General features: G+C 67.7%; 50 protein-coding genes and 1 pseudogene (2 of these 51 only partly in view). 39 read left to right on the top strand and 12 right to left on the bottom strand.

Going from position 1 to position 56123, the window contains the following annotated elements; translation table 11 throughout:
* The 3 genes from PI990_RS27980 to PI990_RS27990 form a co-directional block, all read left to right on the top strand.
* Window positions 1-134, top strand: the end of a protein-coding gene (locus tag PI990_RS27980) for an MBL fold metallo-hydrolase (RefSeq protein ID WP_271659125.1). The gene continues 748 nt to the left of window position 1, outside the view; 134 of the gene's 882 nt are visible here — the last part of the coding sequence; its start codon lies beyond the left edge, outside the window; it ends in the stop codon at window positions 132-134.
* A 67-nt stretch (window positions 135-201) separates the two neighbouring features.
* On the top strand, window positions 202-648 hold the full coding sequence (locus PI990_RS27985) for a DMT family transporter (protein ID WP_263404504.1): 447 nt from the start codon (window positions 202-204) through the stop codon (window positions 646-648).
* An 82-nt stretch (window positions 649-730) separates the two neighbouring features.
* Window positions 731-1852, top strand: coding sequence for a GGDEF domain-containing protein (locus tag PI990_RS27990; RefSeq protein WP_271659126.1), 1122 nt, complete (start codon window positions 731-733; stop codon window positions 1850-1852).
* Between the two features lie 21 nt (window positions 1853-1873).
* Here the strand turns inward: PI990_RS27990 and PI990_RS31665 are convergent, their stop codons facing one another.
* The 4 genes and pseudogenes from PI990_RS31665 to PI990_RS28005 all read right to left on the bottom strand — a co-directional run bounded on the left by PI990_RS31665 (window position 1874) and on the right by PI990_RS28005 (window position 11366).
* A complete protein-coding gene (locus tag PI990_RS31665) occupies window positions 1874-2611 on the bottom strand; it encodes a methyl-accepting chemotaxis protein (protein WP_442969353.1) in 738 nt (245 codons plus the stop codon).
* 177 nt (window positions 2612-2788) lie between these two features.
* Window positions 2789-3805 (bottom strand): annotated as a pseudogene (locus PI990_RS31670) (cache domain-containing protein); the annotation flags it as partial.
* Window positions 3806-3940: 135 nt separating this feature from the next.
* The gene (gene pbpC / locus PI990_RS28000; RefSeq protein ID WP_442969354.1) at window positions 3941-6256 is read right to left on the bottom strand and encodes a peptidoglycan glycosyltransferase PbpC; all 2316 of its coding nucleotides are present in this window, start codon (window positions 6254-6256) and stop codon (window positions 3941-3943) included.
* Between the two features lie 199 nt (window positions 6257-6455).
* A complete protein-coding gene (locus PI990_RS28005; RefSeq protein WP_271659128.1) occupies window positions 6456-11366 on the bottom strand; it encodes an alpha-2-macroglobulin family protein in 4911 nt (1636 codons plus the stop codon).
* A gap of 125 nt (window positions 11367-11491) precedes the next feature.
* On the opposite strand from PI990_RS28005, the gene PI990_RS28010 reads away from it, so the two are divergent.
* Genes PI990_RS28010 through PI990_RS28020 form a run of 3 tightly spaced genes read left to right on the top strand, consistent with a single transcriptional unit; the run spans window position 11492 to window position 14385 of the window.
* A complete protein-coding gene (locus tag PI990_RS28010; RefSeq protein WP_271659129.1) occupies window positions 11492-12838 on the top strand; it encodes an MATE family efflux transporter in 1347 nt (448 codons plus the stop codon).
* Window positions 12839-12851: 13 nt separating this feature from the next.
* Complete coding sequence (locus tag PI990_RS28015) at window positions 12852-13880, top strand: sensor domain-containing diguanylate cyclase (protein ID WP_271659130.1); 1029 nt, start codon at window positions 12852-12854, stop codon at window positions 13878-13880.
* Window positions 13881-13929: 49 nt separating this feature from the next.
* Window positions 13930-14385, top strand: coding sequence for a DUF2214 family protein (locus tag PI990_RS28020; RefSeq protein WP_271659131.1), 456 nt, complete (start codon window positions 13930-13932; stop codon window positions 14383-14385).
* A gap of 28 nt (window positions 14386-14413) precedes the next feature.
* On the opposite strand, the gene PI990_RS28025 is transcribed toward PI990_RS28020, so the two are convergent.
* Both PI990_RS28025 and PI990_RS28030 read right to left on the bottom strand, forming a co-directional pair.
* On the bottom strand, window positions 14414-15037 hold the full coding sequence (locus tag PI990_RS28025) for an FMN-dependent NADH-azoreductase (protein ID WP_271659132.1): 624 nt from the start codon (window positions 15035-15037) through the stop codon (window positions 14414-14416).
* Between the two features lie 2 nt (window positions 15038-15039).
* Window positions 15040-15513, bottom strand: coding sequence for a GNAT family N-acetyltransferase (locus PI990_RS28030; RefSeq protein ID WP_263404199.1), 474 nt, complete (start codon window positions 15511-15513; stop codon window positions 15040-15042).
* 87 nt (window positions 15514-15600) lie between these two features.
* Here PI990_RS28030 and pdxR point away from each other — a divergent pair, with 87 nt between their 5' ends.
* The gene (gene pdxR / locus PI990_RS28035; RefSeq protein ID WP_271659133.1) at window positions 15601-17046 is read left to right on the top strand and encodes a MocR-like pyridoxine biosynthesis transcription factor PdxR; all 1446 of its coding nucleotides are present in this window, start codon (window positions 15601-15603) and stop codon (window positions 17044-17046) included.
* 102 nt (window positions 17047-17148) lie between these two features.
* Here pdxR and speA read toward each other — a convergent pair whose 3' ends face one another.
* The 4 genes from speA to PI990_RS28055 form a co-directional block, all read right to left on the bottom strand.
* Window positions 17149-19062, bottom strand: coding sequence for an arginine decarboxylase (gene speA, locus PI990_RS28040; protein WP_021222370.1), 1914 nt, complete (start codon window positions 19060-19062; stop codon window positions 17149-17151).
* A gap of 131 nt (window positions 19063-19193) precedes the next feature.
* Entirely contained in the window at window positions 19194-19565 is a 372-nt protein-coding gene (locus PI990_RS28045) for a translation initiation factor Sui1 (RefSeq protein WP_021222371.1), read from the bottom strand.
* Window positions 19566-19978: 413 nt separating this feature from the next.
* Window positions 19979-20500 (bottom strand): NUDIX domain-containing protein, encoded by a 522-nt coding sequence (locus tag PI990_RS28050; RefSeq protein WP_271659134.1) that lies wholly within the window; start codon window positions 20498-20500, stop codon window positions 19979-19981.
* Window positions 20500-21567: a DUF2333 family protein gene (locus tag PI990_RS28055; protein WP_021222373.1), complete on the bottom strand. Its 1068-nt coding sequence runs from the start codon at window positions 21565-21567 to the stop codon at window positions 20500-20502. The genes PI990_RS28050 and PI990_RS28055 overlap by 1 nt, the downstream gene beginning before the upstream one ends.
* A gap of 300 nt (window positions 21568-21867) precedes the next feature.
* Between PI990_RS28055 and PI990_RS28060 the strand changes: the two genes are divergently transcribed.
* The 30 genes from PI990_RS28060 (at window position 21868) to PI990_RS28205 (ending at window position 53836) form a co-directional block, all read left to right on the top strand.
* The gene (locus PI990_RS28060) at window positions 21868-23481 is read left to right on the top strand and encodes a response regulator (protein ID WP_043246686.1); all 1614 of its coding nucleotides are present in this window, start codon (window positions 21868-21870) and stop codon (window positions 23479-23481) included.
* Window positions 23482-24968: 1487 nt separating this feature from the next.
* Window positions 24969-25556, top strand: coding sequence for a methyl-accepting chemotaxis protein (locus PI990_RS31675; RefSeq protein WP_371877111.1), 588 nt, complete (start codon window positions 24969-24971; stop codon window positions 25554-25556).
* Between the two features lie 173 nt (window positions 25557-25729).
* A complete protein-coding gene (locus PI990_RS28070) occupies window positions 25730-27493 on the top strand; it encodes a protein-disulfide reductase DsbD (protein WP_271659136.1) in 1764 nt (587 codons plus the stop codon).
* Between the two features lie 119 nt (window positions 27494-27612).
* On the top strand, window positions 27613-28056 hold the full coding sequence (gene aroQ, locus PI990_RS28075) for a type II 3-dehydroquinate dehydratase (RefSeq protein WP_021222377.1): 444 nt from the start codon (window positions 27613-27615) through the stop codon (window positions 28054-28056).
* A 25-nt stretch (window positions 28057-28081) separates the two neighbouring features.
* Complete coding sequence (gene accB / locus PI990_RS28080) at window positions 28082-28546, top strand: acetyl-CoA carboxylase biotin carboxyl carrier protein (RefSeq protein WP_021222378.1); 465 nt, start codon at window positions 28082-28084, stop codon at window positions 28544-28546.
* Window positions 28547-28563: 17 nt separating this feature from the next.
* The gene (gene accC, locus PI990_RS28085; protein WP_021222379.1) at window positions 28564-29907 is read left to right on the top strand and encodes an acetyl-CoA carboxylase biotin carboxylase subunit; all 1344 of its coding nucleotides are present in this window, start codon (window positions 28564-28566) and stop codon (window positions 29905-29907) included.
* 62 nt (window positions 29908-29969) lie between these two features.
* A complete protein-coding gene (locus PI990_RS28090; protein ID WP_021222380.1) occupies window positions 29970-30827 on the top strand; it encodes an EI24 domain-containing protein in 858 nt (285 codons plus the stop codon).
* Between the two features lie 91 nt (window positions 30828-30918).
* The gene (gene prmA / locus PI990_RS28095; RefSeq protein ID WP_271659137.1) at window positions 30919-31797 is read left to right on the top strand and encodes a 50S ribosomal protein L11 methyltransferase; all 879 of its coding nucleotides are present in this window, start codon (window positions 30919-30921) and stop codon (window positions 31795-31797) included.
* Between the two features lie 78 nt (window positions 31798-31875).
* Complete coding sequence (locus PI990_RS28100; RefSeq protein ID WP_271659138.1) at window positions 31876-33279, top strand: DUF3426 domain-containing protein; 1404 nt, start codon at window positions 31876-31878, stop codon at window positions 33277-33279.
* 168 nt (window positions 33280-33447) lie between these two features.
* Entirely contained in the window at window positions 33448-34443 is a 996-nt protein-coding gene (gene dusB, locus PI990_RS28105) for a tRNA dihydrouridine synthase DusB (RefSeq protein ID WP_031288887.1), read from the top strand.
* Window positions 34440-34760 carry a DNA-binding transcriptional regulator Fis gene (fis, locus tag PI990_RS28110; protein WP_031288889.1) on the top strand — a complete coding sequence of 107 codons (321 nt, stop codon included), beginning with the start codon at window positions 34440-34442 and terminating at the stop codon, window positions 34758-34760. The genes dusB and fis overlap by 4 nt, the downstream gene beginning before the upstream one ends.
* Before the next feature lie 121 nt (window positions 34761-34881).
* Window positions 34882-36489: a bifunctional phosphoribosylaminoimidazolecarboxamide formyltransferase/IMP cyclohydrolase gene (gene purH, locus PI990_RS28115; RefSeq protein ID WP_263404211.1), complete on the top strand. Its 1608-nt coding sequence runs from the start codon at window positions 34882-34884 to the stop codon at window positions 36487-36489.
* Between the two features lie 110 nt (window positions 36490-36599).
* Window positions 36600-37889 (top strand): phosphoribosylamine--glycine ligase, encoded by a 1290-nt coding sequence (purD, locus tag PI990_RS28120; protein ID WP_271659139.1) that lies wholly within the window; start codon window positions 36600-36602, stop codon window positions 37887-37889.
* 114 nt (window positions 37890-38003) lie between these two features.
* The gene (locus tag PI990_RS28125) at window positions 38004-40793 is read left to right on the top strand and encodes a hybrid sensor histidine kinase/response regulator (protein ID WP_271659140.1); all 2790 of its coding nucleotides are present in this window, start codon (window positions 38004-38006) and stop codon (window positions 40791-40793) included.
* Between the two features lie 413 nt (window positions 40794-41206).
* Window positions 41207-41803, top strand: a complete 597-nt coding sequence (locus PI990_RS28130) for a MarC family protein (protein ID WP_271659141.1) — start codon at window positions 41207-41209, stop codon at window positions 41801-41803.
* 234 nt (window positions 41804-42037) lie between these two features.
* On the top strand, window positions 42038-43303 hold the full coding sequence (urtA, locus tag PI990_RS28135; protein ID WP_021222389.1) for an urea ABC transporter substrate-binding protein: 1266 nt from the start codon (window positions 42038-42040) through the stop codon (window positions 43301-43303).
* 104 nt (window positions 43304-43407) lie between these two features.
* Window positions 43408-44976 carry an urea ABC transporter permease subunit UrtB gene (gene urtB / locus PI990_RS28140; protein ID WP_271659142.1) on the top strand — a complete coding sequence of 523 codons (1569 nt, stop codon included), beginning with the start codon at window positions 43408-43410 and terminating at the stop codon, window positions 44974-44976.
* Entirely contained in the window at window positions 44976-46055 is a 1080-nt protein-coding gene (gene urtC, locus PI990_RS28145; RefSeq protein ID WP_271659143.1) for an urea ABC transporter permease subunit UrtC, read from the top strand. The genes urtB and urtC overlap by 1 nt, the downstream gene beginning before the upstream one ends.
* The gene (gene urtD / locus PI990_RS28150) at window positions 46052-46912 is read left to right on the top strand and encodes an urea ABC transporter ATP-binding protein UrtD (protein WP_271659144.1); all 861 of its coding nucleotides are present in this window, start codon (window positions 46052-46054) and stop codon (window positions 46910-46912) included. The genes urtC and urtD overlap by 4 nt, the downstream gene beginning before the upstream one ends.
* A 122-nt stretch (window positions 46913-47034) precedes the next feature.
* The gene (urtE, locus tag PI990_RS28155) at window positions 47035-47733 is read left to right on the top strand and encodes an urea ABC transporter ATP-binding subunit UrtE (RefSeq protein WP_271659145.1); all 699 of its coding nucleotides are present in this window, start codon (window positions 47035-47037) and stop codon (window positions 47731-47733) included.
* A 91-nt stretch (window positions 47734-47824) separates the two neighbouring features.
* Window positions 47825-48658, top strand: a complete 834-nt coding sequence (locus tag PI990_RS28160) for an urease accessory protein UreD (RefSeq protein ID WP_021222394.1) — start codon at window positions 47825-47827, stop codon at window positions 48656-48658.
* Window positions 48658-48960, top strand: a complete 303-nt coding sequence (ureA, locus tag PI990_RS28165) for an urease subunit gamma (RefSeq protein ID WP_021222395.1) — start codon at window positions 48658-48660, stop codon at window positions 48958-48960. Before PI990_RS28160 ends, ureA begins: the two co-directional genes overlap by 1 nt.
* 8 nt (window positions 48961-48968) lie before the next feature.
* Window positions 48969-49469, top strand: a complete 501-nt coding sequence (locus tag PI990_RS28170; protein ID WP_271659146.1) for a GNAT family N-acetyltransferase — start codon at window positions 48969-48971, stop codon at window positions 49467-49469.
* Between the two features lie 5 nt (window positions 49470-49474).
* A complete protein-coding gene (locus PI990_RS28175) occupies window positions 49475-49780 on the top strand; it encodes an urease subunit beta (protein ID WP_271659147.1) in 306 nt (101 codons plus the stop codon).
* Window positions 49781-49880: 100 nt separating this feature from the next.
* Window positions 49881-51581 carry an urease subunit alpha gene (gene ureC / locus PI990_RS28180; RefSeq protein WP_271659148.1) on the top strand — a complete coding sequence of 567 codons (1701 nt, stop codon included), beginning with the start codon at window positions 49881-49883 and terminating at the stop codon, window positions 51579-51581.
* 89 nt (window positions 51582-51670) lie between these two features.
* A complete protein-coding gene (locus PI990_RS28185; RefSeq protein WP_271659149.1) occupies window positions 51671-51904 on the top strand; it encodes an addiction module protein in 234 nt (77 codons plus the stop codon).
* Entirely contained in the window at window positions 51901-52182 is a 282-nt protein-coding gene (locus tag PI990_RS28190) for a type II toxin-antitoxin system RelE/ParE family toxin (protein WP_271659150.1), read from the top strand. The genes PI990_RS28185 and PI990_RS28190 overlap by 4 nt, the downstream gene beginning before the upstream one ends.
* Window positions 52183-52350: 168 nt before the next feature.
* The gene (locus PI990_RS28195) at window positions 52351-52701 is read left to right on the top strand and encodes a DUF805 domain-containing protein (protein WP_021222400.1); all 351 of its coding nucleotides are present in this window, start codon (window positions 52351-52353) and stop codon (window positions 52699-52701) included.
* A 111-nt stretch (window positions 52702-52812) separates the two neighbouring features.
* Entirely contained in the window at window positions 52813-53226 is a 414-nt protein-coding gene (locus tag PI990_RS28200) for a DUF3592 domain-containing protein (protein WP_021222401.1), read from the top strand.
* A gap of 19 nt (window positions 53227-53245) precedes the next feature.
* On the top strand, window positions 53246-53836 hold the full coding sequence (locus tag PI990_RS28205) for a hypothetical protein (protein ID WP_265169867.1): 591 nt from the start codon (window positions 53246-53248) through the stop codon (window positions 53834-53836).
* Window positions 53837-53851: 15 nt separating this feature from the next.
* Here PI990_RS28205 and PI990_RS28210 read toward each other — a convergent pair whose 3' ends face one another.
* Complete coding sequence (locus tag PI990_RS28210; RefSeq protein ID WP_184492216.1) at window positions 53852-54118, bottom strand: DksA/TraR family C4-type zinc finger protein; 267 nt, start codon at window positions 54116-54118, stop codon at window positions 53852-53854.
* A 104-nt stretch (window positions 54119-54222) separates the two neighbouring features.
* Complete coding sequence (locus tag PI990_RS28215; protein WP_043243596.1) at window positions 54223-55092, bottom strand: isocitrate lyase/PEP mutase family protein; 870 nt, start codon at window positions 55090-55092, stop codon at window positions 54223-54225.
* A gap of 291 nt (window positions 55093-55383) precedes the next feature.
* On the opposite strand from PI990_RS28215, the gene PI990_RS28220 reads away from it, so the two are divergent.
* Window positions 55384-55701, top strand: coding sequence for a hypothetical protein (locus PI990_RS28220; protein WP_374981957.1), 318 nt, complete (start codon window positions 55384-55386; stop codon window positions 55699-55701).
* 53 nt (window positions 55702-55754) lie between these two features.
* Window positions 55755-56123 carry the 5' portion of a YqaA family protein gene (locus PI990_RS28225; protein ID WP_043243591.1) on the top strand. The gene runs 69 nt beyond the window's last position, so only the first 369 of its 438 coding nucleotides appear in the window; it begins with the start codon at window positions 55755-55757; the stop codon falls past the right edge of the window.

Raw genomic sequence — 56123 nt, forward strand, 5'->3', positions numbered from 1 at the left:
AGCAGGAACTGCCCAAGGCGAAGAACGCCGCCGAGCTCACCGCCGCGATGAAGCAGCGCTACCCGGGCCTGGCCGGCGAAGCCGACCTCGAACTGAGCGCCAAGGTGCTCAAGGGCGAGATGCAGTGGCCCTGATCCACTGACGACGACAGCCACCGGCGTCGACGGCATACTGTGCGCCCGCCGAAAACCGGAGACTCACATGCCCAGCGCCTGGTGGCTGCTCGCCCTGCCCTTCATCGCCGGTGCCTTCCTGCCCTTGCAGGCCGGCATCAACGGCCTGCTGTCCAAGCAGGTGTCCAGCGTCATGGGCGCCGCGCTGATCTCCTTCCTGGTGGGCACCGTGGCGCTCTTCGTCGTGGCCGCCGTGCAGCGCGAGCTGCCCAGCTTCACGGCGCTGAAGGGGCTCACCTGGTGGCACTGGAGCGGTGGCCTGCTGGGCGCCGTGTTCATCGCCACCGCCGCCTTCGCCGGGCCGCGCATCGGCGCCATGCTGTTCATGGCCCTGGTGCTGGCCGGCCAGTTGAGCATGGCCCTGGTGCTCGACCACTACGGCTGGGCCGGCTACCGCGAAGCGCCCATCAGCCTCGGCAAGATCGCCGGCATGGCCCTGATCATTGGCGGCGTATGGATGATCCGCCGCGGCTGACGAACTGCGATAGCCATGTGCTGCTATCGCCCGAGGAACGCGATAAGCTCTGCCCATCCAGCCGTATTTGTGATCACAGCACATGACTGACGCAGAGCTGCCGCAACAACCGGAGGGTTTCGCCCTCTGGCGCGAGATCCAGGACACCCGCATCCGCACGCGCCTCGGCGGCCTCTACTACCTGCTGGCCTGGCTGCTTTCCTGGCTGTTCAGCGCAACGCCCCTGCACTACCTCGGCATCGGCCTGGCCGGCACCCTGTTCTTCGCCCTGATGCTGGCGGCGCGCATCGCCCACATCCCGCGCAAGGGCGCCGCCGAGCTGGAGCTGCTGGGCTGGCTCAACCGCCACTGGACGCTGATCCTGGCCACCTGCCTGGCCTGGGGCCTGGCCCACGCCTGGCTGCTGCTGAACCCGGACTTCAGCGATTCGCGGATCATCGCCACCCTCAGCACCATCGCCTTCAGCACCGCCATGGCCTTCAACTTCGCCATGCGCCGGGGCCGCGCCGTGGTCGCCATCCTGCTGCTCTACCTGCCGGGCCTGGTGGCCCTGGGCTTCCACCCGGAGCCGATGCGCGCCGAACTGGTGACCCTGGCCTTCTACCTCAGCTACCTGCTGCTGGCGCTGTCGCGCAGCCATCGCGAGTACCAGGGCACCCTGGAACTGGAGCTGCAACTGCTGGAACAGCGCCAGCGCCTGGACGCCCTGAGCCGCACCGATGGCCTCACCCAGCTGGGCAACCGCTACCAGTTCAACAACCTGTTCCCCGCCATGGTCGCCAGCGCCGCGCGCCAGGGGTCAGCGCTGTCCCTGGTGCTGCTGGACATCGACTTCTTCAAGCGCATCAACGACGAGCACGGCCACGCCATGGGCGACCTGTGCCTGCAGCAGTTCGCCGAACGCATGCGCGAGGTGTTCCGCCGCGACAGCGATGCGCTGCTGCGCCTGGGGGGCGAAGAGTTCGGGGTGCTGATGCCCGACACCGGGCTGAAGCAGGCGTCGAAGCTGGCCGAAGACTTCCGCCGCGACCTGGCGGCCAAGGGCCTGGTGCTCAAGGGCGAGCGCTTGCCGCTCACCGCCAGCCTCGGCGTCGGCTGCTACGACGCGCAGCGCGACGGCGATGCCGAAGCCTTCTTCAAGCGCGTCGACGACGCGCTCTACCAGGCCAAGGAAAAGGGCCGCGACCGCCTGGAAACGGCCTGACCCCTTCCTCCGGGCAGCCCGTCAGAGACGGAAGCTGCCCATCTGCCGCGCCAGGTCATCGGCCAGGCGGCTGAGCACTTGGCAATCCTCGCGGCAGGCCCGCACTTCACCGGCGGTGGCACCCGCCAGGTCGGCGATGCCCTGGACATTGCGGTTGATCTCCTCGGTGACCGACGACTGCTCTTCGGTGGCGGCCGCCACCTGGTGGTTCATGTCGCTGATCTTCTCGATCTGCTCGGTGATCGCCGACAGGGAGCTGCCGGTGCGCTGGCTGGCCTCGACACCGGTGCCGGTGGCCGACTGGCCGGCATGCATGGAGGTCACGGCCGTCTCGGCACCCGACTTCAGGCGCTGGATCATCTGCTGGATTTCGTCGGTGGACGACTGCGTGCGGCTGGCCAGGGTGCGCACCTCATCAGCCACCACGGCGAAACCACGGCCCATCTCGCCGGCGCGGGCCGCCTCGATGGCGGCGTTGAGCGCCAGCAGGTTGGTCTGCTCGGAGATGCCACGGATCACCGCCAGCACCTGGTCGATGGACGCCACCTGGGTGGCCAGTTCGGTCACCGCGCCCGCGGCGCCGCTGATCTCGCCGGACATGCGCTCGATATGACCGATGGATTCGCCCACCACCTGGCGCGCCTGCAGCGCCTCGTCGCGGGCCTGCTGCGAGCTGAGGGCGGCGTTGCCGGCGTTGCGGGCGATCTCCTGCACCGTCAGGCCCATCTCGTGCACGGCGGTGGCGACCATGTCGGTCATCTCCTGCTGCTGCACGGCGCGGCCGGCGGTGTTGTCGACCACGGTGGCCACCTGGCCCACGGCGGTACGCAGGCTCTGGCTGGTGGAGAGGACTTCGGCGATGAGGCTGCGCTGGCCTTCGAGGAAGCGGTTGAAGCCCCGGGCCAGGTCGCCCAGTTCGTCGGCGCGGTTGTCGTTCAGGCGTCGGGTCAGGTCGCCGCCGCCCCCGCCGATTTCCACCAGCGCGGAGGTCACCTGGCGAATCGGCCGCACCAGCCCACGGGCGAGGAACACCACCAGCACCAGGAACAGCAGCGCCACGCCGATGCCCACCAGGCTGGTCATCACCAGCGCCTGGCGCGCCTCGCCGTAGATCTCCGCCTCGGGCACCTCGCTCACCAGCACCCAGTCGATGGACTGCAGCGGCTGCGCCAGGGCCAGGAAGCTCTCGCCATCACGCTCGAAGGTCACGGCCTTGCCCCCGCCTTGCAGCAAGTGGCGAGCCGCATCGGCACCGGTCAGCTCCTGCAAGGTGCGGGTGTCGTTGAATTCGGACTGGGGGTGGATCTTCACCTTGCCGTCGGCGCTGGCCAGGTAGACGCGGCCGTTCTGGCCGAAGCGGAAGTTGCGGATCAGGTCGCTCATGCCGCTGAGGCTGTAGCCCAGGCCGGCGACGCCCAGGGTCTTGCCGCCGGCGGAGACGCGCTGGTTGATGAACAGGGTTGGCTGGTGGGTGCTGGCGTCGACGTCGATGTCCAGCGAGCGGTCCTTGCTGCCATCGACGAAGCCGTAGAACCAGTTGTTCTCCTGGGGGCCGCGGGTCAGCGTGCGGTTCAGGCCCTTGTCGGTGTAGTAGTTGCCCGAATCCAGCCCCACCAGGAAGGTGGTCAGCGCCTTCTGCTGGCCCTGCACGCCCGACAGGTAGCGGACGAAGTCCGGCTGCCGCGCGGCGTCCTCGCCGGCGCTGAGCCAGTCATGCACCAGGCTGTTCTGGGCGATGCCCTGGGCCGCGGTGAGCGGCTCGGCCAGTACCCGCTCGAGGTCGTTGCGGATCGCCAGCGTGCTTTTGGGCAAGGCTTCACCCACCAGGTAGCGGTCGGTGAGGCGGTTGACCACGGCGGAATAGATTCCGACCACGATAAGGATGCTGGCCAGCAGGGCTGCGCCCATGCTGAGGATCAGCTGCCACTGAATACTGCGTTGCCAGAGGCGCATGGAGGTGTCTCCTTGGAATTTTTATAGGGGCTCGGTGAGGACGGCGGCAGATTGTATACAGAGAATCGGACAATTAATCCGGCTGAAATGTACAAGCTGTTATCGCCCAAGGGATATCCCTACTTGAGTCCAAACTCATTCGATCACGCGGAACTCCAGACGAGCGGTAGCGCCGGCTTCGTCCAGCAGGCTCAGCTGGTGCCGGCCGAGGCCTTCGATCACCTGGTCGAAGGCGGCATCGGCGGCGCTTTCACCCAGTGGTTGGCCATCGAGGAACCACCAGCGCCGGCCACTGCCGCCGAGGGCCGAGAGGCGCACCCGCAGCGGCCCGTCACTGGCCGCCGGGCGCCGCAGCTGCCCGCCGGCGCGGAGGCCGACGATGGTCAGCGGCGCGGCCGCCGGCGGCAGGGGCGGCGGGCAGGTGGGCGAAACCGCCGGCAGCAGCGCCGAACGCCGCTCGCGCCGGGGCAACCAGGGCTCCAGCGGGGCGGGCCAGAGATCCAGGTCGCGGCGCGTGGCGCCCGGGCAGTCCGGCGCGGTGCGCAAGCCTTGGGCGTCCAGCCACAGCGGCTGGCGCAGGCCGAGGCCCAGGGGCTGGTCGGCGGCCTGCAGGGTCGGCGGCACGGTACCGTCGAGGGTCCAGGCGAAGCGCTGGCGGCGGCAGTTGGGGTCGCCCTGGGGCAGCGCCTGCCCGAGGGGCCAGCAGATGGCGGCGATGCCCACCGGGGCGGGCTTTTCATCCAGCGGCTGGGCGAGGCCGCGCTGGGCGTCGCGGTTGAGCAGCACGTCGTGCACCTGCACCAGCAAGGGCGCTGCCGAGGCCAGGCCGAACTGGCCGGGCACCGGTGTGCCGTCGGGGCGGCCGATCCATACACCGACCAGGTAGCGCGGCCCCACGCCTATGGCCCAGGCGTCGCGGAAGCCGTAGCTGGTGCCGGTTTTCACCGCCAGCGCCGGGCGCAGCGGTGGCAGCGCGTGCGGGTCACGCTCGGGCTGCGCCTGGCCGGAGAGAATGCGCCGTACGATCCAGGCTGCCCCGGGTGAGAGCAGGCGCTTTTCGCGCAGGCCGTCGTCGGGTTGCAGGCGCGGTGCAGCGGCGCGGCCCTGACGGGCGAAGGCGGCATAGGCCCCCACCAGGTCTTCCAGGCGCGCGCCGGCACCGCCGAGGATCAGCGCCAGGTTCGGCTGCGCCCCCGCCGGCAGCACCAGCGGCAGGCCGGCGCTGCGCAGTTCGCCGGCGAAGCGCTTCGGCCCGTAGGCTTCCAGCAGTTGCACGGCGGGCAGGTTGAGGGAGGTGGCCAGGGCGTCGCTGGCCGCCACCGGCCCGCTGAAACCACTGGAGAAGTTGCCGGGGCGATAGTCGCCATAACGGCGCGGCACGTCCTGCAACAGGGATTCGGAGTGGATCAGCCCGGCGTCCAGGGCCATGCCATAGAGGAAGGGCTTGAGGGTGGAACCCGGCGAGCGCAGGGCGCCGACCATGTCGACATGGCCGAAGCGGCGCGCGTCATCCATCTCCACCGAGCCCAGGTACGCGCGCACCGCCATGGTCGAGTGCTCCACCACCAGGATCGCCGCCGAGGTGCGCTCGGGCAGGCGTGCGCGCCAGCCCAGCAGCAGGTCCTCCATGCGCCGTTGCAGGGTCGCATCCAGGGTGGTGCGGATCAGCGGCGGGCTGCCCGGCCGGTTCAGCCGCCGCGACAGCAGCGGCGCCAGGTTCGGCTCCCGGCGCGGCGCCAGCAGCACCGGTTCTTCCAGGGCCTCGTCCACCGCCACCTGGGGCCAGATGCCGTAGCCGGCGAGGCGCTGCAGCACCTTGTTCCGGGCTTCGGTGGCGCGCTGGGGGTGGCGGTCCGGGCGCAGGCGGCTCGGCGCCTGGGGCAGGACCGCCAGCAAGGCGGCCTCGGCACGGGTCAGCTGGCTCGGCGGTTTGCCCAGGTAGGCCCAGCTCGCGGCAGCCACCCCCTGCAGGGTGCCGCCGAACGGCGCGCGGTCCAGGTAAAGAGTGAGAATTTCGTCCTTGGACAGGTGCCACTCCAGCTGCAGGGTGCGCCACAGCTGGCGCAGCTTGCCGGCGAAGGTGCGCGGGTGCGGGTCGAGCAGCCGCGCCACCTGCATCGACAGGGTGCTGCCACCGGACACCACGCGCCCATCGCTGAAGTTCTGCCAGGCCGCGCGCCCCAGGGCCAGCGGATTGACCCCGGGATGACGGTAGAACCAGCGGTCCTCGTAGCCGAGCAGCGCCTCCAGGTAATAGGGCGAGACCTGCTGCGGGGTGACCGGGTAGCGCCACACGCCTTCGGCATCGGCGAAGCGCCACAGCGGCGTGCCGTCCTCGGCCAGCACCACCCGTGCCTGGTCGTCCGCCGGCAGGGGCAGCGGGAACAGCCGGTCGGCGCACCACAGCAGCGCCAGGAGCAGCAACGGCAGCACAACCCAGCGGCGCTTCAGCAGGCGACGGGCACGGTGAAAGGTGGAGGGGAACGACAAGAATGAGGGCTCCGAAGTGGGACCGTGCGACAGGCCGCTTCGAGGCGACCTGATGATGGGTTTCGCTTCGCTCTACCCATCCTACGAATGAGCGGCACGTTCGCGGGAATGACGGCACCTGACCGTCACCCTCGCGAACACGAGGCCTACTCGAATAGCCTCAGCGTGCCTTGACCACCATTTCCTCCGGCGCATCGCCCAGTGCCTGCCATTGCGGGCGGTACATCGATTCCACCTGGGGCGGCGGCACGCGGTAGCGGCCGGGGGTTACGGCGCGGGCCAGGTACAGCAGGTGGGTGCGTTCGTACTCGCGGATATCCACCGCCGCGACGAAGCGATCGTCACGGAATTCCTGGTGCTTGATCGCGGCGTTCTGCATCGCTTCCTGCCACGCCTTAACCTCGCTGCTGGCGTCCTGCAGGCTGGCGGCGCTCTGCCCCAGGTTCTGGTTCTCCGGCTCCAGGCCGGCGGGCAGCAGGTCCACCACCAGGGCGTCGGGCGCGCGCATCTTGGCCTCGATGCCGATGTGCACCAGCACCAGTTGGCCGCTTTCCAGGTTGCGGATATCCAGCGGCTTGCCGTCCATGCCCAGGTACTCGCGGTGGATGGTGAAGTTCTCCCCCCCCGCCTTGGGCGCCTGGCTCGGGTAGCCGGACAGGGTCAGGCGCTGGTAGAGCGGCGCCTGGGTCTGGCTGGCCAGGGTCAGGGGTTCGGCCAGTTGCGCCTCGTCCAGCTTGAGCCCGCCCCGGTCGTTGTCCAGGGCATGACGCTGGCCGGCCACGTCCAGGCTGGCCTGCCATTGCGGCTCGGCCTTGCCCAGCAGGCTGCGGCCGGCGAGGAACAGCGCGTTGCGATCCTGGGTCGACAGCCACTGCTTGGAGGCCAGCAGGTCGGCGAGATCGAACAGCAGCGCCTCGCGGCGATCGCCGGCGAGGTCGTTTTCTTCCAGCAGGGCGAGGATCATCGCCTGGTCACGCAGGCGGCTGCCGTAGTCGTCGAGCCAGAAGGTGTCGTCGCGCTGCACGGCGAGCCCGGCGTCCAGGGCCAGGTCGGCGCGGGGCTGGTCGCCCATGGCCTTGAGGGCGACGGCCAGTTGCACCAGCGGCAGGCCGGAGCGGGAATCGGCGCGGCGCTCGTACAGGCTGCGCAGGGCCCCCAGGGGCGCCTGCTGGCTGCGGGCGAGCACGTAGCCGGCATAGGCCTGCACGGCAAAACGGCTGTGGCCGGGGTACTGGCTGTAGGAGACCTCGATCAGGCTCGGCTCCTGCAGGTAGCGCAGCAGGCGCTCGTTGGCGCGCTTCAGCGGTTCGGCGGGCACGGCGAAGCCCTGGTCACGGGCGCGCAGGAGGAAGTCGCTGACATAGGCGGTGAGCCAGTACTCCTCTTCGCTCTCCGCGCTCCACAGGCCGAAGCTGCCGTTGTAGCGCTGCATGCCCAGCAGGCGCTCGATGCCGATCTCGATGGCGCGGCGGCGTGCTTCGTCCTTCTCACCTTCGATGCCCAGGCGCGACAGGGTCGCCGCGTCCGCATAGAGCGAGGGGTAGAGGCCGCTGGTGGTCTGCTCGGCGCAGCCGTAGGGGTAGGCACGCAGGGCGCGGATCTGCTCGCCGATGTTCAGCGGCGGGCGCGAGGAGACGGCCAGCAACGCTTCACGCCCGGCCGGCTCGAAGGCGTCCAGGGTGCCGGCGGGCAGGCTCCAGCTGTCGCCCTTGAGCACGGCGCGGAAGTTCTTCACCAGCGCCGGCAAGGCCGGGCGGATGCCCAGGGTCCAGTCACGGGCGAAGGGTTGCAGGGTTTCGCCGGGCAGCTCCATGCCGTTGACCGAGACCTTGAGCCGGCCCTGCCCGTAACCGCCGAGGGCGCGCACCGGGATGCGCAGGGTGGTGCGCTGGCCGTCGGCCAGTTGCAGCGGTGCAGTCTGGCTGCCGGGGCTGTCGGACAGGCGCAGCTGGCCTTCTGCTTCCAGGCGCACATCCAGTGCCTGGGGCTTGCCGGAGAGGTTGGTCAGGTCCAGCGCCACGGTGGTTTCGTCGCCACCGGCAAGGAAGCGTGGCGCCGAGAGTTCGGCCACCAGGGGCGCGGCCACCACCGTCTTGGCTTCGGCCATGCCGTAGCGGTCGTCGCTCCAGGCCTGGGCCATCAGGCGCAGTTCGCCGTTGAAGTCGGGGATATCGAGGCTGAGCTCGCCCTCGCCCTTGTCGTCCAGGGTCAGCGGCACGCTTTGCAGCGCCACCAGGCGCACCTGGGTCTGCGGACGCTTGCCACCGGCGGCGAGGCCGGCGTCACCGCCAAAGGCGATGGAGGCCAGGCGCCCCTGCCCCGCTTCGATGAGCTGGCCATAGACGTCGAGCTGATCGGCGCCATAGGCCTTGCGCCCGAACAGCGCGGCGAAGGGGTCCGGCGTGGCGTAGTTAGTGATGTTGAGGATGCCGACATCCACCGCGGCGACCAGCACACGCACCTGGCGCGCCGGGCTGCCATCGGCGTTCCTGGCTTGCACATGCACCGCCAGGGGCTGGCTGGGGCGCATCTTCTCCGGGGCGCTGAGGGTCAGCGCCAGCTTGCGCTGGGCCCGGTCGATGGGCAGGTGCAACAGGCCGACGGCGCGGCGCGGGGTGACCCGCTCCTTGCGCTCGCCGGGGCGTACCACCAGGGCGCTGACGTACAGGTCGTGGCGCGCCCATTCGCGGGCAATGGGGATCTCGAAGGCCTTGCCCTCGGCGGGCACCTCGATGCTCTGCCACCAGAGCGGGCCGTCGGCCGACTCCACCAGCAGGTAGCCGCTGCCGGCCGCGGGCGGGGTGACGGTGACCTTGGCCACCTCGCCTTCGCCGTAGGCGGGCTTGTCCAGCGCCAGCTTGACCTGGTCGGGGCGCACCGCGCCGCCGTCGGTGTTGTCCTGCCAGCGGTAGCCGGCCCAGAAGCGCAGGCTGCTGATGACACCGCTTTGCGGGTCCTCGACCTCGACGCGGTAGGCACCCCACTCCACCGGGAAGCTGACCTTGGTGGTGCCGTTGGCGGCGACGTCGACCCGTTGCTCGTCGACGTTCAAGAACTTCTCGTTGTAGTGGTAGCTCCAGCCTTCGCCGTCGGAATAGTTCCAGTAGTAGTCACGACGCTCGCGCACCAGGCGCACCTTGAGGCCCTTGGCCTCCAGCTTGTTGCCGGCCGGGTCGGCCACCAGCAGCTCCACCTCGGCAAGGCTGTCGGTGTCGACCGCCTCACCGTCGAACAGGGTGCGCAGGCCGGGCATGCGCGGTGCCGGCCAGACCGGCTGCTGCAGGCGCCGGGTGATGGGGCGGCCGCCGGTTTCCTGCAGGCTGGCCTGGAGGGTGAGCTGCAAGGGCGAGCGGGCGCTGGCCCAGCGGCTGTCGATTTCCAGGGCACCCTTGCCGGCTTCGTCGAGGGTGGTTTCATCCAGCTCGATGTCCTGGTTCAGTTCCTCCTCGGTCACCGAGCCGAACTGATAGCCGGGCAGGCTTTCCACCGCCTCGCGCAGGGGACGGACGTAGAGCTGGCCCAGCAGGCGGTTGCCCGAGGCCGGCGCGCCGTAGAGGTAACGGCCTTCGACCTGGAAGCGCGCCGCGTCGTCCGGCGCCAGGGGCTCGTCGCTGCCCTTGAGCTCCAGGGCCAGGCGCTCGGGGAGGAAGTCCTCGACCGAGAATTCGTAGAGTTCCTTGTGGCCGTTGCCCAGGTCCATCAGCAATTGCCAGCGGCCGGTGGGGGAGTCCCCGGAGAGCGGCAACTGGTACTGGTAAAGCCCGCCTTCGTCGGGGTTCCAGACGAAGCGGCGGCTGACCTGCTCGTCCGGGCGGCGCACCTCGACCGTCACCGGCTGGCCCGCCACCGCGCGGCCGTCGCCGTCACGCAGCAGGGCGTTGAGCAGCACGGTCTCGCCGGGACGATAGAGATCACGCGGGCCGAATACGAAGAATTGCAGCGGGGTGGCCTGGGGCCCGGTGATGTCGAATTCGGAGAGGTCCAGCGAGGGGGTATCCAGGCGCAGCACGCTGGTCTGTTCGCCCTGGCGCGCCAGCAGCACGCGGGCTTCGCCCGTCAGCGGCAGCTGGATATGGCCCTGGCCATCGGTCTTGCCCTGGGCGAGGACCTGGCCCTTGTCGCCGAGCAGTTCCAGTTCGACCTCGGCCTGGGCCTTGCCGCCTTCCAGGGCCTGGGTGAAGACGTCCAGGCGATCCTGGTAGCGGTGGGCGGAGAGGCCGATGTCGCTGAGGCTGAACAGGGTCGCCGGGGTGTAGTAGCTGTAGCTGCCGGAGCGACGCATCACCGCGACATAGACGCCGGGCTGCTTCATCGGCTCGAGGCCGGCGATGGGCAGCAGCAGGGTTTCGCGGGTGTTGCGTGCCGGCTTGAGGTCGAAGCGGCCGGTGTAGACCAGGTCCGCCATCTGCAGCAGGCCGTCGGCCTCCCAGACGCCCAGGGTGCCACGGCGGCCCCATTCGGCCAGCAGCTTGGGCAGCGAATCGGCGTGCACGCGGAAGAAGTCCACGTCCACCGCGTCGACGTTGAGGGCGATCACCGGCAGCCCTTCGGCGAGGCGGGCGGGCAGCAGCGAGCCCTGGCTGGCGAAGCCGACCGTGGCCTGCAGATCACGGGTCTGCAGGTGGGTGACGCTCTCGGCGGCCAGGCGCGCGTCGTTGACCGCGCGCACGCCGGGGTCGACGGTCAGCACCAGGTTGCGCTTGGGCTCGAGGTGGCGCAGGCGCAATTCCATGAGGTTGTCGGAGAGCTCCCAGGCCCCATCCACCTTGCCGCGCTCGCTGTCCACCAGGTGCAGGCGCTCGGCGAACGGCTGCTCCGGGTCCAGGGGCACGGAGAAGGTCACGGCCAGCGTGCTGGAGCCGTCGAGCTGGGTTTCGGAGACGTCCACCACCTTGAGCTCGCGGCCGGCGAAACGCTTGGCCAGCGCCCCGACATCGGCCGGCGCGCGCTGCTCCTGGGCGGCGGCAGGCGGGGCGGGTGGCTTCTCGGCGGTGTGTTCGGGGGTGGAGGAATCGCAGGCGGCAAGAAGCCCCAGCGAGAGGGCCAGTAACAATCCTTTGTACGACGACATGGTGACTCCGGGGAGGGGACGCGCAGGTGCGCGCGCGGCAACTATAGACGAGCCCCGGCGGCCGTAAAGCCCCCTTTTTCACGCTTTTGCAACGCTATACTGCGCAGCCCTTCCGGAGCCTCAGAATGCGCGCCTTTCTCGATGCCTGGCGGCACGTTCCCACCCATCGCCGGGTCTGGGCGCTGGCCGCGCCGATGATCCTGTCCAACATCTCCGTGCCCTTGGTGGCGCTGGTGGACAGCACAGTGGTCGGCCACCTGCCCCATGCCCACCAGCTGGGCGCCGTGGCGGTGGGCAGCACCCTCTATATGCTGCTGCTCGGGGTGCTGGGCTTCCTGCGCATGGGCACTACCGGCTTCGCCGCCCAGGCCGCCGGCCGCGCCGATGGCGGCGCGCTGCGCCAGGTGCTGCTGCAGGGCCTGGGCCTGGCGCTGGGCCTGGCCTCGTTGCTGGGGTTGCTGGCGGTGCCCTTCAGCAGCCTGGCCCTGGGGCTGATGAACCCCTCGGCCGAGCTGGACGCCATGACCCGGGAATTCTTCCACCTGCGCCTGCTGGGCCTGCCGGCGGCCCTGGCCAACTACGCGCTGGTGGGCTGGTTCCTCGGTACCCAGAACGCCCGGGCGCCGCTGGCCATCCTGCTGGGCACCAACCTGACCAACATCGCCCTGGCGCTGTGGTTCGTCCTCGGGCTCGACCTGGGCGTGGCCGGCGCGGCCCAGGCGGCGGTGATCGCCGAGTGGACGGGCGCGGCCATCGGCCTGGCGCTGACCCGTGGCGCCCTGCGCCGCCACCCCGGGCGCATCGACTGGCCGGCCCTGCGCCTGTGGCGCGCCTGGCGCCCGCTGCTGACGGTGAACCGCGACATCTTCATCCGCTCCCTGGCGCTGCAACTGGTGTTCTTCCTGCTGACGGTGCAGGGCACGCGCATGGGCGACGCCACGGTGGCGGCCAACGCCCTGCTGCTCAACGGCCTGCTGGTGACCGCCTACGCCCTGGACGGGCTGGCCCATGCGGTGGAGGCCCTGTGCGGCCACGCCATCGGCGCGCGCAACCGCCTGGAACTGCGCCGCGCGCTGCTAGTGGCCGGTGTCTGGTCGTTGCTGGCGAGCCTGGCCTTCGCGCTGTTCTTCGCCGTGGCCGGGGGGCTGTTCATCGACGTGCAGAGCGACATCGGGGAGGTGCGCGCGGTCGCTCACGTCTATCTTCCTTATCTGGCGGTGCTGCCCCTGGTGGCGGTGTGGAGCTACCTGCTGGACGGCCTGTTCATCGGTGCCACCCGGGCCCGCGAGATGCGCGATGCCATGCTGCTGGCGGTGGCACTGAGCCTGCCCCTGGGGGTGCTGCTGCAGGCACAGGGGAACCATGGCCTATGGCTGGCGTTCCTTTGTTTTATGCTGTTGCGCGGCCTGAGCCTTGGCGCCTTCGCCTGGCGCCTGTCCCGAAGCGACGCCTGGTTCACGCATGAGAACTGACTGGAGGAATCCCATGCTCGCCGCTCCGTGCTTCCCCGAAGAAGATCGACGCCAGAAGGCCCTGGATGAACAGGACATCCTGGACACCCCCGCCGAGCTCTACCTCGACACCCTGGTGCGCCTGACCCAGGAGCTGTTCCAGGTGGAAACGGTGCTGATCAGCCTGGTGGACCGCAACCGCCAGTGGTTCAAGGCACGCATCGGCCTCGAGGCCGCAGAAACCCCACGCGACATTTCCTTCTGCGGCCACGCCATCCTCGGCAACGGCCCGCTGCTGATTCCCGACGCGCGCACCGACGCGCGCTTCAGCGACAACCCGCTGGTGGTGGGGGCGCCCTTCATCCGCTTCTATGCCGGCCAGCCGCTGTTCTCCAGCAATGCGCTGCCCATCGGCACCCTGTGCATGCTCGACCCCAGGCCGCGCACCCTGAACCAGCAGGAGCTGTTTCGCCTGCGCGACCTGGCGACCCTGGCCGAGGGCTACCTGCAACTGCGCTGCATGGCCCAGCAGACGCAGAACCTGCGCCGCGCGGTGGACCGCGAGCAGCGCAAGGCGCTGATCGACCCGCTGACCCAGCTGTGGAACCGGGGCGCCCTGTCGCAGTTCTTTCCCAAGGAAATGGCACGCGTGAACAAGGCCGGGCTGCGCCTGGGGGTGATCTACGCCGACCTCGACCACTTCAAGCGCGTCAACGACAAACACGGCCACGCCGCCGGCGACCAGGTGCTGTGGGAAAGCTCGCGGCGCATGGCCGCGACGCTGCGCCCAGACGACCTGCTGATGCGCATCGGTGGCGAGGAGTTCGTCGCCCTGGTGGCGGTGCATGATGGCGAGGAACTGAACCATATCGCCGAGCGCCTGCGCCGCTGCATCGAAGAGAAGCCCATGCGCGCCGCCGGCCAGGAACTGGCCCAGACCCTCAGCGCCGGCACCCTGCTGGTGAGCCCCGAGCAATCGCAGAACGAAGCCCTGGACCTGGCCGACCGGGCCCTGTACCGGGCCAAGCAGAATGGCCGCAACCGCGTGGAGAGCGCCAACTGACGCGGCTGCCCCCTATAAGAAACATCCCTGACGACCTGAAGGAGTTCACATGGCTCAAGCCATTGTCGCGTACCTGCACTACCTGTCGATCTTCCTGCTGTTCTCGCTGCTGGTCCTGGAGCACCGCCTGTTCAAGCTGCCCCTGGACCTGGAGCGCGCGCGCAGCCTGATCCGGGTGGACATCGCCTACGGCCTGAGCGCCGGCCTGGTGCTGGCCACCGGCCTGGCACGGGTGCTGTGGTACGGCAAGGGCACCGAGTACTACCTGAAGAACAGCCTGTTCCACGCCAAGATCGGGCTGTTCATCCTGGTGGCGCTGCTGTCCGCGCTGCCGACCTTCGTCTTCCTCAACTGGCGCAACGAACTGAAGGCCGGCCAGGTGCCCCAGGTCAGCCCGAAGACCGCCAAGCTGGTGATCATGGCGATCCGCCTGGAGCTGTTGCTGGCGCTGGTCATCCCGCTGCTGGCCGCGCTGATGGCGCGCGGGTTCGGCGTGATCTCCTGATCGTCACGTCGCTCGCGCCGCGCCTTGCTCAGGCGGGAACGCCGGGGAAAGGCGCAGCCGCGAAATAGGGGTTTTTGGCCAGGCGCGCCCGCGCCTGCTGCAGGGTTTCGGCCACCACCTCCGGGCCCTGGGCCAGGCCCTGCAGGTGGACGAACTCCACATGGTGCAGGCCGATCACACCGAGGATGTGGCGCAGGTAGGGCGAGAGGAAATCCGCCTGGCTGGCCTTGGCACCCAGGTAGTTGCCACCGGAGCTGACCACCACGAAGGTCGGGCGGTCTTCCAGCAGGCCTTCCTTGTTGCCGTCGACCATGGTGAAGCTGCGCTGGATGCGCACCACGTAGTCCAGCCAGAGCTTGAGCGCCGCCGGCACCATGTAGTTGTGCATGGGCGTGGAAATCACCAGGTAGTGGGCGCTCTCCACCTCGCCGATCAGTTGCTCGGACAACGCCAGGGCCGGGTCCTCGCGATGGGCGCGGCCGGTCACCGCACGGGCGTAGTCGCCAGACAAGGGCAGCAGCGGTTCACGCACCAGGTTGCGCACGGTGATCTGCGCGTTGGCGTGGATGCGCTCGGCCATCTCCCGGGCCAGTTGGCCGCCAGGGGACGCGTCTTCATTGGGGCTGCATTCGATCAGCAATACACGGGGCATGATCAGTCCTCCTCGGGACGGAGCGTGGGGGTGGGCAATGGCCGGCTGAAGTGCAGGCCGGTGGACAGCAGGCCCTGGCGGAAATAAAAGCGCTGCGCCAGGGAATTCGCCAGTGCCGTATCCAGCACCAGGCGCTGGCAACCGAGCTGGCTGCCGATCCGTGCCAGCTCATCCAGCAACTGGCCGCCGAGCCCCTGGCTGCGTTGTTGCGGGTCGGCCACCAGGTCGTCGACATAGATGAAGCGGCCGTGGATCAGGTTCTCCAGTTCGCGGTAGCCGGCCAGGGCCAGCACCTGGCCGCCACGCCAGGCACCCAGCAAACGGTAACCCTGCTTCGCCTGGCGACGCACGCGCTGGATGAACACCTCGGGGTCGGGCAACTGCGGGCGCAGCGCCTGCATCACCGGGAAGGCCGCGCGCAACTGTGGGTCGCTCTCCAGGTGCAACAGTTCGATGGGGCTGGGCTGATCGGGCATGGCCGCTTTCCTCTTCGCTGGGGGCCGCTACTCTAGGCAGGCCATGGACCAGCAACCAGGGCCAAGAATCATCGAAATGACTGGGACATGAGCATGCCGAGCCGCCCCCTGCCCTTCCACCTCGACCGCGACCTGGGCACCCCGGTGTACCTGCAGCTGTACCAGCGCTTTCGCGAGGCCATCGAGCAGGGCCGACTGCAGCCCGGCGCCCGGGTGCCGTCGCTGCGCAGCCTGGCCAGCGAACTGAACCTGGCGCGGGGCACGGTGGAGGTGGCCTACCAGATGCTGATCGCCGAAGGCTACCTGCTGGCACGCGGGCCCGCCGGGACCTGCGTCTCGCCCCGGCTGACCCCGGCGCCCCGACCCACCTCGCGCGCCGCCCGCCCGGCCAGGGCCGCAAGCCCTCACACGGCCGAGGCCTCGCCCCAGCCCTTCCAGCTCGGCCTCCCGGCCCTGGATGCCTTCCCACGCAAGCTCTGGGCACGCCTGGCGGCCCGGCGCCTGCGCGAGCTGGGCGGCAGCGCGCTGATGGTGCCGGCCCCTGCCGGCCACCTCGCCCTGCGCGCAAGCCTGGCGGGCTACCTCGGCATCTCCCGGGGCATCCACTGCCGACCCGAACAGGTGTTCATCACCGCCGGCCACCGCGCCAGCCTGGCCCTGGTGCAGCGCACGCTGATGCGGCCGGGCGAGGCCATCTGGCTGGAGGACCCCGGCTACCCCCATGCCCGCCAATTGCTGGAAGGGCTCGGCGTGCGCGGCGTGCCGGTAGCGGTGGACGGCGAAGGGCTGCGGGTGGAGGACGGCCTGCGCCTGGCACCCGAGGCGCGCTTCGCCCTGGTCACCCCCACGCACCAGAGCCCCACCGGCGTGGCGCTGTCGCTGCCCCGGCGCCTGGCCCTGCTGGAGCGGGCGCGGCAGATGCAGGGCTGGGTGATTGAAGACGACTACGACAGCGAATACCGCTACCAGGGCCGGCCGCTGCCCGCGCTCAAGAGCCTCGACCGCGACGGCCGCGTGCTCTACACCGGGACCTTCAGCAAGGTGCTCTACCCCGGCCTGCGCCTGGCTTACCTGGTGGTGCCGGAGCGTGAGGTGGAGCGCTTCCGCGACGTCGCCGCGCTGTTCCTCGGCGGCGGCAGCGAACTGCTGCAGGCGACGACGGCCGACTTCATCGACCAGGGCCACTTCGCCCGCCACCTGAAGAAGATGCGCAGCCTCTACGCCCGCCGCCGAGCCCACACCTGCGAGGCGTTGTTGGCGCATTGCGGCGAATGGCTGCGCATGGACCCGCAGGCCGGCGGCATGCACCTGCTGGCCCGCCTCGCCCCCGGCAGCGACGACCGCACCCTGGCCGACAGCGCCCAGGCAGCCGGCCTGGCGGTCGCCGCGCTGTCGCGCTGGTACCTGGGCGAAGGCGGCGCACCGGGGCTGCTGCTGGGCTTCACCAATATCGCCACGGCCGAAGAGGCACGGGCATTGGCGGGGCGGTTGCGTGGTGTGTTGGAGGGATGTGGGCAGCCAATGGGCGAATGAATTCCCACGAGTCATCCTCCCACGAGTCATCCTGTTGCCCCCTATCCCCACCCCAAATGAAAAAGCCCGGCGCTGGGCCGGGCTTTTTCATGGTGCGATGGATCAGGACGACAGGTAGGACGAGCGGGTCAGGCCGAGACGCAGGGCGTCGACGTACTGGGTGCGCTCGCGGGCGCTGAGCTTGGCGCCGGAGACCTTGTCGCGGTAGAGCGCCATCAGTTCCTCGGGGGACAGGTGCACGTAGCGCAGCATGTCCTCGATGGTGTCGTGGGTCTCGATGCCGCCGTGGTACACGCTGCCATCCTCGCGCTGGTAGACGTTCACCGAGTCGGTGTCGCCGAACAGGTTGTGCATGTCACCGAGGATTTCCTGGTAGGCGCCGACCAGGAATACGCCCAGCAGGTAGTCCTCGCCCTCGCGCACTTCGTGCACCGGCAGGCTGGTCTCGATGCTCTGCTCGTCGACGTATTGCTTGATCTTGCCGTCGGAGTCGCAGGTCAGGTCCTGCAGCACCGCGCGGCGCACCGGCTCTTCATCGAGGCGGTGCAGCGGCAGGATCGGCAGCACCTGGCCGATGGCCCAGGTGTCCGGCAGGCTCTGGAACACGGAGAAGTTGCAGATGTACTTCTCGGCCAGCTTGTCGTTGAGCTCGTCCAGCACCTGGCGGTGGGAACGCTGGCGGGCCTTGAGCTGGTTGTGCAGGCGGCGGCAGATGGCGAAGTAGGTCTGCTCGGCCAGGGCTTTCTGCGCCAGGGTCAGCTTGCCTTCGGCGTACTGGGTGGCGGCGTCGCTGATGTAGTGTGTGGCGCGCCAGTAGGTCTCGGTGACCATCTCGGCGTCGGTCGGGCCCAGCAGGTCGGCGAGCCAGCGGACGATCTCCGGCTGCTCCTCGAGGTTGGCGATCTTCGGCACTTCGTCGTTGTGGCGCTCGACGTCGGTCACCTGCATCACCAGCACGGCGTGGTGCGCGGTCATGGCGCGGCCGCTTTCGGAGAAGATGTGCGGGTGCGGCAGGCCCTGCGCGTCGCAGAACTCCTTGAGCATGCCCACCACCACGCCGGCGTAGTCGTCCATGTCGTAGTTGATGGAGCTGGCGTTGCGCGAGTGGGTGCCGTCGTAGTCGACACCCAGGCCGCCGCCGACGTCGATGTGGTCGACCGGCAGGCCGAGGCTGCGCAGCTCGGCGTAGAAGCGGATGGCTTCCTTGAAGCCGTGCTGGTAGTCGGCCAGGTTGGCGATCTGCGAGCCCATGTGGAAGTGCAGCAGGCGCACGCCCTGCTCGATGCCGGCCTTGCGGAAGCGCTCGACGACGGACAGCAGTTGCGCGGCGGAGAGGCCGAACTTGGATTTCTCGCCACCGGTGTCAGCCCACTTGGACGAGGCCAGGGACGACAGGCGCACGCGCAGGCCGACCTGGGGCGCGACCTTGAGTTCGGCAGCCTCCTCGATCACGAACTGAACCTCGGATTCCTTCTCGATGACGATGAAGACGTTGTGGCCGAGCTTCTGCCCCATCAGCGCCAGCTTGATGAACTCGCGGTCCTTGTAGCCGTTGCAGACGATGGTGCCGCCCTTGGGCGCCAGGGCCAGCACGGCGAGCAGCTCGGGCTTGGAGCCGGCTTCCAGGCCGATGGAGACGTCCTGGGTGGCGATGATGTTTTCCACCACCGCTTCCTGCTGGTTGACCTTGATCGGGTACAGCGCGGTGTAGCGGTTCTGGTATTCCAGGCGCGCGATATTGGCGTCGAAGGCCCCGGTCAGCTGGCGTACGCGGTCCTGCAGGATGCCGGGGAAACGCACCAGCAGCGGCAGGGACAGGCCGGCCTCACGCAGGGCATCGACCTGTTCGAACAGATCGATCGGCTCGCTGGCGGCGCCACTCGGGCGGACTTCGACGCGGCCGGCGTCATTGATCGCGAAATAACCGGCGCCCCAATGGCGGATGCCATAGACACTGCGGCTGTCGGCCACGGTCCAGCTGCTGCCATCGTCCTTGCGCGTGCGTCGTGCAGACATCGGATTCCCCCTGTGGGATAGAAAAGAGCCAGGCCCGCCGGTCATGTGGGGCGGGCTTGGGCAGATTAATTCGGTCGTGTGACGTTGGGGTGTTGACCGCATCAGCTGCAGTCAGTTTAGAAAGCCGGTGATCAACCGCCGGATTTCTTGGCCTTGAAGCCGCGCTTGGCGAGCTCTTCGAGCAGCAGGTCCACGTGATCGCCCTGGATCTCGATCACACCATCCTTCAGGGCGCCACCGGTGCCGCAGCGACGCTTGAGCGCGCTGGCCAGCTCCTTGAGGGCGTCCTCGTCGAGCGGCACGCCGCTGATACTGGTCACCGTCTTGCCACCGCGGCCCTTGGTTTCCCGGCGAACACGGGCAATGCCGTCGCCAGCGGGCACGGAGGCTCGCTTGCAAACGCAGGCGTCAATGGGCTGGGCGCAGTCCGGGCAATGCCGGCCGCTGTCGGTGGAGTACACCAGGCCGCTCAATGCGGCGAAGGACGAAGCTTTCTTGACCACCGGCTTTCCTCGTAGGGGTCAGGATAGCGACTGGTCGGCGGGAGCCGACCGCGAAGCCCCACTCTGGCAGGGGCAGCGCAGACCCGGCGGGGAAGCCGGGCTTGAAAGGCGGCGAAATTTAGCAGCATTCGGCGCGAATGCTAAGTACGAAATTGCGCCATTGATCGACAGAATAGCGACCTACCCGCCTCGCTGTGCAGCATCCCGCACGAAAGGGTCCGGAATATCGCACAAACCCGCGCCTGGCGCGGGTTCGGCAGGAGAAAATGGGGTGCCCACAGGTTGGCATCGAGCGAGAGCGGTGGGCTGAAGCCCAGCCTACGGCCAGCGATGGCACTTCGTAGCCCGGGGCGCCGATCGGTGGATGAGAAAAGCGTCATCCACCCTACTCGGGGCATACCGTCGCGCCTGGGTCAGGTGTCGAGGTAGAGCTGCAGGGCGCGCTGGGAGTCGGGGCAGCAGGGCTGCAGGGCAGCGGCTTCTGCCAGGTCGACGAAACGGGCTTCGAGCACCTCTTCCGGCTGCAGCCGCAGCGGTGCATCGGAAACGGCGGAAAACACCGCGCACCACAGGCGATTGCCCGGCTCGTCGAAGAAGAAGCGCCCGTGATCCACCAGCGGCACGCCGGCGATGCCCAGCTCCTCTTCCAGCTCGCGCTCGGCGGATTCGGCGTAGCCCTCCCCGGCGGCGACCATGCCGCCGGCGGCCAGGTCCCAGTAGCCGGGATACACGGCCTTGCTCAGGGCGCGCCGGTGCACGCAGAGGCGCCCGGCGGAATCGAAGAGGAGGATGAAGGTGCCACGGCCGATCAGGCCGCGCTCGCGCAATTCGGCACGGGGCAGTTCGCCGAGCAGGCCATCGGCCTCGTCGACCCAGGCGATGCGCTCGGCATCGGAGGCGGCACGGTGCGCCGCCTCGCGCTCGCTGATGGCCATCAACCCTGCTCGAGCAGCTGACGCAGGTCGATGATGGCGGCGTTGGCGCGGGAGATGTAGTTGGCCATCACCAGCGAGTGGTTGGCCAGCACGCCGAAGCCGCTGCCGTTGAGCACCATGGGGCTCCACAGTGGTTCCTGGGCGGCTTCCAGCTCGCGGATGATCTGCCGCACGCTGATGGTGGCGTTCTTCTTCGCCAGCACGTCGGCGAAGTCCACTTCGATGGCCCGCAGGATGTGCGACAGCGCCCAGGCCTGGCCACGGGCTTCGTAGAAGACATTGTCGATCTGCAGCCAGGGCGTCTCGACGATCTCCTCGCTGACCTTGGGCACCACGCCTTCCTGGGCTTCCAGGGCCTTCACGTCGGTGTTCAGGCGCACCCGACCGACGCTGGCGGAGAGGCGCTGGGACAGCGAGCCGAGGCGCGTGGCAACGTCGCCCAGCCAGTTGTTGAGGTTGTCGGCGCGGGTATAGAACTGCGCGGAGGACTGGTTCGGGTCGGAGAGACGGGCCAGGTAGCGGTCCAGGGCGCGGATGCCTTCCTGGTACTCGGTTTCCGATGCCGGCAGGGCCCAGCTCTTGTTGTCGAAGTTGAAGCGCGGCTCGGCACGGGCGAGGTCGACGTCTTCGGTGGACTGCGACTGCGAACGGGCGAAGTCCTTGCGCAGGGCGCGGGACAGGTCGCGGACCTGAACCAGCACGCCGTATTCCCAGCTGGGCATGTTGTCCAGCCAGAGGCCGGGCGGGGCCAGGTCGTTGGAGAGGTAGCCACCGGGCTTGTCGAGCAGAGTCTGGCCGACCTGCTTGAGGGTCTCGACCGTGGTGTAGCCGGTCACCAGCTTGCGCTGGGCACGCTCGGCGGCAGCCTGGGCGTTCTGCTGCACCGGGAACAGCCCGGGTTCCTGGCTCCAGTACCAACCCACGATGATCGCACCCACCAGGTAGAGGCCCAGCAGCGCACCGAGGGCGCGGCTCAGCCAGATTCCGCCCAGGTAGCTGCGCACGTCATCCACCGAATCATCGACGCGATCTCGTGCCTGACCCGCACGCTTCTTCCAGTCCAGCATGGCTATGTCCTTAAACTCGTTCAGCTCGGCAGTTTCGACAGCAACCTGCGAGGAGGGTGCCATCCGGCTCTGCACTATAAGTGAAGCGCCGGGCCTTGCCAGCGACAAATGGCCAAACCAAGAGTGGGCCGCAACCTGAGACGGGCCGCACAGCACAACTGTGACCTAATGGTTCTCCGTGAAAAAATACTGGCGTCATTAGATCGGCGGTACTGGCGTACGCATTATCAAGTGCTAGCATAGAGCCACCATTCTGACCGCCCACTCAAAATCCTGCGGTCGAGCATTAGAAGCAACGCCATGACCGAGCATGAAGATCCGAGCCGCGATCGCCTCAAGAATCACTTTGCACAACGAGTGATCCACCAGGCGCGCCATCTTCTGGAAGTCTGGCAACGCCTGCAGCGCGCCGAGTGGACCAGCGCCGACCTGGCCGAGCTGACCGAAGCCAACGGCTACCTGCTGCGCTATGCGGAACGCTTCGAACAACCCGAACACACCCAGCTGGCCCAGGGCATCAAGCACTGCCTGGAAGCCGTCAAGGCCAACCGCGGTCGTCTTTCCAGCGACCTGATCACCGAGCTCAGCCAACTGATGCAGCGCCTGTCGCGCACCGGCCTGCGCCATGGCGACCAGCTGGAACAGACCTTCCTGCCGCCCCTGCGCAAGCCGGTATACCTGGCCCTGCAGGACCAGGAGCGGGCCCAGCGCCTGGCCCAGCAGATGGACTTCTTCGGCCTCTACGTACAGACCTGCGACAGCGCCAATGCCTTCCGCGCCGCCATGGCCGAGCGCCATCCGGCCGCCATCGTCATGGAAGTGGATTTCGCCGGTCGCGGCACGGGACTGGAGCTGGCCCTGGAGGCGCAGAAAGGCCTGGAGCACAAGCTGCCGGTGCTGTTCTTCAGCCATGAGGAAACCGATACGCCGACCCGCCTGGCCGCCGTGCGCGCCGGGGGCCAGGAGTACTTCACCGGTGCCCTGGATGCCTCCAGCCTGCTGGAGAAGATCGAGACCCTGACCCGCACCGCCCACTACGAGCCGTACCGGGTGCTGATCGTCGACGACTCCAAGGCCCAGGCGATGCACACCGAAATGGTGCTCAACAGCGCCGGCATCGTCACCCAGGCCATCACCGAGCCGGCCCTGGCCATGGGTGCGCTGGCCGAGTTCCAGCCGGACCTGATCATCCTCGACATGTACATGCCCGAGTGCCTGGGCACCGAGCTGGCCAAGGTGATCCGCCAGCACGAGCGCTACGTCAGCGTGCCGATCATCTACCTCTCCGCCGAGGACGACCTGGACAAGCAGCTGGATGCGATGAGCGAGGGCGGCGACGACTTCCTCACCAAGCCGATCAAGCCGCGCCACCTGATCGCCACGGTACGCAACCGCGCCAAGCGCGCCCGCAGCCTCAAGGCGCGGATGGTGCGTGACAGCCTCACCGGGCTGTTCAACCACACCCACACCCTGCAACTGCTGGAAGATGCTCGCTCCCGAGCGCGTCGCGACGGTCGCCCGCTGACCTTCGCCATGATCGACATCGACCACTTCAAGAAGGTCAACGACACCTACGGCCACCCCATGGGCGACCGGGTGATCAAGAGCCTGGCGCTGTTCCTCAAGCAACGCCTGCGCAAAACCGACCATATCGGGCGCTACGGCGGCGAGGAGTTCGCCATCGTCCTGCCCGATACCGACCTGGAGGCGGCGCATCGCGTACTGGACGAAATCCGCAGGCGCTTCGCCGAGATCCACTACCCGGCGCAGCCCCATGACCTGTCCTGCACCTTCAGCGCCGGCATCGCCGAGCTGCGCGACGACCTCGACAGCAACGCCCTCTCCAAGCAGGCCGACGAAGCGCTCTATCGCGCCAAGCACGGCGGTCGCAACCGCGTCGAACTGTTCACCTGAGGCCGACCGGCGGGCGTGACGCAGTTCACGCTGTCATCAGGTTGAAACCGAACCGCAATATCTTTCAGGGCCTGTCCGTTCTGTAGTCGGTCGAGGCCCCGATGCGCCTGAAACAGCTCACCAATCTCAACACCCTGCTCCTTGTAACCGTCTGCCTGGCCCTGGGCGTGACCCTCTGGTGGTCGCAGCGCGCCCTGGAGCGCCCCTACCAGGTGATGGAGCAGTACATGGACCTGGCCCAGCGCTTCCAGCGTGACGTCAGCGCCAACATCGAAGCCTACCTCGGCAGTGGCGACGCCCTGCGCCACAGCGCCGCCACCCAGAGCCTGGACGAACTGGACCAGCGCATGGCCCAGCTGCCGCCGCAACTGGCCACCACCCTGCGCGCCAGCATCGATGACCTGCGCGCCTTCAGCCGCGACCAACTGCTGGCCGCCGGCAAACTGGCCGGCGACCCGCAGGGCCTGCTGCTACAGGCCGAACGCGAGATCGACGGCGCCCTGGAACAGTTGGCCCGCTACGCCGACGAAGGCGACCCCAGCCAGGCCGCCGAATACCGCAAGCCCCTGCTGGCTGCCGCCCAGCACCTGACCCGCCTGGCCCACGCCCGGGTCAAGCTGGTGGAGAGCGGCCGCGACGAACTGGCCGCCGACGTCGAGCGCGAGCTGGCCGCCCTGAGCATGGAATCCGCGCGCCTCGACGCCCTGCCGCTGCTGGGCCTGGCCGACGCCTCCAGCTCCGCCTCCGATGATTTCGCCGCGATGATGGGCCTGGCCGCCACCGAAGCCGCGACCGAGACGAAACAGGCCGAGGATCGCGGCATCGCCCTCAAGCGCGACCTGGCCAGCCTGCTCAAGCGCTACCCGGCCGAACTGCAGCGCACCCGCCAACTGATCACCAGCCGCGCCGAATTGGCCGGCACCACCCGCGCCCGCCTCGACGCCCTGCGCCAGGCCCTGGCCGCGCTGGAGCCGCTGGTGCGCTCCGAGCATGGCCGCATCCAGGGCGAGGTACGGGTGATCCAAGGGCTGATGATCGGCCTGATCCTGCTCATCGCCCTGGCCGTGGACCGCATCCAGCGCAACCTCACCCGCGTGCTCGGGCGCCTGGTGCAGTCCCTCTCCGCCTGGGCCTCCGGCGACTTCAGCAAGCCCATCGCCCTGGATTCGAAGATCGACGACCTGCGCGGCATCGAACAGTCCCTGGGCCGCCTGCGCGCCTACCTCGGCGAGCTGGTGGGCACCATCCGCCACCATGCCGAGCAGGTGGCCGGCAGCAGCCACACCCTGGCCGACCTCAACGGTGGCCTGCACGCCGGGGCCGAACGCCAGGCCGGCGGCACCGCGCAGATCCGCGACGCCCTGGGCGAACTGGAGGCGACCATCCAGCAGGTGGCGGGCGATGCCAGCCAGGCCGCCTCTGCCAGCCACGACGCCGGGCGCGCCGTTGAGCAAGGCCAGCGCATCATTGGCCAGAGCCTGGAGGGCATGCACAGCCTGGTCGGCGAGGTGCAGGGCAATGCCATCGCCATCGAGCGCCTGGCCCAGGAGTCCGCCACCATCGAAAGCGTGCTGGTGGTGATCCGCGGCATCGCCGAGCAGACCAATCTGCTGGCGCTCAACGCCGCCATCGAGGCCGCCCGTGCCGGCGAGCAGGGCCGGGGCTTCGCCGTGGTCGCCGACGAAGTGCGCACCCTGGCGCAACGCACCGCCGGCGCCACCGGCGAAATCCAGGAGCTGATCGGCCGCCTGCAGACCGCCGCCCATCAGTCGGTACAGGGCATGCGCGCCCAGGTGGAGCACGCCGAGGCGACCGCCGCCCGCGCCGCCGCCGCCGATGGCGCACTGGACGAGATAGTCGCGGCCATCCGCACCATCGCCGACACCGCCGGGCAGATCGCCGAAGCCACCGCCAATCAGAGCGGTGCGGTGACCGAGATCCGTGGCTACAGCGAGGAGATCCACCAGCTCGGCGACGACAACCTGCAGCGCATCGGCCGCAGTCGCGACCAGGCCGAACAGCTGCTGCAGCTGGGCGGCGACCTGACCCGCGCGGTGCAAGCCTTCCGCGTCTGACCCCTGCGGCGACGTGTCGCGCCCCGCAACAGCGAAGCGCGTCGCCGCCGGGCGGGCACGGTCGCTGCGCCACGACCACCCGGGCAGCCGAGAAAACCGCTTACAGGATCAGCGCTGCATGGCGGCGGCCGGCTCCGCTATCATGCCCGGCACCTTCGCCTGCCGAGACTTCCATGCGCCGTCTGCTGACCCTGATCCTGCTGCTGGTCGCCCTGCCCGCCAGCGCCGGGCTGCTGGATAACCGCCCCAGCTCCACCCTCGGAGCCGCGCTGAACAACAGCAAGGACTTCCTCCCCGTGCGCGAGGCCTTCCGCCTCAGCCTGGTGGACAGCTCGCCGACCTCGATCAAGCTGCGTTTCGCCAACGCCGAGGGCTACTACCTCTACAAGCACCGTTTCCAGTTCCGCACCGAGCCGGCGGACATCGCCCTGGGCGACGCGCAGCTGCCGGCCGGCAAGCACAAGACCGACGAATATTTCGGCGACGTGGAGGTGTACTACGAAGTCCTCGACGTCGACCTGCCGCTGAACAACCCGTCCAATCGTCCCTTCAAGCTGCTGGTGACCTACCAGGGCTGCGCCGACAAAGGCCTTTGCTACCCGCCGGAGACCGAAACCCTGCAGATCGGCGACGCCCCGGCGGCGCTGGACGGTGCGATCCCCTCCGAGGGCAAGGGCTGGAGCTGGCACGAGCTGGCGCTGTTCTTCCTCGCCGGGCTCGGCCTGACCTTCACCCCCTGTGTGCTGCCCATGCTGCCGATCCTGTCCGGCGTGGTGCTGCGCGGCCAGGTGGGCGGCAGCCGCGGCCTGGTGCTGTCGCTGGCCTATGTGCTGCCCATGGCCGCCTGCTTCGCGGTGCTCGGCGCGCTGATGGGCGTGTTCGGCGCCGAACTCAACCTGCAGGCACGCCTGCAATCGGCCTGGGTGCTGGTGCCCTTCGCCGCCTTCTTCGCGGTCTTCGCCCTGGCCATGTTCGGCCTCTACGAACTGCGCCTGCCGCAGTTCATCAACGGCCCGCTGGATCGCCTGGCCGGCAACACCCGGGGCGGCTCGATCTGGGGCGCGGCGGCGCTGGGGGTGTTCTCCAGCCTGCTGGTCTCGCCCTGCGTGTCGGCGCCCCTGGCCGGCGCCCTCCTCTATATAAGCGCCAGCGGCGACGCCCTGGGCGGCGGGCTCAAGCTGTTCGTCCTCGGCCTCGGCATGGGTGCGCCCCTGGTGCTGTTCGCCGTGGGCGGCGGCACGCTGCTGCCGAAGTCCGGCAACTGGATGGTCGCGGTGCGCAATGCCTTCGGCGTGCTACTGCTGGCCGTCTCGGTGTGGCTGCTGGAGCGCGTGCTGCCCGGCCCGCTGTCCCTGGCCCTGTGGGGCCTGCTGGCCGGCGGCGTGGCGCTGTTCCTCGGCGCCCTGGAGTTCACCCCGAAAACCGCCCGCCAGCGCCTGGCGCAACTGGCCGGGCTGGTGCTGCTGGTCTACGCGGTGGCCGCCTGGATCGGCGGCCTCAAGGGCGAGTCGGACCCGCTGCGCCCCCTGGGCCGCCCGGGTGCTGCAGCCGTCACCGCCAGCACGGCCGGTGCCTGGCAGACCATCACCACCCCGACCGAGCTGGCCGCTGCCCAGGCCGAAGCCAAGGCCGCCGGCAAGCCGCTGCTGCTGGACTGGTACGCCGACTGGTGCATCAGCTGCAAGGTGATCGAGCGCGAAGTGCTGACCGCGCCCGAGGTGGCCAGCCAACTGGGCGCCTACCACCTGGTGCGCTTCGACATGACCGCGAGCACGCCCGAACAGCGCGCGCTGCTGGACCGCTACAAGCTGTTCGGCCCGCCCGCCATCCTGTTCTTCGCCCCCAATGGTGACGAATGGTCGGAATCGCGTGTCGTAGGTGAGATCACCGCGACGGACTTCGCCGCCAAGCTACAAGGCGCTGCCCAGCGGCTTTGAGCCGATTTTCACAAATCTGCCGCAAACTACGGGCATCGTGTCGACTACTACCGGCATATGGACAGCCTCTCGGGCTTTCCTGCATAGTCCCGCCTGGCCCCCAATAAGGAAGACATCGCATGGCCACCCTGCTCGTCCTGCACGGCCCCAACCTCAACCTGCTGGGCACCCGCGAACCCGACAAGTACGGCGCCACCACCCTGGCCGAAATCAACCAGGACCTGGAGCGCAGAGCCCGCGAGGCGGGGCATCACCTGCTTTATCTGCAGAGCAATGCCGAGTACGAACTGATCGATCGCATCCATGCCGCACGCAACGAAGGCGTGGACTTCATCCTGATCAATCCCGCCGCTTTCACGCATACAAGTGTCGCCCTACGTGACGCGTTGCTCGCAGTGAGCATCCCATTCATCGAAGTGCACCTCTCCAACGTGCACAAGCGAGAACCTTTCCGCCATCACTCCTACTTCTCCGACGTTGCGGTGGGAGTGATTTGCGGTCTGGGTGCCACCGGCTACCGCCTGGCCCTGGACGCGGCGCTAGAACACCTTGAACGCCCCTGACCTCACCCTTGGGAGTTGATAATTAATGGATATCCGTAAAGTCAAAAAACTGATCGAGCTGCTGGAAGAATCCGGTATCGACGAGCTGGAGATCCGCGAGGGCGAAGAGTCCGTGCGCATCAGCCGCCACAGCAAGCAGGCCGCCATGGCCCAGCCGATCTACGCCGCACCGATGGCCGCCCCGGCACCGGCTCCGGTCGCAGCAGCCCCGGTCGCCCCGGCAGCAGACGCCGCCCCGGCCGCCAAGAAACTCAACGGCACCGTGGTGCGCTCGCCGATGGTCGGCACCTTCTACCGCGCCGCCTCGCCCACCTCGGCGAACTTCGCCGAAGTCGGCCAGACCGTTAAGAAGGGCGACATCCTGTGCATCGTCGAAGCGATGAAGATGATGAACCACATCGAGGCCGAAGCCAGCGGCGTGATCGAATCCATCCTCGTGGAGAACGGCCAGCCGGTTGAGTACGACCAACCGCTGTTCACCATCGTCTGAACCGCGGAGAGCCTGTGATGCTGGAAAAAGTCCTGATCGCCAACCGTGGCGAGATCGCCCTGCGCATCCTGCGCGCCTGCAAGGAGCTGGGCATCAAGACGGTGGCGGTGCACTCGACGGCTGACCGCGAGCTGATGCACCTGTCCCTGGCCGACGAGACCGTATGCATCGGTCCGGCCCCGGCTGCCCTGTCCTACCTGAACATCCCGGCGATCATCAGTGCCGCCGAAGTCACCGGCGCCACGGCGATCCACCCGGGTTACGGCTTCCTCGCCGAGAACGCCGACTTCGCCGAACAGGTGGAGAACTCCGGTTTCGCCTTCATCGGCCCCAAGGCCGACACCATCCGCCTGATGGGTGACAAGGTGTCCGCCAAGGACGCCATGAAGAAATCCGGCGTACCGACCGTTCCGGGCTCCGACGGCCCGCTGCCGGAAGACGAAGCCACCGCCCTGGCCATCGCCGAGGAAGTGGGTTACCCAGTGATCATCAAGGCCGCCGGTGGCGGTGGTGGTCGCGGCATGCGCGTGGTGCACAGCGCCGACGAGCTGATCAAGTCGGCCAAGCTGACCCGTACCGAAGCCGGTGCTGCGTTCGGCAACTCCATGGTCTACCTGGAGAAGTTCCTCACCAACCCGCGTCACGTGGAAGTGCAGGTGCTCTCCGACGGCCAGGGCAATGCCATCCACCTCGGCGACCGCGACTGCTCCCTGCAGCGTCGTCACCAGAAGGTGCTGGAAGAAGCCCCAGCCCCCGGCATCGACGAGAAGGCCCGCGCCGAAGTGCTGGCCCGCTGCGTCCAGGCCTGCGTCGAGATCGGCTACCGCGGTGCCGGTACCTTCGAGTTCCTCTACGAGAACGGCCACTTCTACTTCATCGAGATGAACACCCGCGTCCAGGTCGAGCACCCGGTCACCGAGATGGTCACCGGCATCGACATCGTCAAGGAGATGCTCAGCATCGCCGCGGGTAACAAGCTGTCGATCAAGCAGGAGGACGTGGTCATCCGTGGTCACGCCCTGGAATGCCGGATCAACGCCGAAGACCCGGACAACTTCATGCCCAGCCCCGGCAAGGTGCAGTACTACCATGCGCCCGGCGGCAACGGCGTGCGGGTCGATTCGCACCTGTACAGCGGCTATTCGGTTCCGCCGAACTACGACTCGCTGATCGGCAAGCTGATCACCTACGGCAAGGACCGCGACGAGGCCATGGCGCGCATGCGCAACGCCCTCGATGAGCTGGTGGTGGACGGCATCAAGACCAACATCCCGCTGCACCGTGACCTGACCCGCGACAAGGGTTTCCGCAAGGGGGGCGTGAACATTCACTACCTCGAGCACAAACTGGGCAAGAAGTAAGCCCGGCAACCCTGGAAGGGCCGCATAATGCGGCCCTTCTGCATTTCACGCGAAGGATCGCCATGTCCCTGAAGTCCCGCATCCTCGCCATCGGCCCGGCCTTTGGCGAAGCCTTCATCTGCCTCGGCCTGGCCCTGCGCTCCAGCCTGCGCCCCGGCATCCTGCTGCGCTCCTCCGGGCTCTGCCTGCTGACGCTGGTGTTCTGGAGCTGGGTCTTCTACGCCCACGCCGAAATCATCCTCAAGGCCGCCGGACTGCTGTCGTTCTTCGTCGTCTCCGGCGCCGCCATGTTCGGTCTGATTCCCAGCCTCACTGGCGGCCCGGCCACCGTCAGCGGCATGGCCGGTATCGCCCCGGCAGTGGGGCTGATGCTGGTGTATTCCGCCCTCCTGGCACTGGCCATGGTCGGCGTGCTGTTCGTCGCGGCCATCGTCATCAGCATCCGCCTGGCCCTGCGCTGGGTGTTGATGGGCAGCCTGCGCGAGCGCGCCCTCAAGCCCTATCCGGGCCTGGCCTCGCGCAGCCCGGCGGCCAGCGACCTGCTGCGCGCCGGGCGCTACCACCTGGGGCCCTGGCTGGGCATCGGCCTGGGCCCACTGTTGTGCCTGGCGATACCGTTGATAAACGGCGTGCTGCTGATCATCCTGCTGGGCTACCTCAACGTGCGCTTCCTGGTGCCCGCCGCCCTGTCTGGTCTGGCCAGCGGCGCCGAGCAGATGCAAGCGGTGCGCCGCCAGCGTGGCGCCATGATCGCCTTCGGCCTGCTGATCCTGCTGCTGGCGCTGGTGCCGGTGCTCAACCTGCTGCTGCCCGCCCTACTCGGCGGCGGCGCCTGCCACCTCGCCTATCGCGGCCTGGACCGCCCGGAACGCCCGGCTGGCGTGGCATCAGAGCCTCAAGTAAGCTTGCCCGCCCCATGAAGGCATCCCAAAAACGACCTGCGTTGCCATCGCACAGGTTTTTCAAGGTGCCCATAAGGGCCACATTTTCACGTCGCATCGAGGTTCCGCCATGCCCTGGTTACAAGTCCGTCTCGCCATCACCCCGGATCAGGCGGAAACCTATGAAGATGCACTGCTGGAAGTCGGTGCCGTCTCCGTGACCTTCATGGACGCCGAAGACCAGCCGATCTTCGAGCCCGACCTCGGCACCACCCCGCTGTGGTCCCACACCCATCTGCTGGCGCTGTTCGAAGCCGACACCGACGAAACCAACCTGGTCGCCCACCTGGAACTGCTCACCGGCGGCGCGCTGCCCGAGCACCAGATCGAACGTATCGAGGACCAGGACTGGGAACGCAGCTGGATGGACAACTTCCAGCCCATGCGCTTCGGCCGCCGCCTGTGGATCGTGCCCAGCTGGCACCAAGCCCCGGAGCCGGACGCGGTGAACCTGCTGCTGGACCCGGGCCTGGCCTTCGGCACCGGCACCCACCCGACCACCGCCCTGTGCCTGGAATGGCTGGACGGCCAGGAGCTGAACGGCTGCGAGCTGATCGACTTCGGCTGCGGCTCGGGCATCCTCGCCATCGCCGGCCTGCTGCTCGGCGCGCGCCAGGCGGTGGGCACCGACATCGACCCGCAAGCCCTGGAAGCCTCCCGCGACAACGCCTCGCGCAATGGCATCGACCCGGCCCTGTTCCCCGTCTACCTGCCCGCCGACATGCCGCAGCAGCAGGCGGACGTGGTGGTGGCCAACATCCTCGCCGGCCCGCTGGTGTCCCTGGCACCGCAGATCACTGCACTGGTCAAGGCCGGCGGCCGCCTGGCGCTGTCCGGCATCCTCGCCGAGCAGGCCGAGGAAGTCCGCGCAGCCTATGCCGACGCCTTCGTGCTCGACCCCACCGCCGACAAGGACGGCTGGGTGCGCATCAGCGGTGTACGTCGCTGAGCCACGCCCCATGAGCAGACCCGCGCCAGCGTGCTACCGAGTTGGTAGACTGGCGCCTTGTTTCACACGGACCGCCGCATGACCGAAAGCTTCGTCACCCAGTGCCCCCATTGCCAGACCAGCTTCCGCGTAAGCCGCGCGCAGTTGGGCGCTGCCCAAGGCGCCGTGCGCTGTGGGGCCTGCCTGCACGTGTTCAACGCAGCCAAGCAGTTGCTGGGAGCCATGTCGGCCGGCGAGCCGAAGCCCTCCACGCCCGCGCCCCAGGCGCCGCGCCCTGCCGCGCCGGCAGCACCGAAACCCGCGACCCCGGTCGCGCCAGTGGCCCCGGCACCCAGCGTCGCCACCCTGCTCAAGTCGCCCCTGGCCTCGGCGCCCGTGCCCCCACCCGCGCCGGCGCAGCCCGCCGTGCCGCCGGGCAAGACGGCCGACAAGAACACCCTGTGGATCCACGACGACCTGGACCTCGACAGCCTCGACCTGGACGAGGAACTGGCCAAGCTGGAACAGGAAGAACTCAAGCTCTCCCAGGAATTCCTCGCCCTGCAGGCCGCGCCCAAACCGGGCGAGCAGTCATACGGCCAGCACGTGGAATCCACCGACAAGCATGACGAGCGCTGGGCCGAGGCCCTGTTGCGCGAGGACGCGCCGCGCGCCGCGCCCAGCGCACCGCGCCCGACACCGCCCGCCGTGGCCGAGCGCCCCGCCACCATCGAGCCCCCTGCGCCGCAGCGCAAGGAACCGGCGCTGTCCCTCAACGACGACCTGGACGATGACCCGGCCCCGGCCTTCGGCCCCGCCGCCGATCGCGATGACGAGCCGACGGACGAGCCCGCGCGCGCTCGAATCGGCGCGTCGGACGAAGAAGAAGAAGACGAGATCGACGAGCCCCCGGTCGCCCCGGCACGTACGCCACCGCGCAACGAACCGGGCCTGCGTGGCGGCAACCTGCTGGATATCGACGACGAGCCGCTGCAACTCGACTGGCAACAGCCGAAGAAACCCTGGGGCCGCTGGATCGGCTGGGGGGCGCTGAACCTGCTGGGCGCCATCGCCCTGGCCGGGCAATACGTCTGGTACCACTTCGACGAGCTGGCACGCACCGACCAGTACCGCCCCTGGTTCGAACAGCTGTGCCCGGAACTCGGCTGCCAGCTGCCGTCCAAGGTCGAGATCGCCCTGATCAAGAGCAGCAACCTGGTGGTGCGCAGCCACCCGGACTTCACCGGCGCACTGGTGGTGGACGCCATCCTCTACAACCGCGCGTCCTTCTCCCAGCCCTTCCCGCTGCTGGAGCTGCGCTTCGCCGACATCAACGGCCAGCTTCTGGCCAGTCGTCGGTTCAAGCCGGGCGAATACCTCGCCGGCGAGCTTGCCGGGCAGTCGGAAATGCCGCCGCAGACGCCCATCCACATCTCCCTGGATATCCTCGACCCAGGCACCAAGGCTGTGAACTACAGTCTCAGCTTCCACTCCCCCGAGTAGCGCCAGCGGCGGCTTTTCGCCGCTGGAGGGCCTCGCCAGAACCTTCGGCGATAAGCTCATCACTGTTCAGAATTTGTTCAAAACAACCTTTATCCGGTCATCGAGAGCGGGTATCATGCCCACCCTTTTTCGAAGACCAAGATCCGGCCCCACAGGCAGGGAAGACCCATGTCGGCGGTACGCATCGGCCCATACGCACTACCCAATCAAGTGATACTCGCCCCCATGGCGGGAGTGACCGATCGTCCGTTTCGTCTGCTTTGCCGTCGCCTCGGCGCCGGCTTGGTAGTCTCCGAAATGGTCACCAGCGACGTGCGCCTGTGGAACAGCCGCAAGTCGAAACTGCGCCTGCTCCATGAGGGCGACCCCGAGCCGCGCTCGGTGCAGATCGCCGGGGGCGATCCGCAGATGCTGGCCGAGGCCGCCGTCGCCAATGTGGCGCTCGGCGCGCAGATCATCGACATCAACATGGGTTGCCCGGCGAAGAAGGTCTGCAACAAGGCCGCCGGCTCCGCGCTGATGAAGGACGAGGCCCTGGTGGCTGCGATCCTCGAAGCGGTGGTCGGCGCCGTGGACGTGCCGGTGACCCTGAAGATTCGCACCGGCTGGGACCGGGACAACAAGAACGGCATCGCCGTGGCAAGGATCGCCGAACAGTCGGGAATACAGGCGCTGGCCGTGCATGGCCGCACCCGTGCCGACCTGTACACCGGTGAAGCCGAGTACGACACCATCGCTGCGATCAAGCAGTCGGTGTCGATCCCGGTCTTCGCCAATGGCGACATCACCTCGCCACAGAAGGCCAGAGAGGTCCTCGACGCCACCGGCGCCGATGCCCTGCTGATCGGTCGAGCGGCCCAGGGGCGACCCTGGATATTCCGCGAGATCGCGCACTACCTGGAAACCGGCGAACTCCTGCCGGCCCCGGGCTTGAAGGAAATTGAACAGATCCTGCTGGAGCACCTGGCCGCATTGCACGCCTTCTACGGCGACCTGATGGGCGTACGCATCGCCCGCAAGCATGTCGGCTGGTATCTCGCAACCCTGCCGGGCGCCAGGGAGTTTCGCGCCCAGTTCAATCGTTTGGAGTCCACGGACGCGCAGTGCGCCAACGTTCGAGAGTTTTTCATCGAACGTCACAACGACGGAGAACAGGCCGCATGACGACGATGACCGAGAATTTTTTTGATGGGGCAACACCCGTGAGCGACAACGCCAACCTTAAACAGCACCTGACCACACCGACCGCGGAAGGCCAGACCTTGCGCGGCAGTGTCGAGAAGGCCTTGCACAATTACTTCGCCCATCTCGAGGGCGCCGCGGTCACGGACGTCTACAACCTGGTGCTCTCCGAAGTCGAGGCACCGCTGCTGGAGTCCGTGATGAACTACGTCAAGGGCAACCAGACCAAGGCTTCCGAGATGCTCGGCCTGAACCGCGGCACCTTGCGCAAGAAGCTCAAGCAGTACGACCTCCTGTAAAAGCAGCTGGAAGCTGAAGGCCTGAAGCCGGAATGCACGTGGCTTCGGGCGTCTGACTTCAAGCTCTCAGCTTCAAGCTTCCGGCTCCTCCACTGACATCCCCCTGCACGATGGCCTTCAGATGACCGACCAGACCACCCGCCTCCCCGTTCGCCGCGCACTGATCAGCGTCTCCGACAAGACCGGCATCCTCGAATTCGCCCGCGAACTCGTCGCCCTCAACGTCGAGATCCTCTCCACCGGCGGCACCTACAAGCTGCTGCGGGACAACGGCATCGCCGCGGTGGAAGTCGCCGACTACACCGGCTTCCCGGAAATGATGGACGGCCGGGTGAAGACCCTGCACCCGAAGATCCACGGCGGCATCCTCGGCCGTCGCGCGCTCGACGGCGCGGTCATGGAGCAGCACGGGATCAAGCCGATCGATCTGGTCGCGGTCAACCTGTACCCCTTCGAAGCCACCGTCGCCAAGCCTGATTGCGACCTGGCCGACGCCATCGAGAACATCGACATCGGCGGCCCGACCATGGTCCGCAGCGCCGCCAAGAACCACAAGGACGTCGCCATCGTGGTCAACGCCGGCGACTACGCCAGCGTCCTCGAAGGCCTCAAGGCCGGCGGCCTGACCTACGCCCAGCGCTTCGACCTGGCCCTCAAGGCCTTCGAGCACACCAGTGCCTACGACGGCATGATCGCCAACTACCTGGGCACCATCGACCAGGCCCGCGACAGCCTGTCCACCGAAGCGCGCAGCGCCTTCCCGCGTACCTTCAACAGCCAGTTCGTCAAGGCGCAGGAAATGCGCTACGGCGAGAACCCGCACCAGAGCGCGGCCTTCTACGTCGAAGCGAAGAAGGGCGAGGCGAGCATCTCCACCGCCGTGCAACTGCAGGGCAAGGAACTGTCGTTCAACAACGTGGCCGACACCGACGCCGCACTGGAATGCGTGAAGAGCTTCGTCAAGCCGGCCTGCGTCATCGTCAAGCACGCCAACCCCTGCGGCGTAGCCGTGGTACCGGACGCCGAAGGCGGCATCCGCAAGGCCTACGACCTGGCCTACGCCACCGACACCGAATCCGCCTTCGGCGGCATCATCGCCTTCAACCGCGAGCTGGATGCCGAAACCGCCAAGGCCATCGTCGAGCGCCAGTTCGTCGAAGTGATCATCGCGCCCAAGGTCTCCGCCGAAGCCCGCGCCGTGGTCGCCGCCAAAGCCAACGTGCGCCTGCTGGAATGCGGCGAGTGGCCGAAGGACCGCGCCCCGGGCTGGGACTTCAAGCGCGTCAACGGCGGTCTGCTGGTGCAGAGCCGTGACATCGGCATGATCTCCGCCGACGACCTGAAGATCGTCACCCAGCGCGCACCCACCGAGCAGGAAGTGCACGACCTGATCTTCGCCTGGAAAGTGGCCAAGTTCGTCAAGTCCAACGCCATCGTCTACGCCAAGAACCGCCAGACCGTCGGCGTCGGCGCCGGCCAGATGAGCCGCGTCAACTCCGCCCGCATCGCCGCCATCAAGGCCGAGCACGCGGGCCTGGAAGTCAAAGGCGCGGTCATGGCCTCGGACGCCTTCTTCCCCTTCCGCGACGGCATCGACAACGCCGCCAAGGCCGGCATCACCGCGGTAATCCAGCCGGGTGGTTCCATGCGTGACAACGAAGTCATCGCTGCCGCCGACGAGGCGGGTATTGCGATGGTCTTCACCGGCATGCGTCATTTCCGTCATTAACAGCGAGCTGCAAGCCGTAAGCGTCAAGCTGCAAGAAGAAGCAGGGTCGTGCCCGCTCCTACTTGTAGCTTGAAGCCTGAAGCTTGCCGCTCTCTCCGCAGGAGAGCTCCATGAACGTATTGATCATCGGCAGCGGCGGTCGTGAACACGCCCTGGCCTGGAAAGTGGCCCAGGATTCCCGCGTCGCCAAGGTCTTCGTGGCCCCGGGCAACGCCGGCACCGCCACCGAAGCCAAGTGCGAGAACGTCGCCATCGACGTACTGGCCATCGAACAACTGGCCGACTTCGCCGCCCAGAATGTGCAGCTGACCATCGTCGGCCCCGAGGCCCCCCTGGTGAAGGGCGTGGTGGACCTGTTCCGCTCCCGCGGCCTGGACATCTTCGGCCCCACCGCCGGCGCCGCGCAGCTGGAAGGCTCCAAGGCCTTCACCAAGGACTTCCTGGCGCGCCACAATATCCCCACCGCCGACTACCAGAACTTCACCGAAGTCGAGCCGGCCCTGGCCTACCTGCGCGAGAAAGGCGCACCGATCGTGGTCAAGGCCGACGGCCTGGCCGCCGGCAAGGGCGTGATCGTCGCCATGACCCTGGCCGAAGCCGAGGACGCCGTGCGCGACATGCTTTCCGGCAACGCCTTCGGCGACGCCGGTGCCCGCGTGGTGATCGAGGAGTTCCTCGACGGCGAGGAAGCCAGCTTCATCGTCATGGTCGACGGCAAGAACGTACTGCCCATGGCCACCAGCCAGGACCACAAGCGCGTTGGCGATGCCGACAGCGGCCCCAACACCGGCGGCATGGGCGCCTACTCCCCGGCACCGGTGGTCACCGCCGACGTGCACCAGCGCGTGATGGACGAGGTGATCTACCCCACCGTCCGCGGCATGGCCGAGGAAGGCAACGTCTACACCGGCTTCCTCTATGCCGGCCTGATGATCGACAAGGCGGGCAAGCCCAAGGTCATCGAGTTCAACTGCCGCTTCGGCGATCCGGAAACCCAGCCCATCATGGTGCGCCTGGAAAGCTCCCTGGTCCTGCTGGTGGAAGCCGCCCTGGCCAAGGCCCTGGACAAGGTCGAAGCCACCTGGGACCCGCGCCCCACCGTGGGCGTGGTACTGGCCGCAGGTGGCTACCCGGGCGACTACGCCAAGGGTGACGTGATCTCAGGCCTGGCCGACGCCGCCGAGCTGGACGGCAAGGTGTTCCACGCCGGCACCGCGCTGAAGGATGGCCAGGTGGTCACCGCCGGCGGCCGCGTGCTCTGCGCCACGGCCATCGGCCCGAGCGTGCACGAAGCCCAGCAGCAGGCCTATCGCCTGGCGAAGAAGATCAGCTGGAACGGCTGCTTCTACCGCACCGATATCGGTTACCGCGCCATCGCACGCGAACGCGGCGAAGGTTGAAGGTAAAAAACCGGTAAACCTGCAGAAGAGGCGGCCATATGGCCGCCTTTGTCATATTCCACCGGCCGGTGCTTGGCTATAATCCGGCCACTCACTCACGAAGGGACTTCGCCCGTGCGCCGGCTCAGGATTGCCATCGGTCTTAGCGTCAGCCTGCTGCTGACCCTGCTCTGCCTGCCATCGGCGCAAGCCAGGGATAGCGCGCACTGGAGCATGCTGCTCGATCCCACCGCCAGCCTGCAGCTCGAAGACATCCGCGCCCAGCAGTCCGCCTCGCAATTCACCCCCGTCGACCTCGAACGCCTCTACACCCCCGGTGGCAACAGCGCCCTCTGGCTGCACTACCAGTTGCCCCCCGGCGATCACGAACAGCTGCTGCGGGTCTTCGCGCCCTACCTGTCGTTCCTCGACCTCTATGTGATCCGTGGCGATGAGCTCATCGACCACACCCGCACCGGCAGCCGCCTGCCCTTCAGCGACCGCCCGCTGCCCAGCCGGGACTTCCTCCTGCCGCTGCCCATGCGCAGCGAGCCGCTGGACCTCTACCTGCGGCTCTCCTCCGAACACGCCCTGCGCCCCACCGTATCCCTGCAATCGGCCGTGAGCATGGCCGCCGACGACAGCCGCCCGCTGCTCTTCGGCGTGCTCATCGGCAGCCTGCTGATGCTGGTGGTGCACAACCTCCTGCGTTTCGGCTACGCCCGCGCCACCAGCGGCCTGTGGCTGGCCGCCACCCAGCTGTGCCTGGTGGGTACCGCCCTCAGCCTGCTGGGCATCAGCGCACCCTGGCTGCACAGCTGGCAGAGCGCGCAACCGCAGATCGCCAACCTGTCGATGCTGCTGGCCATGCTCTGCGCGCTGTTCTTCACCGCCAGCTTCTTCCGCAAGGTCTGCCCCAGCACCCCGCTCAATGGCGTGCTCGTCGGTGAGATCGTGCTCATCGGCGTCATCGGCATGCTGCTGATGATCGCCACCGACCTGATGTTCAATCAGCTGGTCTACGCCATGGCGGCGCTCACCGGCGTGAGCATCCTCTTCGTCTCGCTGCACCACTGGCGGCGCGGCTACCGCCCGGCGCGCATGTTCACCCTGGCGCTGCTGGTCTACAGCGTCGCCTTCATCAGCGCCCTGCCGGCGCTGTTCGGCTACTGGTCGGTACAGTCCGACTGGCTGGCCTTCGGCCTGCTGGCGGTGACCGCCATCAGCGGCGTGCTGATGAGCATCGCCATGAGCGAACGCCAGCGGCGCATCCTCCTCGACGACTTCAGCGTCAGCCGTGAAGCGGCGGCCAGCTCCGCCGAGCTCAAGGCCAAGGGCGAGTTCCTGGCCAAGATCAGCCACGAGATCCGCACCCCCATGAACGGCGTTCTGGGCATGACCGAGCTGCTGCTCGGCACCCCGCTGTCGGCCAAGCAACGCGACTACGTGCAGACCATCCACAGCTCCGGCAACGAGCTGCTCACCCTGATCAACGAAATCCTCGACATCTCCAAGCTGGAATCCGGGCAGATCGAGCTGGACGACGTGCAGTTCGACCTCAACGCCCTGATCGACGACTGCCTGGACATCTTCCGCGCCAAGGCCGAGCAGCAGAAGGTCGAGCTCATCAGCTTCATGCAGCCCCAGGTGCCGCGCGTCATCAGCGGCGACCCGACGCGCCTGCGCCAGGCCCTGCTGAGCCTGCTGGACAATGCCTTCAAGCAGACCGACGAAGGCGAGATCCTGCTGGTGGTGGCCCTGGACACCAGCGGCAACGAACCGCGCCTGCGCATCGCCGTGCAGGATAGCGGCCGCCCCCTGGAAGCCGCCGAACGCGACGCCCTGCTCAACGCCGAGCTGCACAGCAAGGACTTCCTCTCCGCCACCAAGCTCGGTGGCCGCCTGGGCCTGATCATCGCCCGCCAGCTGGTGCGCCTGATGGACGGCGAGTTCGGCGTACAGACCGGCGGCAACCAGGGCAGCACCCTGTGGCTGACCCTGCCCCTGGAAAGCGAACGCCTGGAACAGCCCGCCTCCGACTTCGACGGCCCCCTGCAGGGCGCGCGCCTGCTGGTGGTGGACGACAACGACACCTGCCGCAAGGTGCTGATGCAGCAGTGCAGCGCCTGGGGCCTGCAGGTCAGCGCCGTGCCCTCCGGCAAGGAGGCCCTGGCCCTGCTGCGCACCAAGGCGCACCTGCGCGAATACTTCGACGTGGTGCTGCTGGACCAGGACATGCCCGGCATGACCGGCATGCAGCTGGCCGCCAAGATCAAGGAAGACCCGAGCCTCAACCACGACATCCTGATCATCATGCTCACCGGCATCAGCAACGCGCCGAGCAAGATCATCGCCCGCAACGCCGGCATCAAGCGCATCCTCGCCAAGCCGGTGGCCGGCTACACCCTCAAGACCACCCTCGCCGACGAGCTCAACCAGCGCGCCGCCGGTGGCGCGGCGGCCCTGCCCGGCTCCCAGGTCAGCACCCCGCTCAACGTGCCCAACGACTTCCGCATCCTGGTGGCCGAGGACAACAGCATCTCCACCAAGGTCATCCGCGGCATGCTCAGCAAGCTCAACCTGCAGCCGGACACCGCCAGCAACGGCGAGGAAGCCCTCAGCGCGATGAAGAACCAGCAGTACGACCTGGTGCTGATGGACTGCGAAATGCCGGTGCTCGACGGCTTCTCCGCCACCGAGATGCTGCGCAACTGGGAAAGCGAAGAGCAGCGCCCGCGCACCCCGGTGGTGGCCCTCACCGCGCACATCCTCACCGAGCACAAGGAACGCGCCCGCCAGGCCGGCATGGACGGCCACATGGCCAAGCCCGTCGAGCTCTCCCAGCTGCGCGAGCTGATCGAGCACTGGGTCGCGGAAAAGGAAATGCGCCGCCAGCACGAACCCGACGACGCCCTGCATTCCTGATCCCCCGTAGCCCGGGCTTCAGCCCGGGAATCCCTTCGCGAATGAATTCGCTCCTACAAGAGCGGCGGCGCTGCGCACCGCTTGGCGACTGAAGTTGCCCCTACGAAGGCCTCACGCCCGCGCGCGGACATGACCGCTGTGTAGGGTGGATGACGCTCTTTTCATCCACCAAGCGGGGTCGGGCCTGGCATGCCAATGTGCCTGGCTCCGGGAGAGCGGTGGGCTGAAGCCCACCCTACGCCCACCCCGCCCACCCGGCCCTCACCGAAATCCACCCATAACCGCCTGCGCCAGCTCTACGCCCAGTTGCGCTCGCCCGCGTATGATGACGCGCCGCCAGGGCGACCCGGATCAACGGGCGCAACCCTCGGCTGCTCCTACACTCACAACACTCTCCATCACGAGCCCGTCCGATGCTCTCCATGATGTTCAGCCTGTACCTGAAGATGCTGGTGCTCTACAGCCCCTTCTTCGTCCTTTCCTGCTTCATCGGCCTGACCCGCGGCTACACGGTCAAGGAGCGCAAGCGCCTGGCCTGGAAGGTCGCCCTCGGTACCCTGGTGGCCAGCGTGCTGCTGTACCTGTTCGGCCAGAGCATCTTCAACGTCTTCGGCATCACCATCGACGCCTTCCGCATCGGCGCCGGCAGCGTGCTGTTCATCTCCGCCCTCGGCATGGCCCAGGGCAAGCCGGCGGTGCAGTCGGACAACGTGCAGCAGGACGTCACCATCGTGCCGCTGACCATTCCCCTCACCGTCGGCCCCGGCACCATCGGCGCTATGCTGGTGATGGGCGCCGGGCACCACCACTGGAACGACAAGCTCACCGCCCTGGCCGCCATCGCCCTCGCCAGCGTCACCGTCGGCGTGGTGCTCTACCTCTCCAACCGCATCGAACGCATCCTCGGCGAGCAGGGCCTGCAGATCGTCAGCCGCCTGATGGGCCTGTTCGTCTGCGCCCTCGCCGCGCAGATCATCTTCGCCGGGGTGAAGAACTACCTGGCGCCCTGAAAGCGTGCAACCCGTGACCTGACCGACCGTTCAGCTTGTCGCCGCGCACCGCAATGGAGCGCGGCGATTTTCCCGAAATCCTGCTAAAAATCCCGCAAAGCCCTCTAAATCAAGCCTTTAGCGCCGTTGGCACGGATGCTGCCAATGCACTGACAGCAGTACAGATGACCGTACTGATGACCCCATTTCGGTCCCATCCCACTGTCATTGCATGGACAGCCAAGGAGGCTTTACATGAAACGCCGTCCCTTCCTGAAATCCACCCTCGCCGCCAGCGCCCTGGTACTGACCGGCCTGTTCCCCTTCACCCTGCAGGCCGCCGAGACCATCAAGGTCGGTATCCTGCATTCGCTGTCCGGCACCATGGCCATCTCCGAGACCTCGCTCAAGGACATGGCACTCATGACCATCGACGAGATCAACGCCAAGGGCGGCATCAACGGCAAGAAGCTGGAACCCGTGGTGGTCGACCCCGCCTCCAACTGGCCGCTGTTCGCCGAGAAGGCCCGCCAGCTGCTGACCAAGGACAAGGTGGACGTAGTCTTCGGCTGCTGGACCTCGGTGTCGCGCAAGTCCGTGCTGCCGGTGTTCGAGGAGCTCAACGGCCTGCTGTTCTACCCCGTGCAGTACGAGGGTGAAGAGCTCTCGCCCAACGTCTTCTACACCGGCGCGGCGCCGAACCAGCAGGCCATCCCGGCGGTGGAATACCTGATGAGCGAAGACGGCGGCGCCGCCAAGCGCTACTTCCTGCTGGGCACCGACTACGTCTACCCACGAACCACCAACAAGATCCTGCGCAGCTTCCTGCACAGCAAGGGCGTGGCGGACAAGGACATCGAAGAGGTCTACACCCCCTTCGGCCACAGCGATTACCAGACCATCGTCGCCAACATCAAGAAGTTCTCCGCCGGCGGCAAGACCGCGGTGATCTCCACCGTCAACGGCGACTCCAACGTGCCCTTCTACAAGGAGCTGGCCAACCAGGGCATCGAGGCCACCGACATCCCGGTGGTGGCCTTCTCCGTAGGCGAGGAAGAACTGCGCGGCATCGACACCAAGCCGCTGGTGGGCCAGCTGGCGGCCTGGAACTACTTCGAGTCCGTAGATAACCCGGTGAACAGCAAGTTCGTCACCGACTGGAAGGCCTACGCCAAGGCCAAGAACCTGCCCAACTACAGCACCGCCGTGACCAACGACCCCATGGAAGCCACCTACGTCGGCATCCACATGTGGGCCCAGGCGGTCGAGAAGGCCGGTACTACCGACGTCGACAAGGTCCGTGAAGCCATGGGCGGCCAGACCTTCGCCGCGCCCTCCGGCTACACCCTGACCATGGACAAGACCAACCACCACCTGCACAAGCCGGTGATGATCGGCGAGGTCCAGGAAGACGGTCAGTTCTCCGTGGTCTGGCAGACCGAAGGCCCGCTGCGCGCCCAGCCGTGGAGCCCCTTCATCCCCGGCAACGACAAGAAGCCGGACTACGCGGTGAAGAACTAAGCCGGAAGTCTTAGCCGGAGGCCTGAAGCCTGAAGCTGGAAGTCCCCCCTTCTAGCTTCCAGCTTCCAGCTTCCGGTCCCCGCCGATAACGGAGCCTCCCCTCCATGCCCACCTGCCTTTTCCGAATTTTCCTGTCCCTGGCCCTGTTGCTGCCCCTGGCGGCCCAGGCCGGTGACGCCAACGACTTCGCTGCCGCCAACCCGGGCCAGCAGGCCAAGCTGCTGGAAAGCTGGGCCGCCCAGCCCGAGGCCACGCGCCAGCCCCTGCTCGATGCCCTGCAACAGAACCGCTTTGCCGTCGACGCCAAGCTGGCCTACTTCGAACAGGACGGCACCTGGCAGGCCGCCGAGGGCGACGCCGCCCCCGCCGCCACGCCGAAGAAGCTGCGCCTGAACAACCGCCTGCGTGGCCTGCTGATCACCACCCAGGCCAGCCACCAGTTGCTCGCAGCCGAACCCGCCGCGCGCCTGGAAGCCGCCCGCCAGTTGCAGAAGAGTGCCAAGCCCGCGCAGCTGCCGCTGCTCAACCAGCGCATGGTCGCCGAGGAGGATGGCGCCGTGCGCGATGCCCTCAGCCTGGCCCTGGCCAACCTGCAACTGGTCGACCCCGACCCGGCCATCCGCCTCAATGCCGTGCGCCTGCTCGGCGAGACCGGCGACCCGCTGGCCCGCACCCGCCTCGAGGCGCTGCTCGACCCGGCGGTGGAAACCGACGCCGCCGTGCGCACCGCCGCCGAAACCAGCCTGGCCCAGGTCAAGCGCCGGCTGGCGCTGGGCGAAGTGCTCGGCCAGGCCTTCAGCGGCCTGTCCCTGGGCTCCATCCTGCTGCTCGCCGCCCTCGGCCTGGCCATCACCTTCGGCCTGCTCGGGGTGATCAACATGGCCCACGGCGAGATGCTGATGCTCGGCGCCTACTCCACCTACATCGTGCAGCTGATGTTCCAGCGCCTGGCGCCGGACCTGCTCGCCCTCTACCCGCTGGTGGCGCTGCCGGTGGCCTTCTTCGTCACCGCCGCCATCGGCATGGCCCTGGAGCGCACGGTGATCCGCCACCTCTATGGCCGCCCCCTGGAAACCCTGCTCGCCACCTGGGGCATCAGCCTGATGCTGATCCAGTTGGTGCGCGTGGTGTTCGGCGCGCAGAACGTCGAGGTGGCCAACCCGGCCTGGCTCTCCGGCGGCATCCAGGTGCTGCCCAACCTGGTGCTGCCGTACAACCGCATCGTCATCATCGGTTTCGCCCTGTTCGTGGTGGCGCTGACCTGGCTGCTGCTGAACCGCACGCGCCTGGGCCTCAACGTCCGCGCCGTCACCCAGAATCGCAACATGGCCGCCTGCTGCGGCGTGCCCACCGGCCGCGTCGACATGCTCGCCTTCGGCCTCGGCTCCGGCATCGCCGGGCTCGGCGGCGTGGCCCTGTCGCAGATCGGCAACGTCGGCCCCGACCTCGGCCAGGGCTACATCATCGATTCCTTCCTGGTGGTGGTACTCGGTGGCGTCGGCCAACTGGCCGGCAGCGTGATGGCGGCCTTCGGCCTCGGCGTGGCGAACAAGATCCTGGAGCCTTCGATCGGCGCCGTGCTGGGCAAGATCCTGATCCTCGCGCTGATCATTCTCTTCATCCAGAAACGCCCGCAGGGCCTCTTCGCACTGAAAGGACGGGTGATCGACTGATGAACCAGCCCCTGACCCTCACCGCCGCGCAGAAGGCCGGCCCGAAAGTAACCCTGGGCGTTGGCGCCCTGGTGCTGGCGGTGCTCATCGCCCTGCCGCTGCTGCACCTGCTGCCGGCCGACAACCCGCTGCAGGTCTCCGCCTACACCCTCACCCTGGTGGGCAAGATCCTCTGCTACGCCATCGTCGCCCTGGCCCTGGACCTGGTCTGGGGCTACGCCGGGCTGCTGTCCCTGGGCCACGGGCTGTTCTTCGCCCTCGGCGGCTACGCCATGGGCATGTACCTGATGCGCCAGAGCGCCGGCGACGGCCTGCCGGCCTTCATGAGCTTCCTCGCCTGGAGCGAGTTGCCCTGGTACTGGGCCGGCACCTCCAGCTTCCTCTGGGCCCTGTGCCTGGTAGTGCTCGCCCCCGGCCTGCTGGCCCTGGTGTTCGGCTTCTTCGCCTTCCGCTCGCGGATCAAGGGCGTGTACTTCTCGATCATGACCCAGGCCCTGACCTTCGCCGGCATGCTGCTGTTTTTCCGCAACGAGACCGGCTTCGGCGGCAACAACGGCTTCACCGACTTCAAGCGCATCCTCGGCTTCGACATCACCGCGCCGGGCACCCGCGCCGTGCTGTTCCTGGCCACGGTGGCGCTGCTGGTGGGCGCCCTGCTGCTCGGCTGGCGCCTGTCGAAGAGCAAGTTCGGCCGGGTGCTCACCGCCCTGCGCGACGCCGAGAACCGCCTGATGTTCTGCGGCTACGACCCGCGCGGCTACAAGCTGTTCATCTGGGTGCTGTCGGCCGTGCTCTGCGGCCTGGCCGGCGCGTTGTACGTGCCCCAGGTGGGCATCATCAACCCCAGCGAGATGTCGCCGACCAACTCCATCGAGGCCGCCGTCTGGGTGGCCCTGGGCGGGCGCGGCTCGCTCATCGGCCCGCTGCTGGGCGCCGGCCTGGTCAACGGCATGAAGAGCTGGTTCACCGTGGCCTTCCCGGAGTACTGGCTGTTCTTCCTCGGCGCCCTGTTCATCGTCGTCACCCTGTTCCTGCCCAAGGGCCTGTTCGGCCTGCTGCGCAAGGAGAAGGACCAATGAGAGCGACCCCGGTACCCGAACTCATGCTCGAACCCGCCTACGACCCCAACAGCGACGCCGGCACCGGCCGTGACGCCCTCGGCCTCGGCCAGAGCGCCGGCAAGGGCCTGAACACCCGCCACGGCACCATCCTCACGCTGGAGGACATCAGCGTCAGCTTCGATGGCTTCAAGGCGCTCAACGACCTGAACCTGTACATCGGCGTCGGCGAGCTGCGCTGCATCATCGGCCCCAACGGCGCGGGCAAGACCACGCTGATGGACGTGATCACCGGCAAGACCCGCCCCACCACCGGCAGCGCCTGGTTCGGCGAGACCCTGGACCTGACCCGCATGAGCGAGGTCGAGATCGCCCAGGCCGGCATCGGCCGCAAGTTCCAGAAGCCCACGGTGTTCGAGGCGCTCAGCGTGTTCGAGAACCTGGAACTGGCGCAGAAGACCGACAAGTCGGTGTGGGCCAGCCTGCGCGCCAGGCTCACCGGCGAGCAGCAGGACCGCATCGACGAAGTGCTCGCCACCATCCGCCTGCAGGACTCGCGACGGCGCCCGGCGGGGCTGCTGTCCCATGGCCAGAAGCAGTTCCTGGAGATCGGCATGCTGCTGATGCAGGACCCGCAACTGCTGCTGCTCGACGAACCGGTGGCCGGCATGACCGACGCCGAGACCGAATTCACCGCCGAACTGTTCAAGGGCCTGGCCGGCAAGCACTCGCTGATGGTGGTGGAGCACGACATGGGCTTCGTCGGCACCATCGCCGACCACGTCACCGTGCTGCACCAGGGGCATGTGTTGGCGGAAGGATCGCTGGCGGACGTGCAGGCGAATGAACAGGTGATCGAGGTTTATCTGGGGCGCTGACGCGCCAGCTGCAAGCTGCAAGCTGCAAGCTGCAAGCTGCAAGCTGCAAAACGATGCTGACCCGCTTTTTCTTGTGGCTTGAAGCTTGGCGCTTGAGGCTGCAGCCACTGAGGAATTCAACCGTGCTTCAAGTCCATCAGCTGCATCAATACTACGGCGGCAGCCACATCCTCCGCGGCCTGTCGTTCGAGGTGAAGGTTGGCGAGGTCACCTGCCTGCTCGGGCGCAACGGCGTGGGCAAGACCACGTTGCTGAAATGCCTGATGGGCCTGATCCCCGCGAAGGAAGGCGCGGTGAACTGGGAGGGCAAGCCGATCACCGCTTCCAAGCCGCACCAGCGCGTGCACGCCGGCATCGCCTACGTGCCCCAGGGCCGCGAGATCTTCCCGCGCCTGACGGTGGAGGAGAACCTGCTCATGGGCCTCTCCCGCTTCAGCGCCAAGGAAGCCAAGGCGGTGCCCGAGTTCATCTACGAGCTGTTCCCGGTGCTGCGGGAGATGAAGCACCGCCGCGGCGGCGACCTCTCCGGCGGCCAGCAGCAACAACTGGCCATCGGCCGCGCCCTGGCCAGCCGGCCGCGCCTGCTAATCCTCGACGAGCCCACCGAAGGCATCCAGCCCTCGGTGATCAAGGAGATCGGTGCGGTGATCCGCAAACTGGCCGAGCGCGGCGACATGGCCATCCTGCTGGTGGAGCAGTTCTACGACTTCGCCGCCGAGTTGGCCGACCAGTACCTGGTGATGAGCCGGGGCGAAATCATCCAGCAGGGGCGCGGGGAAAACATGGAAGCCGAAGGCGTGCGCGGCCTGGTGACGATCTGAGCGCAGGCCCGGCCCCGTGCACCGAATGGGTTCAGGGCACGCCTCTTGCTTTGCCCGGTCGGTCAACTATTTTGCGGATGCCTCCATAGCCATGAACCTGCCCGCCGCCCTGTTCACGCCGAGCTGGCACGCCGAGCTGGAGCTGGGCTACGCCCGCCGGGACGAACGCACCATTCCGGTGCTTCGCCGCCACCTCGGCCCCCTGAGGGTGCAAAAGCACCTCCATGCCGAGGGCCCCGAGGTGTGCCAGCACATCATCGTGCACCCGCCTGGCGGCATCGCCGGCGGTGATCGCCTGGACCTATCGGCTCGCGTCGGCGACGGCGCCTGGGCCCAGCTCACCAGCCCCGGCGCGGCCAAGTGGTACCGCGCCCGGGGCCCGGCCTTCCAGACACTGGCGCTGCGGGTCGAGGCCGGCGCCACCCTGGAATGGCTGCCCCAGGAAACCATCGTCTTCTCCGGCGCCCAGGCCGAGCTGAGCACCCGCATCGACCTGGCCGCCGACGCCCGGCTGTTCTACTGGGACGTGGTCGCCCTCGGCCGCCCCGCCGCCGGCGAGCACTTCGCAAGCGGCCACTTCCAGGCACAGCTGGATATCCGCCGCGACGGCCGCGCGCTGTGGCACGAGCGCCAGCGCATCAGCGGCGACGACGGCCTGCTCGACTCGCCCATCGGCCTCGCCGGGCAACCGGTGTTCGCCACCCTGATCGCCACCGGCCAGCTCGACCCTGAGCTGCTGGAACGCTGCCGCGAACTGCCCTCGGCGGTGCGCGGCGACCTGACCCAACTGCCCGGCCTGCTGGTGGCCCGCTGCCTGGCCAGCGAAGCCCTGCACGCGCGCGCCTGGCTGATCGACCTCTGGCGCCTGTTGCGCCCTGCCCTGCTCGGCCGCGACGCCGTGCCGCCACGAATCTGGAGTACCTGATGGACCTCACCCCAAGAGAGAAAGACAAGCTGCTGATCTTCACCGCCGGCCTGGTCGCCGAGCGGCGCCTGGCCCGTGGTGTGAAGCTCAACTACCCGGAAGCCATGGCCTACATCTCCGCCGCCCTGCTCGAAGGCGCCCGCGACGGCCGCACCGTGGCCGAGCTGATGCATTTCGGCACCACGCTGCTGGCCCGCGACCAGGTGATGGAAGGCGTGCCGGAGATGATCCCGGAGATCCAGATCGAAGCCACCTTTCCCGACGGCACCAAGCTGGTGACCGTGCACCAGCCGATTGTGTGATGGCCGCGATGAACAACGAGATCCGTGACGCCAGCGAAGCCGACCTGCCCGGCATCCTGGCCATCTACAACGCCGCCGTGGAGCACACCACGGCGATCTGGAACGAAAACCTGGTGGACCTGGCCAACCGCCGTGCCTGGCTGGCCGAACGCAGCGGCGCCGGCTTCCCGGTGCTGGTAGCGCGTGACGCTGCCGGCGAGGTGGTCGGCTATGCCAGCTATGGCGCCTGGCGGCCCCATGACGGCTACAAGCACACCGTCGAGCACTCGGTCTACGTGCGTGCCGATCAGCGCGGCAAGGGCCTCGGCCCGCAGTTGATGCAGGCACTGATCGAACGCGCCCGATCAGCCGGGCTGCACGTGATGGTGGGGGCCATCGAATCCGAGAACAACGCCTCCATCCGCCTGCACCAGCGCCTCGGCTTCGCCATCACCGGCCAGATGCCCCAGGTCGGTCGCAAGTTCGGCCGCTGGCTGGACCTCACCTTCATGCAACTCATCCTGGAGTGACTTCCATGATTCCCGGCGAATACCAGATCCAGGACGGCGAGATCGAACTCAACGCCGGCCGCCGCACCCTGACCCTGAGCGTGGCCAACACCGGCGACAGGCCGATCCAGGTCGGCTCGCACTACCACTTCTTCGAAACCAACGACGCCCTCGCCTTCGACCGCGACGCCGCCCGCGGCATGCGCCTGAACATCCCGGCCGGCACCGCCGTGCGCTTCGAGCCGGGCCAGAGCCGCGAGGTGGAACTGGTGGACCTCGCCGGCCTGCGCCGGGTGTTCGGCTTTGCCGGAAGGGTGATGGGCGATCTTTGATAGAGCGCTGAAAGCCGGAAGCTCGAAGCTGGAAGCGGACCGCGCCGGCTGATGCTTCCAGCTTCTGGCTTCAAGCTTCCAGCTATTCGGGAACCGAGATATGAAAATCAGCAGAAAGGCATATTCCGACATGTTCGGCCCCACCGTCGGCGACAAGGTGCGCCTGGCCGACACCGAGCTGTGGATCGAGGTGGAGAAGGACTTCACCACCTATGGCGAGGAGGTGAAGTTCGGCGGCGGCAAGGTGATCCGCGACGGCATGGGCCAGGGCCAGCTGCTGGCGGCCGAGGTGGTCGACACGCTGATCACCAACGCGCTGATCATCGACCACTGGGGCATCGTCAAGGCTGACGTCGGCCTCAAGGACGGGCGCATCGCGGCCATCGGCAAGGCCGGCAACCCGGACATCCAGCCCGACGTCACCATCGCCATCGGCGCCAGCACCGAGGTGATCGCCGGCGAGGGCATGATCCTCACCGCCGGCGGCATCGACACCCATATCCACTTCATCTGCCCGCAGCAGATCGAAGAGGCGCTCATGAGCGGTGTCACCACCATGATCGGCGGCGGCACCGGGCCGGCCACCGGAACCAACGCCACCACCTGCACCTCTGGCCCCTGGCACATGGCGCGCATGCTCCAGGCCGCCGACGCCTTCCCGATGAACATCGGCTTCACCGGCAAGGGCAACGCCTCGCTGCCGGAACCGCTGATCGAGCAGGTCAGGGCCGGCGCCATTGGCCTCAAGCTGCACGAGGATTGGGGTACCACCCCGGCCGCCATCGACAACTGCCTGAGCGTGGCCGACCAGTACGACGTGCAGGTGGCGATCCACACCGACACCCTCAACGAATCCGGCTTCGTCGAAACCACCCTGGGCGCCTTCAAGGGCCGCACCATCCACACCTACCACACCGAAGGTGCGGGGGGCGGCCACGCGCCGGACATCATCAAGGCCTGCGGTTTCGCCAACGTGCTGCCCAGCTCCACCAACCCGACGCGGCCCTTCACCCGCAACACCATCGACGAGCACCTGGACATGCTCATGGTCTGCCACCACCTGGACCCGAGCATCGCCGAGGACGTGGCCTTCGCCGAAAGCCGCATCCGCCGCGAGACCATCGCCGCCGAAGACATCCTCCACGACCTCGGCGCGTTCTCGATGATCAGCTCCGACAGCCAGGCCATGGGCCGTGTGGGCGAGGTGATCACCCGCACCTGGCAGACCGCCGACAAGATGCACAAGCAGCGCGGCCCGTTGGAAGGCGACGGTGCCGGCAACAGCAACTTCCGGGTCAAGCGCTACATCGCCAAGTACACCATCAACCCGGCCATCACCCACGGCATCAGCCATGAGGTGGGCTCCATCGAAGTGGGCAAGTGGGCCGACCTGGTGCTCTGGCGCCCGGCCTTCTTCGGCGTGAAGCCGACGCTGATCCTCAAGGGCGGGGCCATCGCCGCCAGCCTGATGGGCGACGCCAACGCCTCGATCCCCACCCCGCAACCGGTGCACTACCGCCCGATGTTCGCCAGCTACGCCGGCAGCCGCCACGCCACCAGCCTGACCTTCATCAGCCAGGCCGCGCTGGAGGCCGGCGTGCCCGAGCAGCTCGGCCTGAAGAAACGCATCGCCGTGGTCAAGGGCTGCCGCACCGTGCAGAAGAAGGACCTGATCCACAACGACTACACCCCGGACATCGACGTGGACCCGCAAACCTACCAGGTGAAAGCCGACGGCCAGCTGCTCTGGTGCGAACCCGCCGAGGTGCTGCCGATGGCGCAGCGGTATTTCCTGTTCTGAGGCTTGCGCCCATCCCCCCTTGCCGCCACGGCGGGGGGATGAGCGCCCTGTGCTAGGATTTCGCCATTTCCCCGCACCGGGAGCCCGCCATGCCCCAGCCTCGCCCCGCCCTCCCCGACGCCTTGCTCAAGCTCTCGCCCGCTGAACGCATCCAGTTGGCCGAAGACCTCTGGGACAGCGTCGCCCACCCGGAAAACCTTCCGCCCTTGACCGACGAGGAACGTCGCGAAATCGACCGGCGCCTGGCCGCCCACGACGCGGCCCCGGAAACCGCCATCGACTGGGAAGACGTGCGCAAACGGCTCTGGTCCGGCCAGGCGTGAAGGTCAGGTTCCGCCCAGAGGCCGAACGCGAGCTGATACAGGCCCGCGATTGGTATGCCGCCTGCGCCCCCGGCCTGGGCCGCGAATTCCTCGGGGCGCTCGATACCTGCCTGGAAGGAATCCTGCTTTATCCCCAGGCCCACCCTCTCCTACACGGCGAAGTCCGCCGCGCCCTGTTCCGGCAATTTCCCTACAGCCTGACCTTTCGTGTCGAAACGGACGGCATCCTGGTGATTTCTTGCAGGCATTACCGACAAAAGCCCATTTCCCGGGGCTGAGCGCCCCTCCAGAATTGACTCGATGGCAATTTGCCGTGTCGTGAACTCCCCCACGCAATGCCTTGTTACGAAACGCTATAGTCAGCCAGCTACACCGTCGGTGTAGGACAAGGCCTTGCCACGAAGACGAGAGTGCCGCTCAGCGCGGCCAAATAAAGGGAGTTTGTTATGGAATGGTATTTGAAGTGCATCAAGCAGCATTACTTCGACTTTAACGGCCGCGCTCGTCGCAAGGAGTACTGGATGTTCACCCTGGTGAACGTCGTGATCTCCGTCGTGCTGTCCGTGGTCCTGGGCATGATCAACGAGAACCTGGCCCTGCTGGCCAACCTGTACAGCCTCGCCGTGCTGCTGCCGGCCCTGGGCGTCACCGCGCGTCGCCTGCACGACATCGGCAAGAGCGGCTGGTGGATGCTGATCGCCCTGGTTCCGATCCTCGGCGGCCTGTACCTGCTGTTCCTGCTGGTTCAGGACAGCGTGCCGGAGACCAACGCCTACGGCCCCAACCCCAAGGCCTGATGGGTCAGGTTCCCGTCGCCCTGACGGGAACCTCAGGGACAGATGCCTGTCCCAGCGCAGTGGCCGGGAGTTCCCCCGGCCATGCCCACGGATGATCAGGAACGCCACAGGATGTCCGATACCCCGCTTCCCCGCCTCAAGGGCGGTCTCTTCGCCCTGATCGGCATCGCGCTGCTCGCTGCGATGGCCATACAGACCTCTTCCCGCGTGGGATTCCTGCAGTCGGCCCTGGAGGCAGACGGCAGCGTCGTCGCGCTCAATGCCGGCGGCTCCCACCCGGAAATCGAATTCACCGACGGCACCGGTACGCGCATCTCCTACCCCCAGGGGGGCTGGATCTACGGCTACCAGGTCGGCATGCCGGTGAAGGTGCACTACCAGGCCGACGCTCCGGCCACCTCGGCCGTGGTCGATGACTTCGGCGCTCTCTGGGGCACCTCGGCCTTCCTCGGCCTGCTGGGCTCCATCTTCACGGTCACCGGACTGATGACCCTCTTCAGGCGCCCCCGCTACGACATCGCCTGAACCGCACAAGGAAGCCGCAATGCCCAAGATGCCCATCCCCCTGCCCGTCAACCCGAGCCGTTGGGGCTATGTCACCGCCAGTGGCGGTGGCCTGACGGTCGCCTTCGTCGCCGGCGGTGGCGGCTCCATCACCTTGCGTTCGCCCTCGGGGGAGAACGTCGCCCTGCGCTATGGCGGCCTCGGTGCCGGCGTGGGCTTCGGCGCCAAGCTGCCGCGCTTCGGCAAGGTGGATATCAAGATCAAGGGCAAGAGCGTCGGTGGTACCGGTGCGGCGGAAGCCTTCCCCAGTGACGGCGCGGTCTTCGTGGCGGACGACCTGGTGGACCGCGACCTCACCCGTGACGACATCACCGGCCCCTGCATGTATGTGGAAGTGAACGCGGGCGTCGCCGTCGGCGTGGCCGGCACGGCGATGCTGTTCGGCCTGGACGCCAAGCTGCTGGCTGCGGTGATGCTGATGAACGCGAGCCCGGTGACCAGCCTCACCGTCTCGCCGATGCTGACCCGCCAACTGATGCAGTCGGCGCGCGGCGCCCTGCTGATGGGTGGCGCCAACCTGGGCATCCAGGCCGGTGCCGGCGGTGCGGTCTATATCGGCGCGCTGTTCTGATCCGCGTCTAACGCATCAGCGCAACTGGCTGTCCTTGCTGCCCCGGCGGTTGTAGCCCGCGTGGCTGGACTGCTCGCGGTCGTGCTCGCTCTGGCAGGTGATGCACAGGCGCACGCCCGGTACGGCCTCGCGCCGTGCCTGGGGGATGATGGCGTCGCATTCTTCGCAGTGCGTCAGGCTCTCGCCCTTGGGCAACTGGCTGCGCGCCCGCTGGATGGCGTCTTCGATGGTGCTGTCGATCTGTTCCTGTACGGCACCGTCTCCCGCCCAACCACTGGCCATGTCGACCTCCCGATCTCATTCCGCTCATTGGAAGGTTATGGGGGCGGCGGGCGGCCTTTTGCAAGGCCGCGGGCCGGTGGGCGACAAGTGGAGGTCGTTCCGGGCTATTCCTTCACGTCCATGTATTCCCGCGCCCAGATGATGTAGTCCTCGGGCAGGGTGTACTTGTGGGTCAGCTCGGTGGCGCTCAGCTCGGAGGCGGCGGTGTCGATCTGGCGCTGCTCGCGCAGGCAGTCGTAGGTGGCCTTGATGGCGGCGAAGTAGGCCGCGTGGCCGTTGACCACGATGCGCACGCCGAGGTCGGCCAGGCGCTGGTTGTCGCGCAGCTGCGGGTTGCCGTAGGTGACCAGCATCAGCGGCACGCTGAGGTGCGAAGCGATGGTTTCCAGGTGCTCGAAGTCGGTGACGCCGACCATGCAGATGCCATCGGCGCCGGCGGCCTGGTAGGCCTTGGTGCGGGTGATCACTTCCTCGGTGGTCAGCACGCCGGCGTGGGTCCGAGCGATGATCGCCAGGTCCGGGTCGACGCGGGCTTCCAGGGCCGCGCGAATCTTGCCGACGCCTTCCTCGACGCTGATCAGGTCGGTGGACTTGCGCCCGAACTGGGCCGGCAGCAGCGTGTCCTCGATGGTCAGCGCGGCGATGCCGGCACGCTCCAGCTCGACCACGGTGCGCATCACGTTTAGTGCGTTGCCGTAGCCGTGGTCGGCGTCGGCGATCACCGGCAGGCGGCTGACGCGACCGATGCGCACGGCCTGCTCGACGAACTCGCTGAGGGTGATCAGCGCGAAGTCGGGGGCGGCCAGTACCTGCAGCGAGGCGACCGAGCCACCGAGGATGCCGACTTCGAAGCCGAGGTCGGCGGCGATGCGGGCGGACATGGGGTCGAAGACGGACGCGGTGTGATAGCAGGTCTTCGAGTTCAACAGCGCACGAAAGGCCGTGCGCAACTCGTGGTGAGAGGCTCTTCGCATTAGAGGTTCCAAAACGGCAGGTGCGGATGGTTGAGACACAGGGATGCAAGTATCGCACCCTCGGTCACATTGTCCGACAGCAATGGCAGCAAGGTTACAGATTCTAGCCTTCCAGGCTTTCAGTTGCCTTTAGCCGAACGGGCCTCCAATCGGCTGTAGGCGCAATCTGTATTCAGTGACGCGTTGCCACACTGGGTTCACCTTTGCATCCGGCGCGTCTACATTGCGCGCCCCGGCGAACGAATCGCGGGATGATTCACCAAGGAGAATGACGTGAAACACAGCTTCAAGATGATCGCAGGCCTGCTGTCCGTACTGGCCATCGCCGGCTGCACCGGCACCCCGATGAAGACCCAGAACCTCGACAGCAGCCAATACACCGTGATCGGCCACAGCGAGGCCAGCGCCACCGGCCTGCTGGTCGTCGGCCTGATTCCGGTCCAGCAGAACAATCGCTTCATCCGGGCCCAGAACGCCGCGATCAAGGCCAAGGGCGGTGACGCGATGATCAACACCCAGATCCAGGAAGACTGGTTCTGGGCCTGGGTCCTGACCGGCTACACCACCACCGTTTCCGGTGACGTGGTCAAGCTGAACAGCAGCCACTAAGCCGTTCGCGAGGGCCGCCCGGCCCTCGCTCCCACCGCTCCGGAACCCGCCGCATGCCGGACCTGATTACCTACGCCAGCCTGTTCCTCATCGCCTTCGGCGCCGCCACCCTGCTGCCACTGCAATCGGAAGCGGTGCTGGCCGGGCTGCTGCTCGCGGGTGGCCAGCCGCTGTGGGCATTGTTGCTGGTGGCGACGCTGGGCAACGTGCTCGGCTCCCTGGTGAACTGGGTGCTCGGCCGGTTCCTGGCGGACTTCCGCCACAAGAAGTGGTTTCCCGTGTCCGAATCCGCCATCGAGCGGGCGCAGGCCACCTATCGCCGCTACGGGCGCTGGACCCTGTTGCTGTCGTGGCTGCCGGTGATCGGCGACCCGCTGACCCTGGTGGCCGGGCTGATGCGCGAGTCGCCCTGGGTGTTCCTG

Source organism: Pseudomonas sp. TUM22785 (assembly GCF_028198105.1).
Lineage (GTDB): Bacteria > Pseudomonadota > Gammaproteobacteria > Pseudomonadales > Pseudomonadaceae > Metapseudomonas > Metapseudomonas solani.

What these genes read in the sequence shown, in the direction of transcription:
- fis (WP_031288889.1), top strand. Translation starts at nt 34,440, where the DNA reads ATGACGACGATGACCGAGAATTTTTTTGATGGGGCAACACCCGTGAGC.
- PI990_RS28220 (WP_374981957.1), top strand. Translation starts at nt 55,384, where the DNA reads ATGATCGCAGGCCTGCTGTCCGTACTGGCCATCGCCGGCTGCACCGGC.
- prmA (WP_271659137.1), top strand. Translation starts at nt 30,919, where the DNA reads ATGCCCTGGTTACAAGTCCGTCTCGCCATCACCCCGGATCAGGCGGAA.
- urtD (WP_271659144.1), top strand. Translation starts at nt 46,052, where the DNA reads ATGAGAGCGACCCCGGTACCCGAACTCATGCTCGAACCCGCCTACGAC.
- urtC (WP_271659143.1), top strand. Translation starts at nt 44,976, where the DNA reads ATGAACCAGCCCCTGACCCTCACCGCCGCGCAGAAGGCCGGCCCGAAA.
- PI990_RS28205 (WP_265169867.1), top strand. Translation starts at nt 53,246, where the DNA reads ATGCCCAAGATGCCCATCCCCCTGCCCGTCAACCCGAGCCGTTGGGGC.
- PI990_RS31665 (WP_442969353.1), bottom strand. Translation starts at nt 2,611, where the DNA reads ATGACCGACATGGTCGCCACCGCCGTGCACGAGATGGGCCTGACGGTG.
- PI990_RS28090 (WP_021222380.1), top strand. Translation starts at nt 29,970, where the DNA reads ATGTCCCTGAAGTCCCGCATCCTCGCCATCGGCCCGGCCTTTGGCGAA.
- PI990_RS28195 (WP_021222400.1), top strand. Translation starts at nt 52,351, where the DNA reads ATGGAATGGTATTTGAAGTGCATCAAGCAGCATTACTTCGACTTTAAC.
- ureA (WP_021222395.1), top strand. Translation starts at nt 48,658, where the DNA reads ATGGACCTCACCCCAAGAGAGAAAGACAAGCTGCTGATCTTCACCGCC.
- PI990_RS28070 (WP_271659136.1), top strand. Translation starts at nt 25,730, where the DNA reads ATGCGCCGTCTGCTGACCCTGATCCTGCTGCTGGTCGCCCTGCCCGCC.
- PI990_RS28020 (WP_271659131.1), top strand. Translation starts at nt 13,930, where the DNA reads ATGGCTCAAGCCATTGTCGCGTACCTGCACTACCTGTCGATCTTCCTG.
- ureC (WP_271659148.1), top strand. Translation starts at nt 49,881, where the DNA reads ATGAAAATCAGCAGAAAGGCATATTCCGACATGTTCGGCCCCACCGTC.
- PI990_RS28210 (WP_184492216.1), bottom strand. Translation starts at nt 54,118, where the DNA reads ATGGCCAGTGGTTGGGCGGGAGACGGTGCCGTACAGGAACAGATCGAC.
- purH (WP_263404211.1), top strand. Translation starts at nt 34,882, where the DNA reads ATGACCGACCAGACCACCCGCCTCCCCGTTCGCCGCGCACTGATCAGC.
- PI990_RS28100 (WP_271659138.1), top strand. Translation starts at nt 31,876, where the DNA reads ATGACCGAAAGCTTCGTCACCCAGTGCCCCCATTGCCAGACCAGCTTC.
- PI990_RS28055 (WP_021222373.1), bottom strand. Translation starts at nt 21,567, where the DNA reads ATGCTGGACTGGAAGAAGCGTGCGGGTCAGGCACGAGATCGCGTCGAT.
- PI990_RS28015 (WP_271659130.1), top strand. Translation starts at nt 12,852, where the DNA reads ATGCTCGCCGCTCCGTGCTTCCCCGAAGAAGATCGACGCCAGAAGGCC.
- PI990_RS28215 (WP_043243596.1), bottom strand. Translation starts at nt 55,092, where the DNA reads ATGCGAAGAGCCTCTCACCACGAGTTGCGCACGGCCTTTCGTGCGCTG.
- PI990_RS28030 (WP_263404199.1), bottom strand. Translation starts at nt 15,513, where the DNA reads ATGCCCGATCAGCCCAGCCCCATCGAACTGTTGCACCTGGAGAGCGAC.
- speA (WP_021222370.1), bottom strand. Translation starts at nt 19,062, where the DNA reads ATGTCTGCACGACGCACGCGCAAGGACGATGGCAGCAGCTGGACCGTG.
- urtA (WP_021222389.1), top strand. Translation starts at nt 42,038, where the DNA reads ATGAAACGCCGTCCCTTCCTGAAATCCACCCTCGCCGCCAGCGCCCTG.
- PI990_RS28060 (WP_043246686.1), top strand. Translation starts at nt 21,868, where the DNA reads ATGACCGAGCATGAAGATCCGAGCCGCGATCGCCTCAAGAATCACTTT.
- urtB (WP_271659142.1), top strand. Translation starts at nt 43,408, where the DNA reads ATGCCCACCTGCCTTTTCCGAATTTTCCTGTCCCTGGCCCTGTTGCTG.
- PI990_RS28050 (WP_271659134.1), bottom strand. Translation starts at nt 20,500, where the DNA reads ATGGCCATCAGCGAGCGCGAGGCGGCGCACCGTGCCGCCTCCGATGCC.
- purD (WP_271659139.1), top strand. Translation starts at nt 36,600, where the DNA reads ATGAACGTATTGATCATCGGCAGCGGCGGTCGTGAACACGCCCTGGCC.
- PI990_RS28130 (WP_271659141.1), top strand. Translation starts at nt 41,207, where the DNA reads ATGCTCTCCATGATGTTCAGCCTGTACCTGAAGATGCTGGTGCTCTAC.
- accC (WP_021222379.1), top strand. Translation starts at nt 28,564, where the DNA reads ATGCTGGAAAAAGTCCTGATCGCCAACCGTGGCGAGATCGCCCTGCGC.
- PI990_RS28185 (WP_271659149.1), top strand. Translation starts at nt 51,671, where the DNA reads ATGCCCCAGCCTCGCCCCGCCCTCCCCGACGCCTTGCTCAAGCTCTCG.
- PI990_RS28200 (WP_021222401.1), top strand. Translation starts at nt 52,813, where the DNA reads ATGTCCGATACCCCGCTTCCCCGCCTCAAGGGCGGTCTCTTCGCCCTG.
- aroQ (WP_021222377.1), top strand. Translation starts at nt 27,613, where the DNA reads ATGGCCACCCTGCTCGTCCTGCACGGCCCCAACCTCAACCTGCTGGGC.
- PI990_RS28005 (WP_271659128.1), bottom strand. Translation starts at nt 11,366, where the DNA reads ATGTCGTCGTACAAAGGATTGTTACTGGCCCTCTCGCTGGGGCTTCTT.
- PI990_RS28010 (WP_271659129.1), top strand. Translation starts at nt 11,492, where the DNA reads ATGCGCGCCTTTCTCGATGCCTGGCGGCACGTTCCCACCCATCGCCGG.
- PI990_RS28160 (WP_021222394.1), top strand. Translation starts at nt 47,825, where the DNA reads ATGAACCTGCCCGCCGCCCTGTTCACGCCGAGCTGGCACGCCGAGCTG.
- PI990_RS28170 (WP_271659146.1), top strand. Translation starts at nt 48,969, where the DNA reads ATGAACAACGAGATCCGTGACGCCAGCGAAGCCGACCTGCCCGGCATC.
- pdxR (WP_271659133.1), top strand. Translation starts at nt 15,601, where the DNA reads ATGAGCATGCCGAGCCGCCCCCTGCCCTTCCACCTCGACCGCGACCTG.
- PI990_RS31675 (WP_371877111.1), top strand. Translation starts at nt 24,969, where the DNA reads ATGCACAGCCTGGTCGGCGAGGTGCAGGGCAATGCCATCGCCATCGAG.
- accB (WP_021222378.1), top strand. Translation starts at nt 28,082, where the DNA reads ATGGATATCCGTAAAGTCAAAAAACTGATCGAGCTGCTGGAAGAATCC.
- PI990_RS28175 (WP_271659147.1), top strand. Translation starts at nt 49,475, where the DNA reads ATGATTCCCGGCGAATACCAGATCCAGGACGGCGAGATCGAACTCAAC.
- PI990_RS27990 (WP_271659126.1), top strand. Translation starts at nt 731, where the DNA reads ATGACTGACGCAGAGCTGCCGCAACAACCGGAGGGTTTCGCCCTCTGG.
- dusB (WP_031288887.1), top strand. Translation starts at nt 33,448, where the DNA reads ATGTCGGCGGTACGCATCGGCCCATACGCACTACCCAATCAAGTGATA.
- PI990_RS27985 (WP_263404504.1), top strand. Translation starts at nt 202, where the DNA reads ATGCCCAGCGCCTGGTGGCTGCTCGCCCTGCCCTTCATCGCCGGTGCC.
- PI990_RS28025 (WP_271659132.1), bottom strand. Translation starts at nt 15,037, where the DNA reads ATGCCCCGTGTATTGCTGATCGAATGCAGCCCCAATGAAGACGCGTCC.